This window comes from Pseudomonas sp. AAC (assembly GCF_000725445.1).
Classification (GTDB): Bacteria; Pseudomonadota; Gammaproteobacteria; order Pseudomonadales; family Pseudomonadaceae; genus Pseudomonas; species Pseudomonas citronellolis.
On record NZ_KL647099.1, the window covers coordinates 277,361 to 332,642 of the forward strand.

A 55,282-nucleotide genomic window follows, 5' to 3' on the forward strand; every position below is an offset into this window, starting at 1 on the left:
ACCGGTAAGGTGGTGGATACCACCTGCTCGGTGGACGCCGGTTCGGGCAATGTCCAGGTGACCCTGCCCAACGTCGACAAGTCGCTGCTGCAGAACCCGGGCAGCAACACCGGCATCACCCCGTTCTCGGTCAAGGTCTCCGGCTGCACCGGCAGCTCCGGCGCTGGCGCCGACGTCGTGTCCGTCGCCTTCGTCCCGGATGCCAACGTCGACATGAACGGCAACCTGGTCAACACCGGCGGCGCCAGCGCCGTGGCGGTGCAGCTGCTGGACAAGAACCAGCAGCCGATCAACATCCACAACGACAGCTACAGCGCCCAGGTGGCCCGCGGCGAGTCCACCGACGTGTCCGGCGGCGACATCAACCTGAATTACTACGCCCGCTACTTCTCCGCGGCCGGCGGGGCTGGCGCGGGTGACGTCGCGACCCAGGCGAACTTCCAGCTGATCTACCAGTGATCCACCCGTGATCGACCTGCCCGAGGCTCCGCCCCGGGCATCGAGGTACCCATGAAACAAGTCTTCCCCTCGCTGCGGCCGGCCTGGCTGCTGGCCGGCCTCCTGCTGCTCGCCTTCGGCGCGCCCCTGGCCCGCGCCGGGGTGGTCATCGACGGCACGCGGGTGATCTACCCGGCGAAGGAACGCGAGGTCACCCTGCGCCTGACCAACCAGGGCAAACAGCCGGTGCTGATGCAGGTCTGGGCCGACCGCGGCGACGAACGCTCCACGCCGCAGACTGCCAACGTGCCCTTCCTCATCACGCCGCCGATCTTCCGCCTGGACCCGCAGAAGGGCCAGAGCGTGCGCCTGATGTTCACCGGCGAGAAGCTGCCGCAGGACCGCGAGTCGCTGTTCTGGTTCAACGCCCTGGAAGTGCCGCCCATGCCCCAGGGCGCCGAGGCCAATTACATGCAGATCGCCGTGCGCTCGCGGCTGAAGCTGTTCTACCGGCCGGCCGGGCTGCCCGGCGACGTGGGCAGCGCGGTGGGCCAGGTGCGCTGGCAGCTGGTGCGCCAGGGCGCGGGCTATGCCCTGCGCGGCGACAATTCCAGCCCCTACCACCTGTCCTACAGCGGCCTGACCCTGGTCCAGGGCGGCCGCGACTACAAGGCGGCGGGCGGGATGATCGCGCCCTTCGCCAGCCAGACCTTCGCCCTCGACGGCTTCGCCGGCGGTACGGGCGCCGGGCAGGTGCGCTACCGCTGGATGAGCGACTACGGCGCCGCCCCGGAACGAACCGCCAGCCTGCATTGACCCCGGCCGCGCCTGGCGCGCGAGGGCCGATCCGACAAGGTACATCGATGTCTCGTCATTCCCGCCGTATTCCGGCCGCGCGCCGGCGCGCCTGGCCGTGCCCGGGGCCGCTGGCCCTGGCCATCGCCGCGGCCTGGGCCGCCTTCCCGGCGGACGCGCCGCGGGCCGCCGAGGACGCGCTCTATGCCGCCTTCAACCCGGCCTTCCTGCGCGGCCCCGACGGCCGCCCGCTGGACGTCACGCGCTACGAGCACGGCAATCCGGTCACCCCCGGCAGCTACCGGGTGGACGTCTACGTCAACCAGACCTGGACCGGCCGCCAGGAACTGCGGGTGCGCGGCGGCGAGGGCGACGCCCCGCCCAGCTACTGCTTCAAGCGCAGCCAGTTGCCGGCCCTGGGCCTGGACAGCGCCCGGCTGCCGGACGCCAAGGCCACCGCGCGCGCCCTTGAGGACGCCGACTGCGTGGACGTGGTGCGCCTGGTGCCCGGCGCCCGCGCGGACTTCGTCCAGGGCGACCTGCGCCTGGACCTGAGCATTCCCCAGGCCTACCTGGGCCGGGTGTCGCGCGGCTACGTCGACCCGCGCGACTGGGACCGCGGCGTCACCGCGGCCTTCGTCGACTACAACGCCAACGCCTACCGCACCGAGGCCGGCGGCACCCAGGACCAGTACTACGCCGGCCTCAACGCCGGGCTCAACCTGGGCGACTGGCGCCTGCGCCACAACGGCAGCTACAGCCAGAGCCAGGGCGACCGGCAGAAGAGCACGCGGCACTACGACGCGATCAGCAGCTACGCCCAGCGCGACGTCACCGCGCTGAAATCGCAGCTGACCCTGGGCGAATACTTCACCCCCGCCGACCTGTTCGACAGCGTGCCCTACAGCGGCGTCCAGCTGGCCTCGGACGACCGCATGCTGCCCGACTCGCAGCGCGGCTTCGCCCCGGCCATCCGCGGCACCGCCGAGACCAACGCCAAGGTCACGGTGCGCCAGGGCGGCAACGTCCTCTACGAAACCAGCGTGGCGCCCGGGCCCTTCGTCATCGACGACCTGTACAACTCCGGCTACGCCGGCGACCTGGAAGTGACGGTGACCGAGGCCGACGGCCGCGTGCGCCAGTTCACCGTGCCCTTCGCCAGCGTCGCGCAGCTGCTGCGCCCGGGCGTGTCGCGCTACAGCGTCACCGCCGGCAAGTACCGCGACGACCGCCTGGACGACACCCCGAACTTCGTCCAGGGCACCTACCAGCGCGGCATCTCCAACCTGTGGACCGGCTACACCGGCAGCATAGTCGCGGAGAACTACCTGGCGCTGCAGGGCGGCCTGGCCCTGAGCACGCCGGTGGGCGCCTTCGCCTTCGACGTCACCCAGTCCCACGCCAGCGGCCTGAAGGCCGGCGACCAGGGCGGCAGCGCCAGCGGCCAGAGCTTCCGCCTGAGCTACAGCAAGCTGCTGGAGTCCACCCGCACCAACTTCGCGGTGGCGGCCTACCGCTTCTCCAGCGACGGCTACCTGAACTTCGCCGACTTCGCCTACGCGCGCTCGCCGGAAGACGCCAACTACATCGCCTGGCGCCAGCGCAACCGCTTCCAGGTCAACCTCAGCCAGCCCCTGGGCGAACGCCTGGGCAGCCTGTACCTGAGCGGTTCGGCGCAGAACTACTGGAACACCGGCAAGGGCAGCGACATGAGCTACCAGGCCGGCTACTCCAACAGCTTCAGCTGGGGCAGCCTGAGCCTGTCGGCCAACCGCACCCGCGCGCTGTCCGGCGAGACCGACACCCAGTACATGCTCAACCTGTCGCTGCCGCTGGGGCGCTTCAGCCACGCGCCGTACCTGAACAGCACCACCACGCGCAACAGCAACGGCGATATCAACAGCCAACTGAGCGTGGCCGGCTCGCTGGGCGACTACAACCAGTTCAGCTACGGCGTGTACGGCTCGCGCAGCCGCATCGACGGGCAGAGCAGCAACACCGGCGGCGCCAACGTGCAGTACCGCGCGCCGCAGACCAACCTGTCGGCCAGCTACAGCGAAGGCGAGGGCTACCACCAGTACGGCCTGGGCCTGACCGGCAGCGTGGTGGCGCACCCGGGCGGGATCAACTTCAGCCAGGCCCAGGGCGAGACCCGCGCGGTGATCGAGGCCAGGGGCGCGGCCGGCGCGGCGCTGGTCAACAGCAGCGGCGGCGCGGTCGGCGGCAACGGCTACGGGGTGGTCTCCAGCCTGATGCCCTACCGCGAGAACCAGGTGGCGCTCGACCCCAAGGGCCTGCCCGACGACGTCGAGCTGCAGACAACCGCGCAGAACGTGGCGCCGCGCTACGGCGCGGTGGTGATGCTCAAGTACCCCACCGTCAGCGGCCAGCCGTTGCTGCTGCGCCTGCTGGACGAGCAGGGCAACAACCTGCCGGTAGGCGCCGAGGTGCTCGACGCCAAGGGCAACAGCCTGACCCTGGTGGGCCAGGGCAGCCGGGTGTTCCTGCGCCTGCGCGACACCAGCGGCGAGCTGCAGGTGCGCTGGGGCGAAGGCCCGCAGCGGCAATGCCGGGCGCGCTACCAGGTGCCGGCCGCGGCCGGCGACGGCAAACCCTTCCAGCAGGCCGAGGCGGTGTGCGTGCGCCCGTCCGCCGGCGGTGAACTGGCGGCCCGCTAGGCGGCCGCGTTCGACGAGGTATCCATGAAGAAGATTTTCCTGTTCTGCCTGTTGCTCGGCGGCCTGTCGACCACGGCCTGGGCGAGCTGCAGCTTCGACTCCGGCTACATGACCTCGCAGCTGAACATCAGCCTGCCGGCGACCATCAGCGTGCCCGTCGATGCCACGCCGAACAGCGAGCTGTGGAGCAGCGGCTGGGTCTCCGCCAGCGGCAACAACATCAGCTGCAACAGCACCGGCGTCGTCTCCGGCGTGCTGGCCGCCGGCATCGGCGCCGCCGTGCCGGGCTTCACCAACAGCAACGGCTTCCCCTCGGTGTTCAAGACCAACATCGACGGCATCGGCATCTCGGTCTACTGGTGCAACAACGCCAACTGCAACCCGAACTACAACAACGTGACGCCCATCGCCAGCCTGGCCTGGCCGGTGAGCGCCACCCAGTACCCGCTGAAGAACTCCTGGTGGGTGCGCCTGGTGAAGACCGGGCCGATTCTCAATGGCGGCCAGCTGCAGGTCAGCGGCACCTCCACGGTGTCGTACCAGAACCTGCAGGTGGCGCAGCTGACCTTCACCGGCGCCACCGCGGTCACCTCGCGGGCCTGCGAGATCAACCCCGACAGCCAGGGCATCACCGTGCCGCTGCCGACCGTGCTCAAGAGCGACTTCCCCGCCGGCCTCGGCGTGCTGGCCGACAACGGCAAGGCCCGCGCCTTCCGCATCAACCTGCGCTGCGACAGCGGGGTGCAGGTCTGGTACCGCATCGACGGCGCCAGCAGCGGCAACCAGGTCCTCGACAACGCCAGCGGCGCCGGCATGGCCGGCGGCGTCGGCGTCCAGCTGTTCTATGGCGACGTCAGCAGCACCCTGGTGCAGCCCCTGGCCACCCGCGCGCTGCAGACCACCACCACGGGCGCCGGCCAGGCGGTTAGCATCCCGCTGGCGGCCAAGTACTACAAGACCGCCAGCACGGTGACGGGCGGGCAGGTTGCGGTCACCGCGACCTTCACCATGACCTACGAATGAGCGACCGTTCGTCCGTTGGCGGGGGATAAAACCGACCTGCTGTCGATCCCCTCCGGCCCGGCGCGACTATAGGTATCTGCGTCCCACCGCCGGAGGAGCCGAGGATGAAATACCTGTGCCTGATCTACCTGGACGAGAAAGCCGCCGCGCATCTGCCCGCCCATGACTACCGCGCCGTGGTGGAAGAGTGCCTGGGCTACGAGCAGCAGCTGCGCGAGCGCGGCCAGCTGCTGGCGGTGGAGGCCCTGCAATCGGTGGACAGCGCCACCACCCTGCGCCACCGCGACGGCCAGCTGTCGGTCACCGACGGGCCCTTCGCCGAGACCCGCGAGCAGCTCGGCGGCTTCTACCTGATCGAGGCGCGCGACCTCAACGAGGCCATCCAGATCGCCGCGAAGATCCCGCCGGGGCGCCTGGGCTGCATCGAGGTGCGGCCGATCCGCGACTGGGAGCAGCACTTCGCCGCCCAGGGCTGAGCCCCGCCATCCGCCGCGGCGGCGAGCCGCTCGAAGAGGAGAGCCAAGCATGAGCATCGACAACTTCACCCTGCCGCCCGTGGTGCCCCGCGAAGACTGGCTGGCCGCGCGCAAGCGCCTGTGGCGGCTGGAGCGCGAGGCCACCCACGCCCGCGACGCCCTCAACGCCGAGCGGCGCAAGCTGCCGCTGGTGCGCATCGACAAGGACTACCGCTTCGAAGGCCCCAACGGCCCGCTGCGCCTGCTCGACCTGTTCGAGGGGCGGCCGCAGCTGATCGTCTACCACTTCATGTTCCACCGCGACCGTGGCGAGGGCTGCGAGGGCTGCTCCTTCCTGGTCGACAACCTCGGCCGCCTGGAGCACCTGCACGCCCGCGGCACCACCCTGGCCCTGGTGTCCCGCGCGCCGCTGGCGGAGATCGCGCCGTTCCGCGCGCGCATGGGCTGGCGGCTGCCCTGGTACTCGTCCTTCGGCAGCGACTTCAACTACGACTTCCACGTCACCCTCGACGAGAAGGTGGCGCCGATCGAATACAACTACCGCGACCTGGACGAACTGCGGCGCCTGGGCCAGGACTACCACATCCAGGGCGAGCAGCCGGGGATGAGCGTGTTCCTGCGCGACGGCGACAGCGTCTACCACAGCTACTCCGCCTACGGCCGCGGGCTGGAGGCGCCGCTGTTCACCTACCACCTGCTCGACCTCACGCCCCTGGGCCGTGGCGAGGGCTGGGGCGGCATGGCCGACCTCGACGGCAAGGGCATGAACTGGCTGCGCTACCATGACCGCTACGACGACGAGCGACCGCCGCACGGCTGCTGCGCATCCTGAAGAGGAGGAATCGCCATGGGAAGTCCCATCGACCCGGCCATCCAGCGCCTGCTGGACGGCTGGCTGGAAGCGGTACAGGCCGGCGACGTGGCGGCCATCGTCCGCCACTACAGCGACGACGTGCTGGCCTTCGACGCCGTGGCCCAGCTGCAGTTCGTCGGCCGCGAGGCCTACGCGCAGCACTGGCGCGCTTGCCTGCAGGCCTGCCAGCAGACGCGTTTCGAGCGCCACCACCTGGCGGTGGAGCAGGGCGGCGACGTCGCCTTCGGCCACTACCTGTCGTACTGCGGCGGCAAGGACGAGAAGGGCGAGGAGAAGGCCTCCTGGGCGCGGGCGAGCTTCGGCCTGCGGCGGGTGGATGGGGAATGGAAGATCGTCCACGAGCATTTCTCCATCCCCTTCGACATGCACACCGGGCAGCTGCTGTTCGACGCCCAGCCATGAGCCGGCCGCATGCATGACTACGCGCCGCCTTCGCTGCGGGACGTGGTGGATGAAATCTACCGCCGCGAATCGCGGCGCGTGCTGGCCACGCTGATCCGCCTGCTGGGCGACTTCGACCGCGCCGAGGAAGCGCTGCACGACGCCTTCGCCGCCGCCGTGGAGCAGTGGGGGCGCGATGGCCTGCCGCACAACCCGCGGGCCTGGCTGGTCTCCGCCGGGCGCTTCAAGGCCATCGACCACCTGCGCCGGCGGGTGCGCTTCGACGCCTCGCTGGAGCAGATCGCCCGCCAGCTGGAGATCGACGCCCAGGGCGAGGAAGAGGCCGAGCACGAAGGCCTGGAGGACGACCGCCTGCGCCTGGTGTTCACCTGCTGCCACCCGGCGCTGGCCGCCGACGCCCAGGTGGCGCTGACCCTGCGCGAAGTCTGCGACCTGCGCACCGAGGAAATCGCCCGGGCCTTTCTGGTGCAGCCCGCGACCATCGCCCAGCGCATCGTCCGCGCCAAGCAGAAGATTCGCGATGCGCGCATTCCCTACCAGGTGCCGGAGCCGGCCGAGTTGCCTCACCGCCTGGCCAGCGTGTTGCGCGTAGTGTACCTGGTGTTCAACGAGGGCTACGCGGCCTCCAGCGGCGAATCTCTGACCCGCGCCGACCTCTGCGCCGAGGCCATCCGCCTGGGCCGGCAACTGCTGGAACTGTTGCCGGAGCCGGAAGTGCTGGGCCTGCTGGCGCTGATGCTGTTGCAGGAATCGCGGCGCGCCGCGCGCAGCGACGAGCACGGCGAGCTGGTGCTGCTGGAGCATCAGGACCGCTCGCGCTGGGACGCCGGGCTGATCGCCGAGGGCCAGCGCCTGGTCGGCCTGGCCCTGGCCAGCCGCCGCTTCGGTTCCTACACCTTGCAGGCGGCCCTTGCCGCGGTGCACGCCGAGGCGGCGGACCTGGCCAGCACCGACTGGCCGCGGATGCTGGCGCTGTACGACGCGCTGCTGCAACTGCAGCCCTCGCCGGTGGTGGAACTCAACCGCGCCGTGGCCCTGGCCATGCGCGACGGCCCCCAGGCCGGGCTGGCAGCGGTGGACGCCATCCTCGCCCGCGGCGAACTGGCCGACTACCACCTGGCCCACGCCGCCCGCGCCGACTTCTGCCGACGCCTGGACCGCCCCGCCGAGGCCCGCGAGGCCTACCAGCGCGCGCTAACGCTGACGCGCCTGGAACCGGAACGACGCTTCCTCGAACAGCGCCTGCGGGAGTTGGAAACGTAACCGCACCAAGCTCGACCACGACGTAGGGCGCATAACGCCTACAGCGTTATCCGCCGTTTGACCGTGGTCCAGGCGGCTCCAAGGCTGACCTTAGCGTGGCTGTGACCTGGGCCAAACGGCGGATAACCGCGAACGGTTATACACCCTACGCCCAGCCCATCCTTTACGTTTGCGCCGCCATCTCCCGCAGCCGCTCCAGCGAGACGATGCGCAGCTGCCGGTAGCCCAGCTCCAGCGCGCCGCCGGCCACCAGTTCGCGCAGTTCCAGGGACAGCGTCTGGCGGCTGATGCCGAGCATCATCGCCAGCTCGTCCTGGCTGATGCGCACCAGCTGGCGCTGCTCGCCGTCGATGCTGCCGTCGCCGCGCGCCAGCTGTTCCAGGCGGCTGGCGATGCGGGCACGGGTGGAGCGCAGCATGGCGTCTTCCAGCAGGCGGTAGACCAGGCGCGTGTGCTGCGCCTGGAGCACGCAGACGGCGCGGGCGAAGCCGTTGTCGAGCATCAGCCGGTCGAAGGTCGCCTGGTCCACGCCCAGCACCTCGCTGTCGCGGCTGGCGATGACGTCGTGGGTGCGCGGCAGGCCGTCGAGCATCGAGGCCTCGCCGAACCAGTGGCCGGGCTCCAGCACCGCGAGGATCGCTTCCTTGCCGTCCTCGCGCAGGGTCGAGGCCTTCAGCTTGCCCTGCAGCAGGGTGAGGAAGTGCTCGCCGCGGTCGCCCTGGCGGAACACGAACTCGCCGGCGCGCAGGCGCAGGCGCCGGCCCTCGGCGGCCAGGGCATGGCGCACCGCGGGGGCGAGGCGGGCGAACCAGGGGTTGGCGTCCAGCTGTTGCAGCAGCGCTTCGGTGTCGGTCATGGGGCGGGTTCGGGCAGTGGGTCGAGGCACTTTGACCGCCTTGCCCGGCCGCTGCAAGCCAGGGCCAATTGTCGGGTTTCCGGCAGTCCTGCGCCGCGCGCTGGCCTAGCCTGCCTGGCAGCGCGGGCGGCGTGCGCCCGCAGGCCAAGGAGAACAACAAGATGAGTTTCGCAGCCAAGGTAGTGTGGATAACCGGCGCCTCTTCCGGCATCGGCGAGGCGCTGGCGCTGGCATTGCTGGAGCAGGGCGCCGAGGTGATCCTCTCCGGCCGCCGCGTCGAGGCCCTGCAGGCGCTGGCCGGACGCGCCCCGCAGCGGGCCCTGGTGCTGCCCTTCGAAAGCACCGACTACGAGCGCCTGCCGGCCCTGGTGGAGCAGGCCTGGGCCTGGCGCGGGCGCATCGACCTGCTGGTGAACAACGCCGGCGTCAGCCAGCGCAGCCTGGCCCTGGATACCGGCCTTGCGGTCTACCGCCAACTGATGGAAGTGGACTACCTGGCCCCCGTGGCCCTGACCCAGGCCCTGCTGCCGCGCCTGGTGGAACAGCGCGGCGGGCAACTGGCGGTGGTCAGCTCGGTGGCCGGCAAGGTCGGCGCGCCGCTGCGCACCGGCTACTGCGGCGCCAAGCACGCGGTGGTCGGCTACTTCGAGGCGCTGCGCGCGGAAGTGGAGGCGGCCTACGGCATCGGCGTCAGCGTGATCCTGCCGGGCTCGGTGCGCACCGCCATCGCGCTGAATTCCCTGGAAGGCAACGGCACCCAGCGCGGCCGTTCGGACACCAACATCGACAACGGCATCGACCCGGCGGTGGCGGCCCAGACCATCCTCGCCGGCCTGGCTGCGCGGCAGCACGACATCGTGGTGGCCGAGGGGATGGAGAAGCTGGCCTTGCAACTGCGGCAGGCTGATCCGGAGAAGCTTTTTGCGCTGGTTGCGCAGGAGGGCGCGCGTCTGGCGCAGCAGCGGGAGGAGTTGGGGGCTGGGGCTTCTATCGATCCGGGGGATGTGAGTCGGTTGCAGGGGTGATGTTGTCTTGCTCGCGAATGGTGCTTCCAGGGGCGTTGGGTGGCTGGGTTCTAGAGCGCCCTCTCCCCAGCCCTCTCCCTGAAGGGAGAGGGGGCTTGTCCGTGCCGGCGGAGAGAATGGCGTTCGCCGGCTGACTCAGGAGTGCCCAAGCATGCCGAACGGTCCCCTCTCCCTTCAGGGAGAGGGTTAGGGAGAGGGGCGGAGTAAAACCACCGCTCCAAAGCCACCAGCAAGAACCAACCCCCTACACTCCCAACCTCTTTGCTAAGCTGCCGGGTTTGCTAAGCTGCCGGGCGCCGCAATCCATTCGAGGTCCCGCCATGCGCCGTTCCCCCCTGTTCGCCACCCTTGGCCTGCTCGCCCTTCTCAACGCCCCCGCCGTCTTCGCCCACGCCCACCTGAAGAGCGAAACCCCCGCCGCCGACAGCACCGCCGCCGCCCCCAGGGAGCTGCGCCTGACCTTCTCCGAGGGCGTCGAGGCGAAGTTCACCAAGGTCACGGTCACCGCCGCCGACGGCAAGGCCGTGAAGGTGGCCGGCATCGCCACCACCGAGGGCGACGCCAAGGTGCTGGTGGTGACCTTCGACCAGCCGCTGCCCGCCGGCGAGTACAAGGTGGAATGGCACGCTGTTTCGGTGGACACCCACAAGAGCAACGGCAGCTACGCCTTCAAGGTCGCGCCCTGAACCATGAGCCGCATCCGCCATGGATGACGCCCTGGTTTTCTGCCGTTTCCTGCATCTCGCCCTGACCCTGACGCTGTTCGGCGTGGCGCTGTTCCGTGCGGTGCTGCGCCGCCAGGAGCCCGCCGTGCTCGCTGCGCTGGACGGCCACGTGCTCGCTGGGCAACGCATCGCCGCCGCGCTGGCGCTGCTCGGCGGCCTGGCCTGGCTCGGCCTGGTGGCGGCGAGCATGGCCGGCGACTGGTCCGCCGCGCTGGATGGGCCGACGCTGCGGCTGGTGCTGGGGCAGACCTTCTTCGGCCAGGTCTGGGCCTGGCACCTGCTGGCGAACGTCGCGCTGCTGGTTGCGCTGTGCCTGCCGCTGTCGGCGGACAACCCGCTGCGCGTGCTGCTGGCCGGCGCGGTGCTGGCCAGCCTGGCCCCGGTAGGCCATGGCGCCATGCTCGACGGCTGGGCCGGCGTCGGGCTGATGCTCAACCAGGCGCTGCACCTGCTCTGCGCCGGCGCCTGGCTCGGCGGCCTGCTGTTGCTGGCGGCGCTGCTGTACCGCGCGCCGGATTCCACCCATGGCGAGGCGCTGCGGCGCTTCAGTGGCGTCGGCTACCTGTTGGTGGCCGGGGTTGCGGCCAGCGGGTTGGTGAACGTCTGGGCGCTGGTCGGGCAATGGCCGGACCCGCGCACTTCCACCTTCGGGCTGGTGCTGACGATCAAGCTGCTGCTGGTGGCGGGGATGCTCGCCCTGGCGCTGCTCAACCGCGTGGCCCTGGCCTTCCGTGAGAAGCGCCTGCTGGCGCTGCGGCGCAGCGTGGTGCTGGAGTGGGTGTGCGGGCTCGCGGCGGTGGCCGTCGTGTCGCTGTTGGGGACGTTGTCACCGGCGGGGTAGAGGGACGCCAAGGTTGGCTCCGCGCGATGCGGGGCCAAGGTCAGGCGGCGGATAACCGCGAACGGTTATTCGCCCTACGTCAAGGTCGGGCCTGGCGTAGGGCGCATAACGCCTACGGCGTTATCCGCCGTTTGGCCTTGGTTCCCGGCGGCTCCGGGGTTGACCTGAGCGTTGGCTGAGGCCCCGGTGTATCGGTGGATAACCGCGAACAGGTGTTTCAACGCGCCGGCAGGATGACTCCGCGGCACTCGCCGAAGCCGATGCGCGGGTAGCCTTCGCGTTCGCACCAGGCGCGGAAGATCACTTCGTCGCCGTCCTGTAGGAAGGTGCGCTGCTCGCCGCCGGGCAACTGCAGCGGCTGCTTGCCGCCGAAGGTGCTCTCCAGCAGGCTGCCGAAGGCTTCCGGCGCGGGCCCGGAGAGGGTGCCGGAGCCGAACAGGTCGCCGGCCTGCAGCTTGCAGCCGCCGACGCTGTGGTGGGCGACCATCTGCGCCACCGTCCAATACATGTTCTGCGTGTTGCTCAGCGCCAGGCGCAGCGGCTCGATGCCCTGCTCGCGCATGGCGGCGGTCTGCAGCAGCACTTCCAACTGGATGTCGAACGCGCCATGGGCCTGGTCGTGCTCGTCCAGCAGGTAGGGCAGCGGCTGCGGGTCGCCTTCCGGGCGCGCCGGCTGGGCCTTGCGGAACGGCGCCAGGGCCTCGGCGGTGACCACCCAGGGCGACACGCTGGTGGCGAAGTTCTTCGCCAGGAACGGGCCCAGCGGCTGGTATTCCCAGGCCTGCACGTCGCGCGCCGACCAGTCGTTGAGCAGGCAGTAGCCGGCCACGTGCTGCTCGGCCTGGCCGATGCCGATGGCCTCGCCCATCTCGTTGCCCGGGCCGATCCAGATGCCCAGCTCCAGTTCGTAGTCCAGCCGCTTGCTCGGGCCGAAGCCCGGGGCCTCGGCGCCCGGCGCCAGGGTCTGGCCGTTGGGCCGGCGCACCGCGGCGCCGGAGGCGACCACGGTGGAGGCGCGGCCGTGGTAGCCGATGGGCACGTGCTTGTAGTTGGGCAGCAGCGGGTTGTCCGGGCGGAACAGGCGGCCGACGTTGTTGGCGTGGTGGATGCCGACGTAGAAGTCGGTGTAGTCGCCGACCTGGGCCGGCAGGTGCAGCTGGCAGTTGGCCTGGGCCGGCAGCAGGCTGGCGCCCAGCTCCTGCATCCGCGCCTGCTGCGGGCTGCCTTCGGCCAGCAACGCCTGCAACTGCTCGCGCAGCACGCGGCGCGGGCCGGCGCCGAGGGCGAAGAAGGCGTTGAGGCTGGCGCCGCTGGCAGCTTCGGCGGCGTGGCGGGCCTCGCCCTCGAACAGGTCGGCGGCCAGCGCCGCCTTCAGGTCGAGGATGTGCTCGCCGATGGCCACGCCGCCGCGCGGCTCGCGGCCGGGGCTGCTGAACACGCCCAGCGGCAGGTTCTGCAGGGGGAAGTCGGGGTGGCCGTTGGCGGAGTCGAGCCAGCTGCGGCGGGTGTCTGCCTGGTTCATGGGTTCAGTTCCTCTGGAAGGTCTTGGCCATGCCGCTCCAGCAGGCGTCGTAGTCGCGCTGCAGTTGCGGGCATTCGAGAGCGTAGCGGCTCGGGCGCAGCACGCGGCCGGTCTCGAACATGAAGGCCATGGTGTTTTCGATCTTGTGCGGTTTCAGCTCGGCGGCGATGGCCTGCACGGTGCTGGCGTTGTCCGGGCCGTGGGCGCTCATGCAGTTGTGCAGCGAGGCGCCGCCGGGGGCGAAGCCGTCGGCCTTGGCGTCGTAGGCGCCCTGGAGCAGGCCCATGAATTCGTTCATCAGGTTGCGGTGGAACCACGGCGGGCGGAAGGTGTTCTCGGCCACCATCCAGCGCGGCGGGAAGATCACGAAGTCGACGTTGGCCATGCCGTGGGTGTCGCTGGGCGAGGTGAGCACGGTGAAGATCGATGGGTCCGGGTGGTCGTAGCTGACCGTGCCGAGGGTGTTGAACAGGCGCAGGTCGTACTTGTAGGGCACGTTGTTGCCGTGCCAGGCGACCACGTCCAGCGGCGAGTGGTCCAGCTCGCAGGCCCACAGCTCGCCGAGGAATTTCTGCACCAGCTGCACCGGCGCGTCGATGTCTTCGTAGTGGGCCACCGGGGCGAGGAAGTCGCGCGGGTTGGCCAGGCCGTTGCTGCCGATCGGGCCCAGGTCGGGGATGCGCAGGGCGGCGCCGTGGTTCTCGCAGATGTAGCCGCTGGCGCTGGCGTCGAGCAGTTCGACGCGGAACTTCATGCCGCGCGGGATCACCGCGATCTCCAGCGGCTCGATGTCCAGCCGGCCCAGCTCGGTGGCCAGGCGCAGGCGGCCCTGTTGCGGGACGATCAGCAGCTCGCCGTCGGCGTCGTAGAACACCCGGTCCATGGAGCGGTTGGCGCGGTACAGGTGCACGCTGACGCCGCTGGCCTGCTCGGCGTCGGCGGTGGCGGCGAGGGTCAGCAGGCCGTCGAGGAAGTCGGTGGGCTCGCCGGGGATGTCCTGGGGGTTCCAGCGCAGGCGGTTGGGGTTCACCTGGCCCAGTTCGCGGCCGGGAATCTGCCGCGCCAGGCGCTCGAAGCGCGGGTGGCTGGCCGAGGGCTTGATGCGGTACAGCCAGGTGCGCCGGGCCTCGCTGCGCGGCACGGTGAAGGCGGTGCCGGAAAGCTGCTCGGCGTAGAGCCCGAAGGGCACCTGCTGCGGCGAGTTCTGCCCGTGGGGCAGGGCGCCGGGCAGGGCCTCGCTGCTGAACTGGTTGTTGAAACCCGACAGGTAGGTGAGCGATTCGGCGGACGACATGGCGACCTCGTTGTTTTTGTAATCGAATTACGAATAACGTAATTTGAACGCCGGAAGGGGTCAAGCTATAACAGCGCCTCCATCGACGAACGAGTCATTGCATGGCCATTCCCAGGGACACCGGCGACGCGCCGAAACGCCAGAAAGTGCAGGCCGCCGAAGTCGGCACCGACATCCTCAAGGGCCTGGCCGACCTGGCCCCGGCCACTTCGCTGTCGCGCCTGGCCGAGCACGTGGGCATGCCCGCGGCCAAGGTCCACCGCTACCTGCAGGCGCTGATCGCCAGCGGCTTCGCCGAGCAGGACGCGGCCACCAACCACTACGCCCTGGGCCCGGAGGCGCTGTTCGTCGGCCTGGCCGCCATCGGCCGGCTGGACGTGGTGCGCGCCGCCATGGCGCACCTGAGCGCGCTGCGCGACGAGCTGAACGAAACCTGCTTCCTCGCCGTGTGGGGCAACAAGGGCCCGACCGTGGTGCAGGTGGAGCAGCCGCTGCGCGCGGTGACCCTGGTCACCCGGGTGGGCTCGGTGCTGCCTCTATTGGGCTCGTCCACCGGCCTGGTGTTCAACGCCTACCTGCCCGACGGCGAGACCGCGCCGCTGCGCGAGGAGGAGAAGGGCATGCCTGGCGCGCTGGACGAGGCGGAGTTGCACAAGCAGACGGCGGAGATCCGGGCTTCCGGCTTGCACCATGTGCATGGGCTGTTGATGCCGGGGGTGAATGCCCTGTCGGCGCCGGTGTTCGCGGTGGGTGAGCAACTGGCGGGGGTGGTGACGGTGGTGGGGGCGGCGAGTGCCTTCCGCGCCGAGACCCAGGGGCGGGCGGCGGAGTTGCTCAAGGAAGCGGCGGCAGCGATTACCGCGCGGATGGCGGGGCGCAGGCCGGAGTAGGGCGGATAACCGTTCGCGGTTATCCGCCGTTGGCCGGAACACCGTTGCCGGGGACGATGGCGGATAACGCCGTAGGCGTTATGCGCCCTACGGGGCCAAACAAAGCTCCGTAGGATGGGTTGAGCGAAGCGATACCCATCACCGTGGCCCGATGGGTATCGCAAGCTCAACCCATCCTACGAGAGCGCTTCGGAGCGGTGGGTCTGGCTCACTTCGTCTCCAGCACCCCGCGGCGGATCTGATCCCGCTCTATCGATTCGAACAGCGCCTTGAAGTTGCCTTCGCCGAAGCCGTCGTCGCCCTTGCGCTGGATGAACTCGAAGAACACCGGGCCCATCAGGGTTTCCGAGAAGATCTGCAGCAGTAGCCGGCGGCTGCCGCCCTCGGAGGTGCCGTCGAGGAGGATGCCGCGGTTGCGCAGTTCTTCCACCGGCTCGCCGTGGTTGGGCAGGCGCTCTTCGAGCATCTCGTAGTAGGTCGCCGGCGGCGCGGTCATGAAGCGCATGTTCAGGCCCTTGAGGGCATCCCAGGTCTTCACCAGGTCGTCGGTGAGGAAGGCCACGTGCTGGATGCCCTCGCCGTTGAACTGCATGAGGAATTCCTCGATCTGCCCGGCGCCCTTGGAGGATTCCTCGTTGAGCGGGATGCGGATCATGCCGTCCGGCGCGGTCATGGCCTTGGAGGTCAGGCCGGTGTACTCGCCCTTGATGTCGAAGTAGCGGATCTCGCGGAAGTTGAACAGCTTCTCGTAGAAGTCCGCCCAGTAGGCCATGCGCCCGCGGTACACGTTGTGGGTGAGGTGGTCGATGATCTTCAGGCCGGCGCCTTTGGGGTGGCGGTCCACGCCCTCGATGAACTCGAAGTCGATGTCGTAGATCGACGAGCCCTCGCCGAAGCGGTCGATCAGGTACAGCGGCGCGCCGCCGATGCCCTTGATCGCCGGCAGGCGCAGTTCCATCGGCCCGGTGGGGATTTCCACCGGCTGCGCGCCCAGCTCCAGGGCGCGGGCGTAGGCCTGGTGGGCGTTCTTCACGCGGAAGGCCATGCCGCACACCGAGGGGCCGTGCTCGGCGGCGAAGTAGGCCGCCAGGCTCTTGGGTTCGTTGTTGAGGATCAGGTTGATCTCGCCCTGGCGGTACAGGTGCACGTCCTTGGAGCGGTGGCTGGCCACCTTGGTGAAGCCCAGGCTGGCGAAGATGGGTTCCATCACGCCGGGGGTGGGGGAGGCGAATTCGATGAATTCGAAGCCCATGAGGCCCATGGGGTTGTCGAAGAGGTCTGCCATGTTCGTGTTCCTCGCGGTGGACGCGCTTCTGGTATGCGTCCGGGATTCGGAAAGTCGTGGGGAGTCAGCTGCGCGGCTGGCGCGGCGGCGAGCAGGGCACGCCGCGCACGCTGCGAGCGAGGAAGTCGCCGATGGTGACTTTGAATCCGAGGCTGTGCATGACGCGCTCCTCAGGCCGGCTTGTCGGCCTGGACGTCCGGGTGGGCCTGGCGGAAGGCCGGGTGCTCCAGGGCCAGGCGCTCTACCCTGAGTATGCGCGGGAATGGGCTCAGGTCCACCTTGAAGCGGCGGGCGGCGTACAGCTGCGGCAGCAGGTAGACGTCGGCCAGGCCCGGCTGCGGGCCGCAGCAGAAGCCTTGGTCGCCGATCAGCGCTTCCACGGCCTTCAGCCCTTCGCCGATCCAGTGGGCGATCCACTGGTTCACGCCGTCTTCGTCTATGCCCAGGGCGCGCAGGCGGTTGAGCACGGCGACGTTGTGCAGCGGGTGGATGTCGCAACCGATGAGCGCCGCCACGCCGCGCTGGTGGGCGCGCTGCAGGGCGTCGGCCGGCAGCAGGGCGGGCTCGGGGTAGCGTTCTTCGAGGTATTCGATGATCGCCGGCGACTGGATCAGCAGTTCGCCTTCGTCGGTGCGCAGGGCCGGCACGCGGCCTTGCGGGTTCAGCGCCAGGTAAGCGCCTTGGCGGTGCTCGCCCTGCAGCAGGTTGACCGGCACGTGCCGGGGCTGCAGGCCCTTGAGGGCCAGGGCGATGCGCACGCGGTAGCTGGAGGTGGAGCGGTAGTAGGTGTAGAGGTCCATGGACTCTCACTCGCAGGCAGCGTGCGCGTCGTGGCGGGCACTGTTGTTTTCGTAATTGCCTTACACTCTGCGTAATTTTTCCGCCGAGGGCAAGCCCCCGCGCTCCTTCGGGGGCTCGCCGCGCTGCCTTCAGTCGATGCGTTCGAAGGGCAGGCCGACGTAGTTCTCGGCGATGCAGGTGCGCCCGGCCTGGGAGTCGAGGAAGTAGGCCAGTTCAGTATCGAGCATCTTCTGGGTGAAGGCGTCGTTGTCGGGGAATTTGTGCAGCATGCTGGTCATCCACCAGCTGAAGCGCTCGGCCTTCCAGATGCGCCGCAGGGCAACTTCCGAGTAGCGCTGCAGCAGCTCGACGCGGCCTTCGCCGTAGACCTTCACCAGGATGCGGTACAGGGCGTCGACGTCGCTGGCCGCCAGGTTCAGGCCCTTGGCGCCGGTGGGCGGGACTATGTGCCCGGCGTCGCCGACCAGGAACAGCTTGCCGTACTGCAGCGGCTCCACCACGAAGCTGCGCAGCGGGGCGATACTCTTCTCCAGCGACGGGCCGGTGACCAGGCGCGCCGCGGCGTCGGCTGGCAGGCGGCGCTTGAGTTCGTCCCAGAAGCGCTCGTCCGACCAGTCCTCCACCTTCTCCTCCAGGCCCACCTGCAGGTAGTAGCGGCTGCGGGTGGCCGAGCGCATGCTGCTGAGGCTGAAGCCGCGCTCGCTGCTGGCGTAGATGAGTTCGTGGTTGACCGGCGGGGTGTCGCTGAGCAGGCCGAGCCAGCCGAAGGGGTAGACGCGTTCGTAGATCTTCAGCTTGTCCGCCGGGATGGTCTGCCGCGATACGCCGTGGAAGCCGTCGCAGCCGGCGATGTAGTCGCAGTCCAGGCGCGCTGTCTCGCCGTCCTTGCTGAAGGTGACGTAGGGCTTCTCGCCCTGCACCTCGTGCAGCTGCACGTCGCCGGCTTCGTAGATGCTCAGGGCGCCGCTGGCCTGGCGGGCTTCCATGAGGTCGCGGGTGACTTCGGTCTGGCCATAGACCATCACGTTCTTGCCGCCGGTCAGGCCCTTGAGGTCGATGCGCTCGCGGCGGCCGTCCAGCACCAGTTCGAAGCCGTCGTGGGGCAGGCCTTCGGCGTCCATGCGGGCATTGGCGCCGGCCTCGCGCAGCAGGTCCACGGTGCCCTGTTCCAGCACCCCGGCGCGGATGCGCCCGAGCACGTAGTCCGGGCTCTGGCGTTCGAGGATGACGTTGTCGATGCCGGCGCGTTGCAGCAGTTGGCCGAGCAGCAGGCCGGAAGGGCCGGCGCCGATGATGGCAACCTGGGTTTTCATTGTTGTTTTCCTCGTCGTCGCGGGCCGGGGCCTGGTCGTAGGCACGCCCCCTGGCCGCGTAGTTGTTATTGGCACCTGCATTTTTGGTGGATGAATCGCCGCGCAGAAGGCAATATCCAACAGATAACCTGGATTTTTCGTGGATAGCCCCGGCGGCCTATAAATGCACAAGACGCCCGCTTCGAATCCGGTCCCGGTGTTCCAGCTGTACGGCGAGACCCACGCCTGGCCGACACCCGACCCCCTGCACTGCGAGACCATTCCGTCGCGCAGCAGCCTGTACGACTGGGAAATCCGCCCGCACCGCCACGCCGACCTGGTGCAGCTGCTCTACGTGCGCGCCGGCGAAGCCGAGCTGGAAGTGGAGGGCAGCGTCACCCGCGTGCGCGAGGCCACAGTGCAGGTCTCGCCGCCCCTGTGCGTGCACGGCTTCCGCTTCACCGCGCAGATCGACGGCTACGTCCTCAGCCTGGCCCAGCCCTTCGCCGAGGAACTGCTGCGCCAGTTCGACCGCGCCGTGCTGGAACAGCCGCAGTGCTACGCGGTGGGTGAGGACGAGCGCTACCTGAGCACCCTGTTCGACTCCATCGAGCGCGAATACGCGCGCCAGGAGCCGGGCCGCGAGCTGATGCTGCGCTCGCTGGTCAGCGCCCTGCTGGTGTGGCTGGGGCGCCGCCACCTGCAGGCCAGCCACGCCGCCAGCGCCGCGCCGGACCGTGGCCGCGAGCACCTGCAGGCGTTCCGCCGGCTGGTGGAGAAACACTTGCGCGAGCACCTGCCGATCGAGCGCTACGCCGAGCGCCTGGGCATCAGCGCGGCGCACCTCAACGCCCTGTGCCGGCGCCTGGCCGGCGTCTCGGCGCTGCAGCTGATCAGCCAGCGCCTGCTGCTGGAGGCCAAGCGCAACCTGGTGTACACGGACATGACCGTGCAGGAGGTCTCCGACCAGCTGGGCTTCTCGGAGCCGGCGTACTTCTCGCGATTCTTCAAGCGCGGCACCGGGCAGTCGCCCAGGGCCTTCCGGGGTAACCGATGAACATCGACTCACGCATCAAGTTCCGCCACCTGCTGTGCTTCCTCGAAGTGGCCCGCCTGGGCAGCCTGGCGCGCGCCGCCGACCGCCTGGCGGTGAGCCAGCCGGCGGTGTCGAAGACGCTCAAGGAGCTGGAGGAAGTGCTCGACGCCAGCCTGTTCGAGCGCGGCAAGGGCGGCGCCGTGCTGACCGAGGCCGGCATCGCCTTCCTGCGCTACGCCGGGCCCTGCGTGCAGGCCCTGCGCGACGGCGTGGAGAGCCTGCGCGGCGGCGAATACGCGGCCAGCAGCGCGCGCTTGGGCGTGCTTTCCACCGTGGAGGGCGCCTTCCTCCCGGAAGTGGTGCGGCGCCTGCACGCGCGCCACGGGGCGCTGGTGGTCAGCGTGGTCACCGGGCCCAGCGCGCACCTGCTCTCGCAACTGCGCGTCGGCGAACTGGACCTGGTGGTCGGGCGCATGACCGACAGCCCGCAGATCCAGGGCCTGACCTTCGAACACCTGTACAACGAGCCGCTGACCCTGGTGGTGCGCGCCGGCCACCCGTTGCTGGGCCGGCCGCTGGACGCGGCGGAGCTGGAGGAATACCCGCTGGTGCTGCCCACCGCCGGCACCACCATCCGCAAGCGCGTCGACAGCCTGTTCGTCGAGCACGGCCTGCGCCAGTCGTCGCGGCGCCTGGAAACCCTCTCGCTGAGCCTGAGCCGGCGCTACGTCGACGACAGCGACGCGGTGTGGATGGCGCCGCTGGACGCGGTGCGCGCGGCCCTGGGCAAGGGCGAGCTGGCCGAGCTGGCGCCGCAGCTGCAGGAGGCCGGTGGCTCGGTGGGCATCTGCAGCAACGCCTCGCTGCCGCTGTCCCTCGGCGCGCACTGGTGCCAGGAGGTGCTGCGCGAGGTGGGGCAGGAATACCGCGAAGGGGTTTATCCATAACCATTTGGTTATGGGTTTCGGGCAGCTTTTCAATTTCCCTGCGCGTCGAGCTGGCGGAAACTGCGGAGCACATGCCTGGTGCTCTACAGGCTCCTATAACTCCAACAACAGGAGACCGCCATGTCCGAAGTGGACAACAGCCGGTTCGTCATCCGTGACCGCAACTGGCACCCCAAAGCCCTCACCCCCGACTACAAGACCTCCGTCGCCCGCTCCCCGCGCCAGGCGCTGGTAAGCATCCCGCAGTCGATCTCCGAGACCACCGGCCCGGACTTCTCGCACCTGAAGTTCGGCGAGCACGACAACGACCTGCTGCTCAACTTCAACACCGGCGCGCTGCCCATCGGCGAGCGCATCGTCGTCCACGGCCGCGTCGTCGACCAGTACGGCAAGCCGGTGCCCAACACCCTGGTGGAAATGTGGCAGGCCAACGCCGGCGGCCGCTACCGGCACAAGAACGACCGCTACCTGGCGCCGCTGGACCCGAACTTCGGCGGCGTCGGCCGCGCCATCACCGACAGCGACGGCCGCTACATCTTCCGCACCATCAAGCCCGGCCCCTACCCGTGGCGCAACGGCCCCAACGACTGGCGCCCGGCGCACATCCACTTCTCCATCAGCGGCCCGTCCATCGCCACCCGGCTGATCACCCAGCTGTACTTCGAGGGCGACCCGCTGATCCCCATGTGCCCCATCGTCAAGTCGATCGCCAACCCCGAGGCGGTGCAGAGCCTGATCGCGCGCCTGGACATGGGCATGGCCAACCCCATGGACTGCCTGGCCTACCGCTTCGACATCGTCCTGCGCGGCCAGCGCCAGACCCACTTCGAGAATCGCTGAGGAGGTTCGCCATGCCCGTTCAACTGCTCCCCGAAACCCCCTCGCAGACCGCCGGCCCCTACGTGCACATCGGCCTGGCCCTGGAAGCGGCCGGCAACCCGACCCGCGACCTGGAAATCTGGAACCAGATGGCCAAGCCCGGCGCCGCCGGCGAGCACATCCTGCTGCTGGGCCACGTCTACGACGGCAACGGCCACCTGGTGCGCGACTCCTTCCTGGAGTTCTGGCAGGCCGACCACGAAGGCAACTACGACAGCCGCTACGACGCCGAGAAGGCGTTCAACGGCTTCGGCCGCACCGCCACCACCTTCGATGCCGGCGAGTGGACGCTCAAGACCATCAAGCCGGGCGTGACCAAGGCCGCCGACGGCCGCCCGCAGGCGCCGCACATCAACGTGTCGCTGTTCGCCCGCGGCATCAACATCCACCTGCAGACGCGCCTTTACTTCGAGGACGAGGCCGAGGCCAACGCCAAGGACCCGGTGCTCAACCTGATCGAACAGGCGCCGCGCCGCGAGACCCTGGTGGCCCGCCGCTGCGAAGTGAACGGCCAGCTGGCCTATCGTTTCGACATCCGCATCCAGGGCGAAGGCGAGACGGTGTTCTTCGATTTCTGATGCGTTCCGGCGCCTGAACGGGCGGGCCGCGCGAGCGGTCCGCCCGTCGGCGTTCACGGCATGGCGTAGGCTGTGCCTGATGACGAAGAAAACTGGAGCCCTTGCGTGAGCAACCGACTTTTCGACGCCTACTTCACCCAGCCGGCGATGCGCGAGCTGTTCTGCGACCGCGCGCGCCTGCAGGGCATGCTCGACTTCGAGGCCGCCCTGGCCCGCGCCGAGGCGCGCTGCGGGGTGATCCCGGCCGCCGCGGTGGCGCCCATCGAGGCCGCCTGCCGCGCCGAGCTGTACGACTTCGACGCCCTGGCCACGGCCATCTGCAGCGCCGGCAACTCGGCCATCCCCATGGCCAAGGCGCTGGGCCGCCAGGTCGCCGCGACGGACGCGCAGGCCGAGCGCTACGTGCATTTCGGCGCCACCAGCCAGGACGCCATGGACAGCGGCCTGGTGCTGCAACTGCGCGCCGCCGTCGGCCTGCTGGAAGACGACCTGGCGCGGCTGGGCGCGGCCCTGGCCGAACAGGCGCGCCAGCACGCCGACGTGCCCATGGCCGGGCGCACCTGGCTGCAACACGCCACGCCGGTGACCCTGGGCATGAAGATCGCCGGCTGGCTCGGCGCGGTCACCCGTCACCGCGAGCGCCTGGCCGAACTCAAGCCGCGCCTGCTCAGCCTGCAGTTCGGCGGCGCCTCCGGCAGCCTGGCGGCGCTGGGCGACGACGGCTTCGCCGTGGCCGAGGCGCTGGCCGAGGAGCTGCGCCTGCAACTGCCGGAACAGCCCTGGCACACCCAGCGCGACCGCCTCGTCGAATTCGCCGCCTGGCTCGGCCTGGTGGCCGGCAGCCTGGGCAAGCTGGGCCGCGATCTCAGCCTGCTGATGCAGACCGAGGCCGGCGAAGTCTTCGAGCCCTCCGCGCCGGGCAAGGGCGGCTCCTCGACCATGCCGCACAAGCGCAACCCGGTGGGCGCCGCCGTGCTGATCGGCGCCGCCACCCGCGCGCCGGGCCTGGTGGCGACGATGCTGAGCGCCATGCCCCAGGAGCACGAGCGCAGCCTCGGCCTGTGGCATGCCGAATGGGAAAGCCTGCCGGAGCTTTGCTGCCTGGTCTCCGGCGCACTGCAGCAGGCGCTGCTGGTGGTGCCGGGCCTGGAAGTGGACGCCCAGCGCATGGCCCGCAACCTCGACCTGACCCGCGGCCTGGTGCTGGCCGAGGCGGTGAGCATCGCCCTGGCCCGGTGCATCGGCCGCGACGCCGCGCACCACCTGGTGGAGCAGTGCTGCCGCCAGGCCGTGGCCGAAGGCGCGCACCTGCGCCAGGTGCTGGGCGGCAACGCCGAGGTCTGCGCGCAATTGAGCGAAGCCGAGCAGGACCGGCTGCTGGATCCGGCCCACTACCTGGGCCAGTGCCGCCGCTGGGTGGAACGCGCCCTGGAAGAACACGCGCGCCTCGGCTGAGGCGCGACAGACAAGCGAGAGAGAACCCGATGGACGAGAAACAACGCTACGAAGCCGGCATGCAGGTCCGCCGCGCGGTGCTGGGCGACGCCCACGTCGACCGCAGCCTGCAGAACCGCACCACCTTCAACGAAGAATTCCAGGAAATGATCACCCGCCACGCCTGGGGCGACATCTGGACCCGCCCCGGCCTGCCGCGCCACACCCGCAGCCTGGTGACCATCGCCATGCTCATCGGCATGAACCGCGAAGGCGAACTGAAACTGCACCTGCGCGCCGCCCGCAACAACGGCGTGAGCCGCGAGGAGATCAAGGAAGTGCTGCTGCAAAGCGCGATCTACTGCGGCATCCCGGCGGCCAACGCCACCTTCCACCTGGCGGAGGAAGTGTGGAACGAGCTGGGGACGGAGTCGCTGGAGGGGTGAGCCCGATCTAACGGCGTATAACCGCGAACGGCCCTACGCTATGGCGCTTTTCGTAGGAGCGAGCTTGCTCGCGAATGGTGTCTACCTTCGGCGATGGAGTATCAGAGGGATTCCGGCCCCCTCTCCCCAGCCCTCTCCCTGAAGGGAGAGGGGGCTTGTCCGTGCCGAGAGGAGGAATGGTTTCAGCCGGTAATCACTGTGCTAGCCGGCTAACGCCGAAGTATCAGTATCTGCCCAACGGTCCCCTCTCCCTTCAGGGAGAGGGTTAGGGAGAGGGCGTTCTTGAGGATGCGCTCCGGACCTCCCGGTAGAACTCCATTCGCGAGCAAGCTCGCTCCTACAACCACCAATCCCCTCACGGCATCCGATCCGCCACGAAATCCGCCTTCGAACGCACCTCCAACTCCGCAACTGCCGGCTAACTCCAGCGTTCCCGTTTCTGCCCAACGGTCCCCTCTCCCTTCAGGGAGAGGGTTAGGGAGAGGGCGCTCTTGAAAATGCACACCAAACCTGCCCGGTAGAACTCCATTCACCAGGCGTAGGGCGGATAACGTTCCACGTTATCCGCCGTTTGGCCTTGGTTCCCGGCGGCTCCGAGGCTGACCTTGGCGTTGGCTGTGGCTTCGGTGTATCGGCGTATAACCGCGAACGGTTATACGCCCTACGGCATCCGATCCGCGACGAAATCCGCCTCCGAACGCGCCTCCAGCTGCCCCTTGCGGCAAGCGCGCTGGAAGCGCTCGAAGTCCCGCTCGTTCTGCAGCGCGTAAGCCTTGGCGTAATGCACCAGCGCATCGTTCAGCGCATCGCTCTTGCCGATGTAGCCGGCGATCCGCGCCGCCTGGCCGCCGGACTTGGCGTGGGCGCAGGCCAGGGCCCGGCCGCACACGCGGGCGTAGGCGAGGAAGGCGTTTTCGTCGAAGGTCTCCAGTTCCGCCGAGACCTTCATGTCGCGCAGCTGGCGCACGTAGAAGTGGCGGCCGCCGGGGCCGGTGGTCCAGCCGAGGAAGAGGTCGCTGGCCGACTGCATCAGGCGCTGGCCGTCCACCACCCGCTGGCCCTGGTGGCGGGTGCGCAGCTTGCTGCGCACGTAGCCGGACAGCACCGAGGGGCGGGCTTCCTTGAACTGCAGGAACAGCGGCTGCTCCTGGGGATCGGTGAGCAGCGCCACCAGGCAGCGGGTGCCGACGCTGCCCACGCCCACCACCTTGAACACCAGGTCCTGCACCTCGAAGCGGTCCAGCAGGTCGCGGCGGTCGGCCTGCAGGGTGGCGCGATAGTCGCGCATGAAGGTGTCGTGCAGGTCCTGCCAGTGCTCCAGGTCCATCCAGTCGTCGTCCTTGTCCAGCAGCGAGGTCGAGGCGTGCAGGTGGAAGATTTCCGGCAGGTCGTCGCGGATCTGCAGGCGGCCCTTGGCGTCGCGCTCGGCGATCTTCGGCAGCAGCTCGGCGTGGGTGCGCCGGTTGGCCTTCTCGATGGCGCGCTGCACGTGCTCGCGCAGGTCCTTTTCCTTCTCCTGCTCCAGCGCCACCTCGTAGTCGATGCGCCCGTACCACAGCTCCAGGGCGCCCATCTCGGCGCACTCGGCCATGTTCTGCTGGTAGGAGGCGACCAGCTCGTGGCAGGCGTTCTCTTCCACGCTCTCGCCGTGGCGCAGGTCGCGGGCGGCGATGAGGAAGCTCGCCACCAGGCGCTTGAGGTCCCATTCCCAGGGGCCGGGGTGGACCTCGTCGAAGTCGTTGACGTTGAACAGCAGGTTGCGCTCGGGGGAGGCGAAGCCGCCGAAATTCATCAGGTGGCAGTCTCCGCAGATCGGCAATTCCATGCCCATGTCCGGGGTGCCCGAGAGGTCGTGGGCCTGGAGCAGGGCGCTGCCGCGGAAGAAGGTGAAGGGCGACACCAGCATGCGCCCGTAGCGCAGCGCCACCAGCGACTGCACGCGGCCGGCGCTGGAGGCCTCGATCAGCGGCAGCGGGTCGCGGTCGATTTTCCCGGGTTCGGAGTGGCTGCTGCGCGGGCACTTATCGCGGGCGTCCTTGCCCTGCTTGCGGAGTTCCTTGATGTCCATCGTTCACCTCCAATCCCGGGGCCATGAGTTCGAGCTTAGAGGCTGGCCAGGGGCCTGCAAGTCGGCGCCTTGGGCTGGCCTGGAAAGGGCATTTCTGCGATGGTCGCGGCGTCTCGTCGTCAGGAAGCGTCCATGTCCGCCATCGCCATTGTGCTCGCCCGTCCCGCCAAAATGCCCTGGCGCGCCCTGGGCATCGCCCTCGGCCTGCTGGCCCTGGCCGGCTGCAGTTCGCAGTCCGCCCGCCAGGCGCCGGAGCCGACGCCGGCGCAGGTGCGCGCCACCCTGGCGCAACTGCTGCCGGCCAAGGTGAGCGACCGCAGCGGCTGGGCCACGGACATCCAGGCGGCCTTCGCCGCCCAGCGCATCCGCCCGAGCACCGAGAACCTCTGCTCGGTGCTGGCGATCACCGAGCAGGAATCCAACTTCCAGGCCGACCCGCAGGTGCCGGGCCTGGGCCACATCGCCCGCGGCGAGATGCAGAAGCGCGCCGCGCGCCTGCACGTCCCCAACTTCCTGCTCGACGCCGCCCTGGCGTTGAAGTCGCCCACCGGCAAGAGCTACAGCCAGCGCCTGGACGCGGTGCGCAGCGAGCGCGAGCTGAGCGCCATCTTCGACGACTTCATCGGCATGGTGCCGCTCGGCCAGCAGCTGTTCGGCCGCTTCAACCCGGTGCGCACCGGCGGTCCCATGCAGGTCAGCGTGGCCTTCGCCGAGCAGCACGCCGAGGGCTACCCGTACCCGCTGAAGGGCAGCGTGCGCCAGGAAGTGTTCAGCCGCCGCGGCGGCATGTACTTCGGCATCGCCCACCTGCTGGGCTACCCGGCGGACTACCAGCGGCCGCTGTACCGCTTCGCCGACTTCAACGCCGGCTGGTACGCCAGCCGCAACGCCGCCTTCCAGCGCGCGGTGAGCCTGGCCACCGGCATCCCGCTGGCGCTGGACGGCGACCTGATCCGCTACGACTCCAGCGCCGCCGGCGCTACCGAGCTTGCGGTGCGCACCCTGGGCCCGCGCCTGGGCCTGAGCGACAGCCAGATCCGCCGCGACCTGGAGCAGGGCGAGCGCGCCGAATTCGGCGAGACGAAGCTCTACGCCAAGGTCTTCGCCCTGGCCGAGAAGAACGAAGGCAAGCCCCTGGCCCGGGCGGTGCTGCCGGGCATCACCCTGCACAGCCCGAAGATCACCCGCAACCTCACCACCGCCTGGTTCGCCCAGCGCGTGGACGAGCGCTACCAGCGCTGCCTGGCGCGCGCTGGCAAGCGCTGACCGCCGCAGGCCGCCTTGCGCTGGCCACCCGGCGCCGCGAATAATCCCGGGCCCACTCCCGACGAGGCGCCCAGTATGCCCGCATCCTTCCCTCCCGTCCTGCTCGATGCCCTGCGCCAGGCGCGGCACCTTGTGGTGTTCACCGGCGCCGGGGTTTCCGCAGAGAGCGGTATCCCCACCTTCCGCGATGCCCTGAGTGGCCTGTGGCAGCGCTTCGATCCCGCCCAGTTGGCCACCCCCGAAGCCTTCGCCGAAGACCCGGCTTTGGTCTGGGGCTGGTACGAATGGCGGCGCATGAAGGTGCTGGCCGCGCAGCCCAACCCGGCGCACCGGGCCATCGCCGAACTGGCCGCGCGGGTACCGCGCCTGAGCCTGGTGACGCAGAACGTCGACGACCTCCACGAACGCGCCGGCAGCCCGGCGGTGATCCACCTGCACGGCAGCCTGCACCAGCCGCGCTGCGTGGCCTGCGGCCGGGCCCACGACGGCCTTTCGACGAGCCTGCGGGAACCGGAAGAGGGCCGCCGTCTGGAACCACCACGCTGCGTCCATTGCGGCGAGCGGGTGCGCCCCGGCGTGGTGTGGTTCGGTGAAATGCTCCCGGAAGCCGCATTGGAGGAAGCCTTCGCCGCCGCCAGGGCTTGTGACTGCCTGCTCTCCATCGGCACCTCCGGCGTGGTCCAGCCCGCCGCGATGATTCCGCAACTGGCCGCGGAAAGCGGCGCCGTGGTCGCCCACGTCAACCCGCAGCCGGTGAGCGTGCGCGGGCCGCGGCAGTTCAGCCTGGAAGGGCCTGCCGGGGTGGTGTTGCCGGCGTTGAGCGAGGCGGCTTTCGGTTATCGGAGGCAGGTCTGAAGGAGGGGGGGCTTCGGGTAGCTACCAGGAGTCATAGGGAATGCCGTGCTGGTCGATATAGTCCTTGGTGGCTGGCTCCAGGGATGGCCATGCATACTGCCCGTTGGTCTTGCCTTGCGATGGGCCGAGTTTTTCAATCACCGCCTTGTAGCGGCCGATTTCCTTCTCTTCTAGGCAGGGGCCGCCGACCCAGGCCTTGGCGATGCCGCCAGGGGCCATGCCAATGGAGATCATCTTTCGGTAGTCGGTTTCCCAACTTTTGGTGCCCAGGCAGTAGGCCTGCTGGGGTTTGAGCATCTCATCGCGGACCCACTGCGGGATGTTGATGCGCACGTTGTAGGTCTGGGGTTCCACGAGGGACTGCCAGCGGACGAAGATGATTTCCGGCAGATCGACGCCCATAACGGGCTTCATCTTGCCGCTGCCGTTCCACCAGCCCGCGGTCTTGTTGTTGTAGGCCACGACGCCGGCATGAACGCGTTCATAGGCCAGCCCGCGCCTGTCCACCACATCGACGCTTTCGACCCAGACTTCCATGTATTTCGGCGCACCTATGCCGACGTACCAGGCGTTGTAGGGCAGCTTGGGGCGACCTTGGCTTGTGCTGCAGCCCGTAAGCGTGGCTGCTGTAATGCAGAGCAGGAGCGCGTTCGTGATGAGGGGTCTCCTTTGACGCCGATTACCAGGAGTCATAAGGAATGCCTTGTTCTCGAATATAGGCTTGGGCGGCTTCGGTCGGCGGGCGGTAATAGATCCCCTTTGAATGCCCTTCATAGGGGCCCCGCTTATCGATGACTCCCTTGAAACGCCCGATTTCCTTCTCCTCGAGGCAGGGGCCGCCGACCCAGGCCTTGGCGATGCCGCCAGGGGCCATGCCGATGGAGATCATCTTGCGGTAGTCAGTTACCCAACTCCTGTCGCCCAGGCAGTAGGCCTGCTGGGGTTTGAGCATCTCATCGCGGACCCACTGCGGGATGTTGATGCGCACGTTGTAGGTCTGGGGTTCCACGAGGGACTGCCAGCGGATGAAGATGATTTCCGGCAGATCGACGCCTGTTACCGGCTTCAATTTGCCCATGCCGTTCTTGGGCCAGCCGACAGGGCTTCCGCTGTAGCCGACGACCCCCCCATGTACGTGTTCGTAGGCCAGCCCGCGTCTGTCCACCACATCGACACTTTCGACCCAGACCTCCATGTATTTCGGCGCACCTATACCGACGGACCAGGCGTTGTAGGGCAGCTTGGGTCGACCTTGGCTTGTAGCGCAGCCAGTAAGCGAGACTGCAATTAGGACGAATAGGAGCTTTCTCATTCCGGGTAACCCTGCTGCGGTTTGTTGCTATAGGACAGCCGCCGATTCGGTGCGGGTTTGTTGACCATCACTCCGCTGCTGGGAGTCCAGTGGGCCGACAGGTGTATGTAGCGTATCCGTAGCAGGCGATTGTCTTCCTTGCTCAAGCGAAGAGGGGCGCCTTGGGCATAGGCCTGGATTTTGGTGGCGATAGAGTGAAGCTCGCCGGGTATTTCAAAGCGGCGATCTTCGGCGTTGAGAGTGTCGAAAGGTGCACCATGTTGTAAGGCCAATTCACGCATCACCCGAAGCGCCACCCGTGACAGTTCGCCTCGTACCCGACGCTGAATGGCTATGGCAACCAACGCCCTTTGCGACACGTCATGTTCATTGGCGTTGGGGAAATGCCAGCCGACCGGCTCCATCTGGCCATCGCCGGGCAGTCCGTCCAGTTCCAGCCGGGCGACTTCAAGCTGGGCCTCCCGCCATACCGAGCTGCGTTCCAGGGGCATGTTGGGGCTGACCCGGGTGGCGCGTGGCCGGCTCAGCAACAGTTTCTCCTGCATCAGGGCCGGGTAGCCGCCGCCGATGTCCGAATGTGCGCCGGGCAGGGAAATCTCCTGGTGGTGCGGGGCTACGCTTGTCAGGGGAAAGTTCCAGCGGCGTTCGTCGGCCGCGGTCAGTTGTACGACCTTGCGCGCGCAACCGGGGGGCAGGTAGAGGTTGATGCCGGGGTTGAGGTCGTTGGCTGGGCTCCAGTCGCCGCGCAGTGGGTCGACGATGGCGGCCACGGTATCGAACAGGCCGATGAAGTTGATGCGGACGTCGGTAGTCCAGTCGAAATCCGCCAGCAGGCCGAACTGCCCGGGCTTTAATACTTCGCCCAGGATGCCGCCATCGGGCTTGAGCACTTCGTTGGCGAAGTGGCGGGCTGCCGCCGCGCCGCGGCTGAAACCGAAGAGGTCGAATTCGAGACGGGCTATACGGGGGGCTGGGTTGGTTCTTATGAACAGCCGTAGTTGCTCTTTGATCGTTGCGGGGCTTTGTATTACGCGTTGCAGTACGCCGGTTTCTCCCAGCCCCGTTGCTTGGCTGACGCGTGAGTCCGGCGCGCCGCTGGTGGTGCCTATGCCTTCGATGTAGAAAGGCACGAAAGCCATGGTGGCATCGGGTTCTAGTGGGTCCCGTGCATGGTCTGGGTAGAGTTCGGATAGCAGGGCCACATTGCTCGGTGCATTCCCGTAGCTGTCATTCGGATGGCTCTGGAAGACGCCATGCTCGTCCGGGGCGCTGAAGCCGAAGCGTTCGCAGATGGCGATGGTGTCCAGCAGGGTTTCCTCGCCGAGCTGCTGACGGTCGTCTTGGCGGCAGCGCTCGGTCAGTGCCGCGTTGGCCAGGTTGTTGCCGGTGCCGTCGAAGAAGGCTGCCAGGCGCAGGGTCAGGCCTGGCGTCTCGTCCAGCTCTTCTTCTTCGTCTTCCTCTTCCGGTTCTTCCTGGTCAGTGGCTACTCGCACGGCCTGGCCGTCGAGCTCGAGTTGCTGGAATGCCTGCAAGGCCTCCAGGCTGGGGAAGCGCAGGTGTACGCCGCTGGCCATTTCGCCTGGCGGCTGCCAGTCCAGGCCGACGCTTTCCTCGGCCATCAGGGTGTGGGTCTGGCTGGCGATCAGTCGATGGCTGCCGGGCGGGCAGCCGCAGCTGACTACATGGTCATGGCCGGCCACCGGTTCACCGTTGGCCAGCCAGGTAGGGTTGCCTTCTGCGATCAGCCCGACGCTGCCACATCTCGGACAGCGCACCGGGTCGTTGCGCCGCGCAGCGAGGCGATGGCCGATGATCAGGTCAGGGGAGCCGGCGAGCACCTGGCCGCCGGTGGTAGTGCTGTCGTCCTTGCGAACGACGAAACGCTGGCCCATGTTGCAACTCCTGCAAGCATTCGGATGAGTCCGGCTGGCAGGAAATGCCTTTGTCGAGGGTTTGGCTGTCGGTGGTTTCTTGGCTGGGTGAGAGGCTTTTCCGGTTGCTTGCAGATTCGATCACAGTGCTCAGGCAATGCCGTCCGGCCGGGCGATTTCCAGCTCCGGCAGCGGTTTGCCCAGCAGCCCCGACCAGTACGGCGAACGCCAACGCGGCCACGCCGGCGACGGCCTTGCGCAGCAACCGGGCGCTGTGCGCGGCGAGCATGCCGATGGCCAGAGTCGGTGCTGCGGCGCATCAGCCAGCCACGGGAGAACTACCGGCGCTTCGAGAAGGCGCCGGCAGTGGCGCGCTACATCGAGCGGGTGCGCCTAGCCGCGGCCCAGGCGCGTCAGTAACGCGGCCTTCACCGCCGGCCACTCGTCGTCGATGATGCTGAAGCGCACCGAGTCGCGCTTGCGCCCGTCGGGCATGATCCGCTCGTGGCGGACGATGCCCTCCTGCACCGCGCCCAGGCGCAGGAGGGCGGCGCGGGACTTCTCGTTGAGCACGTCGGTGGTGAACTGCACGCGCACGCAGTGCATGACTTCGAAGGCGTATTCCAGCAGCAGGAACTTGGCCTCGGTGTTGATCGCCGTGCGCTGCGCCGAGGCGGCCAGCCAGGTGTGGCCGATCTCCAGCTTGCGGTTGGCGCGGTCGATCTTCCACAAGCGCGTGCTGCCGACGATGCGCCCGCTGCGCCGGTCGCGGATGGCGAAGGGCAGTACCGTGCCGGCGTCGCGCCCGGCCAGGGCCTTGTCCAGGTAGGCGTCGATGCCGCCCGGCCCCGGCACCACCGTGACCTTGAGCTTCCACAGCTCGCCGTCGGCCGCCGCGGCGAGGAGTTCGCCGGCCTGTTCGCGGGCCAGGGGCAGGAGTTCGGCGTGCTCGCCGGTGAGGCGTGGCTGGGGCTCGGGGGCGGTCATGGCGGTTTCCTTGGCTGGGCCCCCGAGCTTGCCGCGTCCGGGCGCGGAAGCAAAGCCGCACGCTAGACGTGGCTCAGCTGCAGGTCATGGATGATGCACACCGAACCGTCCGTGGCCAGGGTGGCGCTGGTGTAGTCGACCTGGTTGTACACCCCGCCGTGGAAGTCGAAGGCGTGGCCGGCCCAGTCCGGGTCGAGGGTCATGGGCGCGAGGTTGGAGGTGCGCCCGTCGCAGCTGGCCTGCACCGTGATCACGGCCGAGGCGGTGGCGTGGATGAGGATGCTGAAGCGCGCGCCCAGCGGCACCTTGTCCAGCACCGTGCTGTTCACCGGGTCGGGCTGGTCGAAGTGCTGACGAAAGCCCAGGGTGATCTTGCCCTTGTTCCAGAACACCTTGACCACCGGGCTGTCGTCGTTGAGCACGTGCATCTGCGAGATCACCACCTTCTGCGCCGAGTTCACCCGCGTCAGCGTCATCTCCTGGCGGTTGCTGTGCTCGCGCGCGCTTTATCCAGCAGCCAGTACTTCGCCTCCTTCCATTCGCAGCGGGTGCGCTGGGTGCTCTTGCTGGATGCGCCGAGGGTCGGCGCGGTGAACTGCACGCTGCCGTCGGGCTGGCGCGTGACCAGCTCCGGGTACTGCTGCAGCGCCTGGCTGCCGGGGATCTCCAGGGCCACCGGGTTGGTGGCCGAGCGGGGGACGGGCAGGCCGATGGTCAGGTTGTCGATGTTCACGCTCATGTCGTCAGTCCTCTGCTGTGGGAAGGGCGCAAGCGAAAAGGCAGGCGCGGGGCCTGCCTGATGGATGCGACTGACGACGGCGGCGAATGCTCAGGATTTCCGCATGAGCGGTAGGCCGGGGCAGGGCGCCGGGGTGGCCGGGGCCCTGCCCGTGTGGCGGCTCAGCGCCCGCCCAGCTGGCCGCGGCGGTACTCGCCCTGGCGCTCGAGCATCCAGCCGGGGTACTCGGCCGGCAGCGCGCTGACCTGGTCGAGGGTGGCCAGTTCTTCGGCGCTCAGCTCGACCTGGGTGGCGGCGATGTTGTCCTCCAATTGCTCCAGGCGCTTGGCGCCGATGATCACGCTGGTCACCGCCTCCTGATGCAGCAGCCAGGCCAGGGCCACCTGCGCCACCGATACGCCCTTGGCTTCGGCGATGCCGCGCATGGCGTCGATGCAGTCGTAGGCGCGTTCGCGGTTCACCGGCGGGAAGTCGAACTGGGTGCGCCGGCTGCCGGCCTCGGCCTCGCCGCCGCGGCCGTACTTGCCGCTGAGCAGGCCGCCGGCCAGGGGGCTCCAGACCATCAGGCCGACCTTCTCGCTGCGCAGCAGCGGCACCAGTTCGCGCTCCAGGTCGCGGCCGGCGATGCTGTAGTACGCCTGCAGCGACTCGAAGCGGGCCAGGCCCAGGCGCTCGGCGCTGCCCAGGGCCTTCATGATCTGCCAGGCCGCCCAGTTGGAAACGCCGACGTAGCGCACCAGGCCCTGGCGCACCAGGTCGTCGAGGGCGCGCAGGGTTTCCTCGATCGGCGTGGCCGGGTCGAAGCCGTGCACCTGGTAGAGGTCGATGTGCTCCAGCTGCAGGCGCTCCAGGCTGGCCTGCACGCCGCCGGCTATGTGGTAGCGCGACAGGCCGCGGGAGTTGGCGCCGCGGGTGCCGGTCTCGCCGAACACCTTGGTGGCGATCACCACGTCCTCGCGGGGCACGCCGAGGTTCTTCAGGGCCTGGCCGGTGATGACCTCGGAGCGGCCCTCGGAATACACGTCGGCGGTGTCGATGAAGTTGATGCCGGCCGCCAGGGCCGCGCCGACCAACTGCTCGGCCTCGGCCTGCTGCAGCTTGCCGATCTGGCTCCACAGCTGGCCTTCGCCGCCGAAGGTCATGGTGCCCAGGCAGAGTTCCGAGACGAACAGACCGGTGTTGCCGAACTTTCTGTAGCGCATGGCGAGCAATCCTCGGGAGGGGGCAGGGAAGGCGCCGCTGCCTCGCGCAGCGGCGGACGCCACCAGTATGGGCGCCGCGCCCTGGAAGGACGGCGCTCGATGCTGCCGCATTCTTGCCTATTGCTGCCGGCGCCCGCCTCAGGCCATGGGCGGCAGGCGGCGCTTGACCGGAGTCTTCTTGACGATGGCGGTGCTGGTCTCGGCGTAGGCGTTGAGGCGGTCGAGCAGGGTGTCCAGCTGCTCCATGTCGCGCACGCACAGGCGGGCGACGAAGCAGTCGTCGCCGGTGATCTTGTCGCACTCGGTGAACTCGGGGATGGCCTGGATCTGCCGTTCCACCTCGTGCAGCCGGCCGGGCAGCGGGCGCACGCGGACGATGGCCTGGAGCAGGTAGCCGAAGGCCTTCGGGTCCACCTCCAGGGTGTAGCCGCGGATCACCCCGCGGTCCTCCAGCTTGCGCAGGCGTTCGCCGACGCTGGGCGCGGAGAGGCCGCTGACCTGGGCCAGGGCCTTGAGCGACAGGCGCGAGTCTTCCATCAGGGCGGCGATCAGCAACTGGTCGATTTCGTCGGTCATCTTCGGCTCGTTAGGTGATTGTGGGCAGATGCCTTGATAGTAAAGGCAGTATTTCGAGAGTGCCTTGCGTTTGCGATGGAAGGACAGGGTTGGGCCTTGTCATGCTGTAGGCACACCTTGCAGGAGGAAGCCCCATGGACAAGTCCCTTCAACGCGGCACCCTGGAGATGACCGCGGCCATGCTGATCTGCGGCACCATCGGTTGGCTGGTGCTGGTGTCCGGCCAGCCGGTGCTGGACGTGGTGTTCTGGCGCTGCGTGTTCGGCGCCGCCACCTTGCTGGTCGCCTGCGCCCTGCTCGGGATGCTGCGCCCGGGCGTGCTGAGCCTTTCCGCCTTCGGCCTGGCGCTGCTCAGCGGGGTGGCCATCGTCGGCAACTGGGTGCTTCTGTTCGCCTCCTATTCGCGGGCGTCCATCGCCATCGGCACCGCGGTGTACAACACCCAGCCCTTCATGCTGGTGCTGCTGGCCGCGGTGTTCCTCGGCGAAAAGCTCAGCGCGCGCAAGCTCGGCTGGCTGGGGCTGTCCTTCGCCGGCATGCTGGCTATCGTCAGCGCCCATGGCAGCGGCGGGCCGGGCAGCGACTACCTGGGCGGCATCGCCCTGGCCCTGGGCGCGGCGCTGCTGTATGCCTTCGCCGCGCTGATCGTCAAGCGCCTGCAGACGGTGCCGCCGCATGTGATCGCGCTGGTGCAGGTGTGCAGCGGCGTGTTGCTGCTGGCGCCCCTGGCCAACCTCTCGGCGCTGCCGCAGCAGCCTTCGGCTTGGGCCTGCCTGGCCGCCCTCGGCATCGTCCACACCGGGCTGATGTACGTGCTGCTCTACGGCGCCATCCAGAAACTGCCGACGGCGCTGACCGGCGCGCTGTCGTTCATCTATCCGGTGGCGGCGATCCTGGTGGACTGGGTGGTGTTCGGCCACCGCCTGGGCCTGGCGCAGTGGCTGGGCGTGGCGGCCATCCTCCTGGCCGCGGCCGGCATGCAGCGCGACTGGGGGCTGCCGCGGCGGCTGGCCGCGCGCTTCGCGTTGCGCGGGACGGATTACGGAAAGCGCTGAGGCGTGGGAATTTTTCCCCGGGAGCCGACTCAAACTCCCACCAAGTCACGCCATGGGTGAATGATGAACTACAAGCTGTTGCCGATGATCGGAGTCGCCGCGCTGCTCAGTGCCTGCGGCGGCAAGGAAGCGGAAGTGTGCGCCAGCAAGGACATGCGCGACCAGTTGGTGAAGGTGTTCACCGACGGCCCGCTGTCCGGCCGCGGCGACCTGCTCAAGGACGTGGAGCTGCGCGACGCGGCCATCCTCGAGAAGGACCCGGACAGCGGCGTGCTCGAATGCGTGGCCACCTTCCGCGTGCCGGTGGGCCAGCAGGTGGTGCAGGGGCCGCTGGAGTACCGCATCGCCCCGGCGGCGAAGTCCGATCATGACTATCTGTTGCTGTTCACCAAGAGCGAGCGGGCGCTGGCGCTGGCCGATCGGATTCAGCGGGTGTTCCCGGCGGCGGGGACGTCGCAGTGATGATGGGAGTGTAGGAGCGAGCTTGCTCGCGAACCTCCTGGCGGCTGCGGTGTATTCGGTTGACTCCGTTCCCTCACCCCAGCCCTCTCCCGGAGGGAGAGGGGGCCGTTTGGCGTGAGTGGTGAATCCAGAGTCAGCCTGAAACGCCTGTCTATCCCCGCGTTCGCGGGAATGGTGAGGGTAGGAGCGAGCTTGCTCGCGAAGGGTGCTTCCTTGCGACTGCGGTGTATTCGGTTGACTCCGTTCCCTCACCCCAGCCCTCTCCCGGAGGGAGAGGGAGCCGTTCGGCGTGAGTGGTGAATCCAGAGTCAGCCTGAAATGCCTGTCTGTCCCTGCGTTCGCGAGAGTGGCGAAGGGGAAGGATGGTGCCTGACCTCCAGGCCGCTCAGGACAGCCCCCTCTCCCGCTTGCGGGAGAGGGTTGGGGTGAGGGTGCTCTTGAGTCAGGCGCCTACGCCACCGGCAAACTCCATTCGCGAGCAAGGACCAGGCGTCCCCCTCGCTCCTACGAAAAGCCGCGCTCGCCTGCAACGTAGGCGCAACTGTCTTGGCGGCTGCGCCGAAGCGCGCCTCAACGGATGGGTTGAGCCTTGGCGAAACCCATGCGGTGGTGGTGATGGGTATCGCTTCGCTCAACACCATCCTACGAAAAGCCATGCTCGCTCATCCGCGAATCACGCCGATATCACCGGCTATCGCGGACGCGTAGGCAACTGCCAGCCTCTGCAGTGGCCCGAACGCCGCACAAACGAAAAAGCCGCTCCCCCATGAGGAGGAGCGGCTTTTTCATCAGCGCCTTTCGGCGTCCGCTCAGGCAGCGTTGCCGTAGCGGGCCTGTTTCTTCTTGACCTGCTGGCGGCACGCGTCGCCGAAGGCCTGGAAGATCTTCACCGAATCGGGGTTCTTCAGCGCCTGCCATTCCGGGTGCCACTGCACCGCGAAGAGGAAGGGCGACAGGCTCGGCGCGTGGATCGCCTCGACCAGGCCGTCTTCGGCGTGGGCGATGGGCTCCAGGCCCTTGCCGAGGTTCTTCAGGCCCTGGCCGTGCAGCGAGTTGACCTGGATCGAGTCGGTCTGCAGCAGCTTGTGCAGCCAGGTGTTCTGCGCCACGCGCACGCTGTGCGCCGGGGCGTACTGCACCTCGACCGGGTCTTCGGGGTTTTCCCGGTGGTCGTTGAAGCCGGGCTCGGCGTAGACCTTCTGGTAAATGTCGCCGCCCAGCGCCACATTGATTTCCTGCATGCCGCGGCAGATGCCGAAGATCGGCAGGCCACGGGCGATGGCGGCCTTGATCAGGGGCAGGTCGAAGAGGTCGCGCTGCTTGTCCTGGGCCTTGCCGGGGGTTTCGTTTTCCTGGCCGTAGAGGGCCGGGTCGATGTTGCTGCCGGCGCCGGTGAGGTAGACGCCGTCGGCCATGTCGAGGTACTGCTCGAGATCGTCGATGCCGCAGCAGGTCGGCACCAGGACCGGCACGCAACCGGCGATGTCGCTGATCGGGGTGATGTACTTGTGGGTCATCACCTGATAGTCGTGGCCCTTGCGTTCCTGGGCGCCCATGGACATCAGGACGACGGGCTTGCGGAGTTTCTGATTGTTATTGCCAATGTTGCTGTTGGACATATGTCACCTTGGGACAGGCTCGGCCTGTCGTTTATGTGCAGGCGCGGCCGGGAGGGCGCTACCTGGGGCTCCGAGCACTGCCGTAGCGGGGCTGGAAGCGCCCGCAAACGGTCGAAGCCTGCCCACCAGCCTGCCAGAGCCGTAAAATATGTCAAACAATTTCGCTTTCGATCGTTAAAAATAATGGCCGAAATTCACGGTGATTTCGTTTTCAAGTCGCTGTATTTAAAGGGTTTTTTATTTAATTCGATAAATATCGGTCCATTATTTTTTACGGACCAGGCCTTTCGTGAAAATTATACTGAACATTTTCACGGAAGATCGCCGGGCACGCGCCGGCCGTGCCCTTGAGCGGGCGCCGCGTCTGAAGCTTTCCTGCGGGGGCGCTGGCGCCCGGCCGGTCAGCCGGGCAGTTCGACCTTGCCGGGCGGCAGCGGCGCCTTGGCCGGGTCGCCGCTGAAGGCTTCCACCCGGTTGCGCCCGCCGTGCTTGGCGGCGTACAGGGCCACGTCGGCGTTGCCCACCAGGGCTTCCTGGCTGGCCACCGGGCCCTGGGCGGTGGAGGCCACGCCGATGCTCACCGTCAGGTGGCCGCGGGCGGCCCAGGCGTGGGGCAGTTGCAGGGCCTCGACGGCGGCGCGGATGCGCTCGCCGATGGCGCAGGCGCTGGCCAGGTCGGCGCCGGGCATGACCACGGTGAACTCCTCGCCGCCGAAGCGCGCGACGAAGTCGCAGTGCTCGCGCACGTTGTCGCGGATGGCCTCGGCCACGCGGCGGATGCCGACGTCGCCGGCGAGGTGGCCGTAGCCATCGTTGTAGAGCTTGAAGTGGTCGATATCCAGCATCAGCACGCTAAGCGGCTCGGCGTGCCGCGCACAGCGGTGCCATTCGCGCTTGAGCGTCTCGTCCAGGTGGCGCTTGTTGGCGATGCGGGTGAGGTCGTCGGTGCGGCTGAGCACCGCCAGCTCCTGGTTGGCCAGCGCGTACTTGTGCGCCAGCACCTGGTGTTCCCAGGCCAGCTTGAGCGCCTCGTTGAAGCGGATCTGCAGGCGCCGGCCCATTTCCGCGATGAACGGGCAGACCACCCAGGCGGAGACCGCCAGGAAGGTCGCCTGGGGCTCGGGGTCGCGGAAATAGGCGATGCCCAGGAAGAAGAACATGGGCACGTGGAAGGCCAGGTGCGCCGGCCAGTAGGACACGTTGCTCATGGCCACCATCACCGAGGCCAGGGCGATGCAGCCGTAGATCACGTCCTCGTAGGGCGTGCCGTAGCTCATCAGCCAGATGGCGCCGATGCCCCAGGCCAGCCCCACGGCGCCGCACTGCAGCATGGTCAGGCGCGCCCAGGTCTGCGGCGCCAGGCGCTGCGGGTTGCGCCGCCAGGCGTACACCAGGCCCAGGCGCACGCTCATCAGCAGCACCAGCACGGCGAGCCACAGGCAGCGCCCGAGCAGGGGCGCGCTGGCATGGTAGACGCCGAACACCATGGTGCCGGAGAACACGTTGCCCACCGCGGTGGACGGGCTGGTGGAGAACAGCGTGGCGACGCGCTCGGCCAGGTAGTCCTCGGCGGGGCGCTCGGGCAGCGGTGGCGGGTTGGTGTCGGGGTAGGCGGTCATGCCTGGGCTCCTGGGTGCGCCCCGGGACGGTGCGGCGGGGGCGGGCGCAGGCACGCGCCGGCCCGGCGCGCTGGCGCCTCGGTCCATGGCGGTGCGCTTGCCCGGCCCGACCGATGGCTTCCGTTGCGCGGGAAAATGCAGTGATGTCTCGGCGCCATCATGCCTGGAGTGCGATGGGAATTCGAGCCCGCGGACGACGGAAGGCAGCGCCGCCGGGCGGGAAGCGGAAAGCGAGACGCCCCCTCTCGCTGGGCGAAAAGGGGGCGTTTTTCTTGCCATTGCACCATCCTGGTGCGTTATCTCCCGGTGCGGCTTACTTGCCGGTCTTGATGGTGGTCCAGCTGCGGGTCATCAGGCGCTGGGTGTTGGCCGGCAGGTCCGGGAAGGCGTACAGCTTCTTCATCACCTCTTCCTTCGGATAGATGCCCGGGTCGTTGCGGATTTCCTCGTTCACCAGCGCGGTGGCGGCAGCGTTGCCGTTGGGGAAGGAGGTGACGTTGCTGATCTCGGCGATCACCTGCGGCTCGAGCAGGAAGTTGACCCACTGCAGCGCGCCTTCGGGGTTCTCGGCGTCCTTCGGAATGGCCACGGTGTCGAAGAAGGCGCCGGCGCCTTCCTTCGGAATGTTGTAGAGCACGTGGACGTTGTTCTTCGCTTCCGCGGCGCGGGCCTTGGCCTGGTAGACGTCGCCCGAGTAGCCGACGGCGACGCAGATGTTGCCGTTGGCCAGGTCCGAGATGTACTTGGAGGAGTGGAAGTAGGTGATGTACGGGCGGATCTTCTGGTACAGCGCGGTGGCCGCCTTGATCTCCTTCGGATCATTGCTGTCGGGCTTGTAGCCCAGGTAGTGGAGGGCCGCCGGCAGCATCTCGGTGGGCGAGTCGAGGAAGCTCACGCCGCACTGCTTGAGTTTCTGGATGTTCTCGGGCTTGAACACCAGGTCCCAGGAATCCACCGGGGCGTTGTCGCCGAGCACGGCCTTGACCTTGTCCGGGTTGTAGCCCAGGCCGATGGTGCCCCACATGTAGGGGATGGCGAACTTGTTGCCCGGGTCGCTGATCTCGAGGGTCTTCATCAGGTCCGGGTTGAGGTTCTTCCAGTTCGGCAGCTTGGACCTGTCCAGCGGCATGTAGACGCCGGCCTTGATCTGCTTGGCGAGGAAGTTGTTCGACGGCACCACCACGTCGTAGCCGGACTTGCCGGCCAGCAGCTTGGCTTCCAGCACTTCGTTGCTGTCGTAGACGTCGTAGACGACCTTGATGCCGGTGGCCTTGGTGAACTTGTCGACCGTGTCAGGGGCGATGTAGTCGGACCAGTTGTAAACGTGCAGCACTTTGTTGTCCGCCTGCGCCATACCAGCCACAGCGCCCGCCAGAGTCACGGCGAGCAGGGTCTTGCCGAAGGTCTTGAACATGCAGGTTGCTCCGATTTTCTTCTATCCGTGCGTAAGTTGGGTCTTCCGCACGGATCGACAGCAAGAACCATTCCCGATAATGGCCCCCGGCCATTTACCGGCGGCCGGCCCCCGGCGGCTCTAGCCTGGCGCCAAGGGGCGGGAGAAGGGCAGGCGGGCGCGGCGACGGAATCCCGGCGCGGGCTGTTACAAGGCGTACCGTCGTGCCAGGTGGCTCAATCGAGCCGGTAACGCGCGAGGTCCTGCGCGGAAAGCACGCGCATGCGCCCCGGCTCGATGGCCGCCATGTCGTCCAGCAGGGCGACGGGCACGTCCATCTCGCGCAGGTAGGCGGCCGGGCTGTAGCGGCTGGCGCCATCGGCCAGCCAGGAATCGCCGCCGGGGAAGTAGGGACGGTGCAGGCCGACATAGCCGCGCACCCGCCGCGCATGCCCGGCGGCCAGCAGGTAGACGCAGGTGCCCTGGCACACGCTGTTGCGCGGCACCCAGGTATCGAACCCGGCCTCGCGCAGCAGCCGGCCCATCTTGATGGCCTCGCCCAGGCTGCCGCCGATGGAGTCGAGCAGGGCGATCCTGCGGGCGAACTTGCCGGGGTTGCGCTTCAGCCCCTGCAGCAGGCGCTCGTAGTCCCCCGGCGCGATGTCCTCGGTGACGCGCACCGCCAGGGTGAGCCCCAGCGACTTGTTCTGCACCGGCGCAACCTCGACCCGCGCGAACGCCGCCGTCGAACACAGCACCGAAAGACCGAGCACGGCCGCGCGCACCAGGGTATTGCCCATGAACCTGCCTCGCCTTGAACCCAGCGGGAAATCGATGGGAGCGGAAGATACCGCCGATGCTGGCATTTGGCATCCCCCGGCACAGCCGAATCGGCGAATGCCCCGAAGTGCAGCACCAAGGCTTCACTCCGCCCGCGCCTTCTGGTAAAAAGGCACCCCCAAGCGGGCGTCGTATAATGGCATTACCTGAGCTTCCCAAGCTCATGACGAGGGTTCGATTCCCTTCGCCCGCTCCAGATTCCACGGGCCTCTCAGCGGCCCAGCGAGACCTTCGCGAACAGCTGGGGGCCGTTTCGGGGGCCGTTTCTGTGAGTCTGTGCCAGCGTGCGCCGGTGTGTGTGCGGCAGAGTGGACCAGGCTTACAACCCAGCGGCCGAAGGCATGACCTTCGTTTTATGTTGACCCATCGAAATTGGGTAATTTTGGTAATTTCATTTTTGAAATGCCGTTTTTCCATTTGTTTTCAATGGGTTGAAACGATTTCTTAAAGATAATAATAGGGTAATTTTAGGGTAATCGAATTACCTTTCCCCAAGGTAAGTTTTCGGTTTTATCAAACCCTTGTAAATCAATCACTTACAGAAAAATTACCTTTCCAATTACCTCAAATTACCTTTCAAGGTAATCGTCCAAAGCCAGTAACGACGCGGCTTCCAGGGGTGTTCGAACCCCGAATTACCAAAATTACCTTTTTCCGAGGCCTCAACCGAAAACACGGCCTGGGACAGCCCTCTGCCGCGCCCAGGAAAAGGGGGCTCCGGTGCAGGGATTCGCAGGTATTTCCCACCGCCGAAACGTGCAGCCAGCGCCCAGCCTGGGCCGCCTGGAGGGCTGCGCAGGGGTGAAGAAAAAGTGCCCCCTTTAGCCCGCAGGCGTGGCGGGGGGACGACTGCGCGCGCCGGGTGCTGCCAGGCCCTGTCCGGCCGGAAATACTGGCTGTCCATACAGTGCTTTCAGCCCCCTCATGGCCCCCACCCAGCCCCCGACTGGCCCGCCGGTACCGGCTGCTCAACGATGCCGGCGAGCGCATGCGCAATCCCCCTGGCGTGACACACACCACTGGTCGCCAGCCCAGTAAAAACGGGGCTTTCAGCCCGTTTCTGCTGGCCTTGGAATGGTGGAAGTGGTATGTTTTAGTGGGGTTTTTCGTATTGCTGAACGGCGAAAATCCTCGCCTGCAGGACAGAAAAAAGCCGCCTCGAGGGCGGCTTTGTCGTTTCAGTCTGGCGCTACGCTGGCAAGGCGGACTCGCGGAACCGCATCACCTCTTCCCCCACCCAGTCATTCACCTGGCGCAGCCGCGCCTGCAGCGGCGCCAGTTCGTTCGCCTCCCACACCGCCTTCGCGTCCGTGATCGAGCCGAAGCCGCCGGCATTCTGCGGCACCACACCCAGCAGCTGCGGGTAGACGCGCAGCGCGGCGAGCTGGTCGTCGCGACTGATGTTCTTGATCGCCCCGAAGTCGTCCTTCGCCGCCACCTCGCTGACCGGGATCAGTTGGATCCCCTCCTTCTTCCCGTTGGGCGCGTAGATGAACAGGTTGCGGAAGTTGCCCGGGCCCTTTGCGTTCTTCAGTGCTGTGCGCAGGTTGTCGATGTCTGCCTGGTCCTGTGCGGCGTCGGTCATGTAGAGGATGAAGCCGGCGTGACTGCCGTTGTCAGACTTGATGAGCGAAGCGGCGCCCGCGCCGGCAGCGGTGATCAACGCCTGCGATCCCAGGTACTGCTGGGCGTTGCTGCGGCGCTCGCCCGAGACGCACGGGATGCCGTAGGGATCGCTGATCCAGCTCAGGCCGTCCAGCAGACTGGTGCTGTCCTGGCTTCGACTGCGCTTGCCGTCTTCCTCCGGCACCGTGCGGATGGTGCCGTCGCTGAACACGAAGGTGATGGAGCGGACCTGCCCACGCACGCACGAGAGCGTCCAGTCGCCCGAGGCCGTGCCGCTGACCACCGCACCGGCCACGTCGGGAATCTCGATGCCGTTGGCCGCCAGGTTGTCGGCCCCGATCAGCACCTTGAAGGGAAACGGGTCGTTGACGGTGCCGTCGATGGGAATGCGCCCGATCAGCGCGGTCATGGCGACCGAGCCCATGAGTGTGGCATTGGCGGGCACCGTATAGACCGCCCGGGTGGTGTCGGCAACGGCCTGCGCCGTCCTGTCTCAGCAGCCACTTCAACAGGGGATTACTCCTCATCGGACGTCCTCCCCGCAGCGGCGGCCGGCGGCAAGTTCGTGCCGGCATCGATGGGGCTGAGCACCGGCATCAGGGACTCGGCCAGGCCGCGGCCGCGCGTGACCAGATAGACCATCGTGGTGTCGGTCGAAGCGCCCGCTGGCCCCAGGTCGGGATGCTGGAAGGTCGCGGCCACGAAGTCGCCTTGCAGCGCCCTTGGATCGAGATCGATACGGTGAGGCGAGGTGTTGGTCAGGCGCACCGCGGTGACCCACTGGTCTTCGAGTCGCCAGGCTGCCAGCGCCCGCGCCTTGAGCGGCAGCGTTGGCAGCAGTGTGTCCAGCGCGAGCGGGCGCCGCAGCGGCACGCGCCCGATGCCGGCCACGGGCTCGACGGTGCGCAGCGGTGCGTAAAGGTTCTGCGCAGCGTAGCGCGTCAGGACAACGGCTACCGGCGTCTGCCGACGCTTGGCGGGTTGCGCTGCTTGGCTCGGACCGGCGGCGGTGTCTTTGCTGGCCTCCGCGGCGGCGTCCTGCAGGACGATGCGTACAGGCTCCAGCGGCTGCTCGCCTTCCCGGGCGTCCGTGGCGGCGATGTCGACCAGCACGATGGCACCGGATTCCACGTCCTGCAGTTGCAGCCGCGTCGGCGCGATGGTCTCGCTGGCGCGCAGGTAGATGGCTCCACCCGCGCTCTGCACGCGCAGCCGCTCGCCCAGGCTCGGGGGCAGGCCGACACGCACGTTGCGGTCGATGAAGACCACGCGCTCCTGGCCGACGACCAGCGGGACGGCCAGCGGCAGCCGCTGCCAGCGCAGGATCTCGATGGCATGGCTGTCCGGTACCAGGCCGAAGCCAAGGGCCAGGCTCGCCACGATGGTGAAGACGTGGTGTTTCAAGGGTTGCCTCCCTGCGAAAGGCCGCCGCCGGGCGTGCCGGACGGAGGCACTGCCTGCGACGGTGCCTCGATCCGCTGCGGCGCGCCGTCATAGCAGTCCAGCGCAAGGCCGAAGGGGTTGCGCGGGGGATCGACGTCCAGCTGCACTACTTTCAGTGGATAGCGCACCAGGGCCCGCTTGACCTGCTCGGCGCCGTAGTACTCGTCCGCGCTGACATCGAGCGTGACGATCCAGTCGCGACTGGAAACCGTCTTTACCCGCATCGTGGGGTTGTCGCCGAAGCCGCGCCCCGGAATCTCGTAGATGCCGCGCACCCGCTGGCGCAGTTCGCCGCTGCTGCGCCGGTGCTCGTAGTCCTGGCGCAGGAAGGCCTGGCAGGCCGGTGTGAAATAGGCCGACAGCGCGTGGAGGTTGCGCGGGTAATCCTGTTCGCCATCCGTCGGCCAGCGCTGGACCTGCTGCCAGACGTAGAAGGCGAAGGCATAGACACTCTCGGGCGGCACATCCCACCAGGCGCGGGTGCTGCCCGAGCGCAGATCGGGGGGCACATGGATCGTCAGTTGCCTCCCTGGCGCCCGAGCAGGGTGAACAGCCGGCTCAGGTTCATGCCGATCAGCCAGTCGGCGCGCGATCGGGCGAGTGCGGAGAAATACAGTGGCAGCGTCTCGGCGGACGGTTTGAGCGCGCCCAGCGCCTTGCGGATCGACGCATCGTTGAGCGCCGACAGCCACAGGCGCTGAATCGGCCCGTGGTAGCCGCACAGGTCGATGATCTCGCGGGCGATCATCTCGCCCTCGCGGTTGGCGTCAGTCGCGATCACCAGTTCGCTTGCCTTGGCGACGAGTTGCCGCACGACCTTGAATTGCGCCGCGGTCGCCGCCTTGGGCTCGACACGCCAGCGCTCGGGAAGAATGGGCAGTTGCTCGATGGCCCAGCGCTTGTATTGTTCGCCGTACCCTTCGGGCGGAACCGGCTCGACCAGATGACCGATGCACCAGGTCACGACGACCGCGGCACCGCTGTAGCAGCCGTTGCCGCGTTGGCCAGCGCCCAGCACACGGGCAATGTCCTTGCCCTGGGACGGTTTCTCGCACAGGAATACGCGCATGAAGCCTCCTCGGAAATATGCGGTTCATCGGATGGGCGTCAGCTTGGCAGGGCCAGGAGATGCCGGCAGCAAGGAAGCCGATTGAAGCAGGCGCCGCTTTGTGATCGGCAGGCAGTCCGTTGCCGCAGCGGTGCGCATAGACCGCAGGATCTGGCGCAGCAAGGACGTCGTTTCGGGAGGGGCGGCTGGAACTCCGTGGACGACCTTGGAGCCCCCCCTGGGGATGGCTCGCTGGTGCATCGCGGGCGCATGACGGTTGCTACAGCCGCCCTCGGGGGAACGGCGATGGGCGAATTACTGTCCGGCGGCGGGCCTGGCGCTGAGCGCCACCGACTCGATGCGGTACGGCAGGATGCCCACGCGCCGCGCCGCGCCGCGCCTCGACCTTGAACGTGACGCGCTCGTTCTCGTCGGCGTCCTTCCATTCGTCGCGCACGGTGCGGCCCTCGACCAGCACCCGCATGCCTTTCTGGTACAGCGTCTTCCAGTGCTCGGCGTCGCGATGCCACAGCTCGACCGGTGCCCAGTAGCCGCCGCGATCTTCGTACTCGCCGTCCTTCTTCGGGATTGGGTTGTCGAAGTAGACGTTCAGGCGAAGCAGCCGGCGCGGCTCGTCGTTGCCGTTCGGAAATTCGCGATAGTCCGGCGCAGAACCGATGTTGCCCTCGCCGACGAAGTGCGTGCTCATGGTGACTCCTTGGTGGTGGGTGGAACGGCCGCGGTATGCCCGTGGACACGCCGCAGGTAAGCCGCTTCCGCCTGGGCGGCCTTGCTGGCGCATTCCAGGGCTTGGCGAGCGATGCTGTGGGTCAGGCTGATCTGCATGTTCAGCACGATGCGCTGCAGTTCCATCGCGTACAGTTCGTCGATCAGCGACGCCGGCGTCGCGGGGTTGGCCAGCAGGGCCTCCCACAACGACACGCCCATGGAGGAACGGTCCAGATTGCGCCAGCGCAGGAAGGTCGTCCCTGCGCCAGTGGCCTGCTGGGCCAGTTGCACGTCGAGCAGGCTGAAGGGGTAGGCGCGCGCCTGGGGCAGCACGCGCCGCTGCGCCAGGCCAATCACGTCGTCGCGCAGCGCTGCGCACTGGCTGGCCCAGGTCTCCAGACTCCCCTTACCCTTAAAAGGCTGTAAAAGGCCTTTTAGGTAGCCTGCGTGTTCCAGCCGCTGGAAGTCCGCCTGTTCCAGCGCCACGAAGCGCGTGGAGTGGCTGATGGGGGGCGATGCGGTCATGCGCCAGCCCCCTTGTCGCCCGCCGCACCATCGGCTGCGCCGTCCGTGGGAACCGGCGCATCGGGCTCGATGGCAGGCGCAACAGGCGGCATTCCGGGCTTGGTTGTCCGCCGCGCGATCGGTGGCGCGAAGCGCGAGCGGCGCGTGCCTTCCAGCACGTCCTGCGGCAGTTCGCCGAACTTCTCCAATGCTGCTCTCGCCGCGGCGTTCTTCGCCGCGAAGTCGTCGCGCGTCGTGCCCGAGTAGCGGTACTGCTGGGCCAGCGAGAAAAGGCTGCGCAACGCGTGCGCGCCATCATTGAGCCAGCGCTCCAAGGTGCTGCGGTCGATCAGCGCCGTGTGGTGCGCCAGGATGAGTTTGCGTGCCAGGTCGTCGTAGTCGGCCAGCAGGTACACCGCCATGAAGCCGAGTTGGGCGTTCACGAACAGCGGCAGCTTCACTGGCTGCACGTTCATGTTCTCGCCCAGCGACAGCGCCGGGGGTACATCGGCCAGCGCCTGGTCCACCTGCTCGCGCAGCGCCTGCAGCGTGCTCTTGGTCTGCTCCAGCTTGTCTTCGATACGCAGCATCCAGAAATCGGAGTACGGATCATCCTGCTCGGAACCGCGCTTCATCTTGTTCATCGCGCTGATGAAGCCGTTGAGGCCGATGATGCCGGCGCGTCCCTCCGCCGGTGCGCGGCCGTGCCAGATGCGCGAAGCGTGATGAGTGTGCAGCGTCAGCGACATCGCGCTGCGCAGCGATCCGAGATTCAGTTGCAGGGGTTCTGTGCGTTCGTTGGCCATGGGAGCGACTCGCGGTGAAGGGGCGAGTCGCCAGCATCGGCATCGGCAGGAAGGCCGTCAGTCAACAAACCGCAGCCCATGCGCGCCCGGTTTGTTCCGCACGGAAGGCTGTGTGTGCCGGCTATCCCCTGGGGATAGGTGTGCCGCAGGAGGTGCCGGTTATTCCCAGGACGCCTCGGGGTCGAGGTGTCGTGCCAGCTCCATCGTGTCGTGAAGCACACGACCGACGACGGTCACGTCGGTCTCCGTGCGGTAGATCAGGAAATGCCGCGGCCGACGTACGATGCCGCTATCGGTGCGGCCACGCTCCCGGCTCAAGTGCAGATGCCAGGAGCGCACGCCGTCGCCAAGCTCCGGTCGTTCGATACTACCGGGCCGGTCAGGTTGGGCGGAAACATCGCGCAACGCGGCCACGATCAACGCCTCGTAGCGCTTGCGTGCTACGTCGCCGAAGTGTTCGTGCGTCCAGGCCAGGATGTCGATGAGGTCCGTCTGTGCCGCAGCGGATAGTCGATATCGCGCCATCAGCGAGCTGTCTGCACCCGACCGGCGGCTTGTTGCCCCAACTGCCCGATGAAGTCTTCGAGCTTGTCATCGTCCACATCCGTATAGCGGCCGGCGGCCACATCGGCCCAGCCCGTCTTGGCGGCTTTCTGCAGCGCCTTGAGCTTGGTTTCTTCGAGTTGCTCGCGCCGCTCGATCAGGCGCAGGCCTTCGCGCAGCACTTCGCTCGCGTTCTGGTAACGCCCGGACTGAACCAGGGCCTCGACAAAAGCGTGTTGATGCTCACTGAGCACCACATTGCGGGTGGGCATGGTCTTGGCCTCCACGATGAAACAGCGTCAGAATAGCAGTGTTGGCATTTTATGCCAATGAGCCTCCCGGAAGGCTCCCTGTCCCAGCCATCCCCTGGGGATAGCCCGCTCGGTCAGGGGTCGCGCAGCGCCGCCCGCAGCCGTGCCAGGTGGGCACGCACCACCTCGGGGGATGCCGGTGCCGGTGCCGGTGCGGATGGCGGTGGACGAACTGCTGGCGCTACTGTGGCACCGTCGCCCGCCCACGCCTTGAACTCCCCGCGGATCGCCTTCTGGATGATGCCGAAGAGATAGCCGGCCGGGTTGCGCACCGCGCCGTTTCGGCAGCGTGCCGCCCACTCGTCGAGTACGGCCTGCCGCTGGGCCTCGTCCACCTGCTGCAGTGCCACCAGCGCACCGGCCTGCTGCTCGTCCTTCAGGCGCAGGAAACGCTCGGGTAGCCGCAGGTTCTGCAAGGCCCTCGCGCGCGGTACTGTACGTACTTCATTTATACGATCACTACGTACTGTACGGTCCTCCTTCGGAATCCGAAGAGAGCCGTCCGGCGCGGGTTTCGGCCCTGCTTCGGATTCCGAAGACGGGCGCGCAGCATTCCGAAGATGGGCTTCCTGGCCTTCTTCGGATTCGTGGTCCGCACCCTCCTGTGGATAACCTGGCGTCGTCCGGCCATGCAGCGCCATGCGCTGCGCCAGCACCTGCAGGCGGGTCGGCAGCGTGCGGCCGCTGAGCAGCGGGTCTTCGGCAATCTCCTTGAGCGTGTTCATGCCCACGATCTGCACCGCCTTGGCGGCATGGGTCAGCGCCTGGCTGACCAGGCCGAGGTAGTCGGCATCGAGCTGCATCGCCTCGAAGGGCGACAGCGGTTCGTCGTGCAGCACATAGAGGTTGCCTTGGATGCGGCCGGTCTTCGGGTCGCGCCGTCGTCGCACCAGGCTCAGCCAGCGCGTCAGCCGCAGCAGCGTCAGGGCGCGCGCCACGGTCTCGTGCGATGCCTGCGCCCCGCAGGGCATCGAGGCCAGGTAGGGGCGCAATTGGTCGTAGGTGGGAAAGGCGGTCACGCCGTCGTCGTTGAGCTGCAGGCGGAACACCTGCCAGGCGTTGCGCTCCAGCGGGGTCAGGCGCCGGTCGAGGAACAGTCGGCGCGGCACGCTCTCATGGCGGTTGCCGCTGTAGAGAAACCCGTCCTGGCTTGGCGCCGTGCCCTGCGCCGGTTCCTTCGGCTCAAGGTGCCGCAGCGCCTCGTCGAACACCGCCGACAGCGCAACCGGGTCTTCGCGCCGTGGTGCGCCGGCCGTGGTCATGGCTACACCAGCCCCTGGTCGATCCAGTTCCGTATCGCCGACCAGATCACCGACATCGGCAGCCGGTTCATCCCCCTGGCGAGATCGAGGATGCGGCGCTCGAAGCGTGACAGCCCCGTCCACTGGATGGCCGCCTCGATCGGACGGTAAAAGACCTTGGCTTGGGGGCCGGATGAAGGTGGCTTTCGCATGGCTGCTCCCTGGTAACCGGATTCAGGACATCTGTTTCCCTCGTTGATTGGAATCGCTGCCGGCACGCACCTTCACGGCGCGAGACGGTGGCGGCTTGGCTTGTGGGAAAGGCCGGGATGACGGATGTTCACCAGAGCAGCCGCCTGTCGATATGGCACTTGTCCACCAGCACCGAGCCTCTGCGTGGCGGTATGCTTCAAGGGGTTGACTGCTCATGGCAGGATGGCTCGATAACGAGGTTTTGCTACAGACGCCATCAAGGCGAAAGACGGATTCGGTCTTCTCGCGTTAGAGCCTGGTCGTCACCGGCATGCAAGACAGCGACGGTCTGTCAGCAGACACGGTTCGGGCGGAATCAGGTGTAGTGATGCCGCTTAGACGGGGTGCGACGAGGTTTCGGGCAAGACTCCAGCGGTCTGCCTCCAGATCGACAAAGCATGCCCCCCGTTTCTCGCACGCGTGCGAAAGAGCCGTTTGGTGGCTCCTGCAACGCAATCGAGCGGTGAAGAGGCGAGATCACCCGTCGGATTTCAAATGGTGCTGGCAGCCCGTTGTTACCTCCCCCGAACAGGACCGCTCGCAATGGAACAGCGCGGTCACCGGAACTGCAAGGGGCAGGCATGGGCTGGATTGACCGCCCTCCATTTTTGCGTTCAAATATGAACGATTATTTGGTAAATAAGCTCATATTTGAGGCCGTAAAAGATGTCTTCTTCCGAGCAAAAGCGTTCTGGCGCGCAGGTGGCGATGCCGCAGCCTGTCGCGCGCGCATTGCGCCGCCTAGGGCAGGACATCTCGGCGGCGCGGCGCATGCGCCGCCTGAGCCAGGAAGACCTTGCTCAACGCATCGGCACGTCCCTGAGCACCGTCAGGCGCATGGAAGATGGCTATCCCGGCACCGCGCTGCACACCTTCCTGCGCGCGCTGCACGTGCTGGGCCGGCTCGATGAACTGACCCAGGCGATGACCCTGGAGAACGACGCGCTCGGCATGGAACTGGTGCGGGAGCAACTGCCGCAGCGGGTACGCACCTCTGCCGGCAGGAAGCGGCAGGCAGCCCCCGTCGTCGACAAAGGCGATGTGCCCGCGCCGGCCGATGACCTGAAGGGATTCTGATGGCAGCGCCTCGGCCCACACGACGTCCGGACCTCGAAGTCCACCTGGGGGCGAGCGGCCTGGTCGTGGGGCGCCTACATCTGGGCAGCGGCCGGCGCAGCGCGTTCAGCTACGACGAAGGCTGGCTGCGGGATGCCCGTTTCTTCACGCTGTCGCCCGATCTCCAGCCGGTGGCCGGCGTGCAGCACCCCCGGCAGGTGTTCTTCCTCGCGCTGGAGGACACCGCGCCCGACGCCTGGGGCGAGCGCGTGATCCGGCGCGCCCATGCGAAGCTGCGGCAGGAAGACCGCGACACGCCCGCCCTGGACCCGGTGGACTTCGTGATGTGGGTGGATGACGAGGCGCGCATCGGCGCGCTGCGCCTGTTCGATCCGCAATCTGGCGCCTACCTGCGCGCCGGAGGAGCGAATCGGCGTGTACCGCCCCTGGTGGAACTGGACAAGGTGCTCCACGCGGCCCGCGCCCTGGAAGACGGAACGGAAAGCGTGCAGGACCTGCGCTACCTGCTGGGGCAAGGCACCTCGCTGGGTGGTGCCAGGCCCAAGTCCACGGTGCGCGATACCGATGGACGCCTGGCGGTCGGCAAATTTCCCAGCCAGGCGGATCGGCGCGACGTGATCCGGGGCGAAGTGCTGGCCATGCAACTGGCGGACGAGGCCGGCATCCGCGTGGCGCCGGTGCGCGTGGAAGTGATCGGCGGCACGGCGGTCGCCGTCATCCGGCGTTTCGACCGCACCGACGACGGCGCTCGCATCCCCTACGTGTCGGCCGCGACGATGCTCCAGTCCGATGGCCGAGACGCGACGCATGCCTACACCGAACTGGTGGATGTGCTGCTCCAGACCGGCGCCGATCCGATTGCCGACATCCATGAGCTGTGGCGCCGGCTGGTCTTCAATTTCCTGATCTGCAACACCGACGACCACCTGCGCAACACCGGCTTCCTGTACGACGCGCGCCAGCGCGGCTGGCGCCTGTCGCCGGCCTTCGACCTGAACCCGATGCCGGGCGACCGTCGGGAGAGCAAGACCTGGCTGACCGAGGATGCGGGCGTCATCGATAGTCGGGACATGCTGATGGCCGCGGCGCCGTATTTCAGGCTGGATCCAGCGCAAGCGGGAGCGATCTGGAACGAGGTGGCCCAGGCCGTGGCGGGCTGGCGCGCGGTGGCCCGGGGCTTGGGCATGCGCGGCACCGACCTGCTGGACTTCGAGCCGGCGTTCGTCGAATCGACCACGCCCTGACAACGCCGGCAGGAAATGCCGCTACGGCCGGAAATCGTCCCGGACTGTTGCGACCAACGCCGCGCACAGCCAGCGATAGCCGATGCGTTCCTGTTCCAGCCGCAGTTGTGGCCGGATTCGATCACCGCGCAAGTCGTCGTAGAGAGCGGGTTCATCATCGACCAGTCGGGACAAGGGCAACGTATGGCGTTTGTCGAGGGGCTCCTCACCCCATTGAAGTGCGTGGGCCATCAGGGTGGAGCGGTCCATGAGAAACGAAGCGGCCAGCGGGAAATACTTGCGCAGGCTGTCCAGAATGGCAAAGCCATGGGTATCGATGTCTCCCCAATAGTGCAGAGAGGCGCGATGCAGCCAGTCGGCCCGGGCGAGCGCTCCCCAGCCATAGCCAGCACCGAACACGACGATGGCACCGGACACCGGCGGAAAGGCCAGGAAGTTCACCTCGTTTTCGGTGATGAAGACACGCTGCGCAGGCAGTGCGAGCGCGGCGAAGCTGTCCTCATCCAGGGTGATGTCGGTCAGGCCGGTGCAGCCGGGAAGTTGGGGCAGTTGCGGATCGAGCAAGCGCAGGCGGATGCGAACGGGCTTTTCCAGAAAGCCGTAGCGACGGGCAAACCCGGTCATCCCGGTTGCAGCAGGCTCAATGGCTTCAGTCGGCAAGGCCAGGTCCAGCCACTGAGCCAGCGTACCGCGATGCGCTTCAATGAACTTGCTGTCCACGCCCGGAGCATCGACCTGCCGAAGATAGACGCCGGGGCGCGGATGGGTTTGCACCCAGGCCACCACGGCCAGCAGGCGCGGCCAGTGTTCGGCCAGTGCCAAGGTCTGCAACGGTGCTCTGTGCAGCCACGGCAGCAGTGCGGGTTGCGCTTCGGCAGTTTGCTGCCAGAGCGCCTGGAATCGGTGGGTATCGCCGGTCTTACCGATCATCGCCAGCGCGTCTTCCAGTGTATCGATCCAGAGCGTATCCGGCAGGCGCTGCCGTCCCTGCACCCGGTGCGTCCACTCGCGCCATTCGATGCGCACGAGTGGCATGGCGCTGATGTCGCGCACCCAGCCGCGCACGGCATCGAAACGGTTGCTGAGATCGGCGGCGGACGGCGATTTCAGCGACAGACGCAACGGCCAGCCCAGCGTGCCGTCGCCGACCACGGCACGCAGCAACTCGCCGCGCTGCCACAGCCGTTCGATCTGCGCGCGAAGGTCGGCGGGCTGGCTCCATGTCATACAGCGCCGCCCCTGGCGGCAGCCTTCTGTGCCCGGTATTCCTCGATGCTCAGGCTGCGCAGCCGCGACTCACGGCCGCCTTCGTTGTGCACGAAGCCGACGCTGGACACGTATGGCTCGATGATGTGGATCTTCTGCAGCGGCGTGATGATCAGCAGTTGCAGGTTGAGCTGGCGGAACAGTTCCAGCCCATACTGGGCCGATTCATCCGAGCCGCGCCCGAAGGCTTCGTCGATCACGACAAAACGGAACGAGCGAGAGCGCACCGCCCCCCATTCCAGGCCGAACTGGTAGGCCAGGCTGGCGGCCAGCACGGTATAGGCCAGCTTCTCCTTCTGCCCGCCGGATTTGCCGCCGGAGTCGGAGTAGTGTTCGTGCTCGGCATCGTCCTCGCGCCAGCGCTCGCTGGCGGAAAACAGGAAGCCGTTGCGCACGTCGGTCACCTTCTGCATCCAGCGCCGGTCGATCTCGGCCAGTCCCTCACGCCCCCGGAAGCGGTCGATGATGGCTTTGACCTGCAGGAACTTGGTCTCGGAATACTGTTCGTCTTCCGAGCCGCTCAGCGCGCCTTCGGTGCAGGCACGCAGATCCTGCAGGAAGTCGCGGATCTCCGCATCGGGGCTGGGTTGCGCCAGCAGCCGGATGTAGCGTCCGGGGTTGTAGTCGATCACCTGCAAGGATTGGTTGATGACATCGACCCGCTCCTTGATCGTTTCCCGCTCGCGCGCGAGCTGGGCATTGAAGTTGGCGATCTCGTTGATGGTATTGACGTTGAGCAGTTCCTTGAAACGCGCTTCGAAGCGCGGCAGGTCGTCGTGCTGCAAATCCTTCATCAGTCGCTCGAACTCGGGCAGCGCGGCCAGGCTGATGTCGATCTCGGCGGTCTCTGCCTTGAAGGCCTCCTTGAAACCGCGCATGGCGTTGATGATGCGTTCGGTCAAGCGTGAGAGACGCTTGTCTTCGGCATCGATGCGCGCCTGCAAGCCATTGCGCACGTCCTGTTCGCGGTTGTCGCAGGATTCCACCGTGAGCTGGTGGTCGCCCAGGACTTCGGCGCGCCAGCCCTCAAGAGATTGCAGCAACATGTCGTCGAGTGCGGCTTGCGTCTGGATTTCGAGAGCCTGCGCATGCTGTGCCTGGGCAGTTTCGTGTTTGCTGCGGATTTCTCCGCGTTTGCCTTGTGCTTCGCCAAGATCGTCTTCGATCTCCTTCAGGCGCTCAACGACCTGCGCCAGTTGGCTTTCCAGTTCCCGCAGGGTATCGGAGGCCGCCTTGAGGCGGTCGCGTTCCTCGGTCAGCCGGGCAATCTCGCGTGCCGGTGCCTGCCAGTCGATTTCGCTGTAGCGGGTGAAGACTTCGAGCTTGGCCAAGGCCTCCAGTTGCGCCTGGCATTGCCCGCGCAATCGCTGTGTGTTGGCAATGCGCAGACCGATGTCGCCCAGTTGCTGTTCCAAGCCCTCGCGTTCGTCGCGCAAGATGCGCAGCTTGTCGGCGTTGCTCCAGCCCAGCACGTAGCGGCTGCGGTCGTCGATGCGGCGGCGGTCGTCCTTTTCGTGGCGTCCGCTCG

49 protein-coding genes, 1 tRNA gene and 6 pseudogenes (2 of these 56 cut by a window edge) are annotated in these 55,282 nt (G+C 67.7%); 25 read left to right on the plus strand and 31 right to left on the minus strand.

Features of this window, described 5'->3' with window-relative positions; all coding sequences use genetic code 11:
• From FG99_RS30870 to FG99_RS22570, 8 genes are all read left to right on the plus strand, one after another.
• A protein-coding gene (locus FG99_RS30870; RefSeq protein WP_051879123.1) for a fimbrial protein crosses the window boundary here: on the plus strand, positions 1-459 show its 3' portion. Its footprint begins 90 nt before the window's first position; the window shows 459 of its 549 coding nt (coding positions 91-549); its start codon lies beyond the left edge, outside the window; its stop codon occupies positions 457-459.
• A 51-nt stretch (positions 460-510) separates the two neighbouring features.
• Entirely contained in the window at positions 511-1,254 is a 744-nt protein-coding gene (locus tag FG99_RS22540) for a fimbria/pilus periplasmic chaperone (protein ID WP_043272409.1), read from the plus strand.
• A 47-nt stretch (positions 1,255-1,301) separates the two neighbouring features.
• On the plus strand, positions 1,302-3,911 hold the full coding sequence (locus FG99_RS22545) for a fimbria/pilus outer membrane usher protein (protein ID WP_081884699.1): 2,610 nt from the start codon (positions 1,302-1,304) through the stop codon (positions 3,909-3,911).
• A 24-nt stretch (positions 3,912-3,935) separates the two neighbouring features.
• On the plus strand, positions 3,936-4,934 hold the full coding sequence (locus FG99_RS22550; RefSeq protein WP_043272410.1) for a fimbrial protein: 999 nt from the start codon (positions 3,936-3,938) through the stop codon (positions 4,932-4,934).
• 104 nt (positions 4,935-5,038) lie between these two features.
• Positions 5,039-5,410 (plus strand): YciI family protein, encoded by a 372-nt coding sequence (locus tag FG99_RS22555; RefSeq protein WP_043272411.1) that lies wholly within the window; start codon positions 5,039-5,041, stop codon positions 5,408-5,410.
• A gap of 49 nt (positions 5,411-5,459) precedes the next feature.
• Positions 5,460-6,242, plus strand: a complete 783-nt coding sequence (locus FG99_RS22560) for a DUF899 domain-containing protein (RefSeq protein WP_081884700.1) — start codon at positions 5,460-5,462, stop codon at positions 6,240-6,242.
• A 15-nt stretch (positions 6,243-6,257) separates the two neighbouring features.
• Positions 6,258-6,686: a YybH family protein gene (locus FG99_RS22565; protein ID WP_043272412.1), complete on the plus strand. Its 429-nt coding sequence runs from the start codon at positions 6,258-6,260 to the stop codon at positions 6,684-6,686.
• Positions 6,687-6,695: 9 nt separating this feature from the next.
• Positions 6,696-7,949 carry an RNA polymerase sigma factor gene (locus FG99_RS22570; protein ID WP_081884701.1) on the plus strand — a complete coding sequence of 418 codons (1,254 nt, stop codon included), beginning with the start codon at positions 6,696-6,698 and terminating at the stop codon, positions 7,947-7,949.
• 163 nt (positions 7,950-8,112) lie between these two features.
• Here FG99_RS22570 and FG99_RS22575 read toward each other — a convergent pair whose 3' ends face one another.
• Entirely contained in the window at positions 8,113-8,805 is a 693-nt protein-coding gene (locus tag FG99_RS22575; protein WP_043272413.1) for a Crp/Fnr family transcriptional regulator, read from the minus strand.
• A gap of 161 nt (positions 8,806-8,966) precedes the next feature.
• Between FG99_RS22575 and FG99_RS22580 the strand changes: the two genes are divergently transcribed.
• The 3 genes from FG99_RS22580 (at position 8,967) to copD (ending at position 11,396) form a co-directional block, all read left to right on the plus strand.
• Complete coding sequence (locus tag FG99_RS22580) at positions 8,967-9,830, plus strand: SDR family NAD(P)-dependent oxidoreductase (protein ID WP_043272414.1); 864 nt, start codon at positions 8,967-8,969, stop codon at positions 9,828-9,830.
• Positions 9,831-10,150: 320 nt separating this feature from the next.
• Entirely contained in the window at positions 10,151-10,516 is a 366-nt protein-coding gene (gene copC, locus FG99_RS22585; protein WP_043272415.1) for a copper homeostasis periplasmic binding protein CopC, read from the plus strand.
• Between the two features lie 19 nt (positions 10,517-10,535).
• Entirely contained in the window at positions 10,536-11,396 is an 861-nt protein-coding gene (copD, locus tag FG99_RS22590) for a copper homeostasis membrane protein CopD (protein ID WP_043272416.1), read from the plus strand.
• 217 nt (positions 11,397-11,613) lie between these two features.
• Here copD and fahA read toward each other — a convergent pair whose 3' ends face one another.
• Both fahA and hmgA read right to left on the minus strand, forming a co-directional pair.
• A complete protein-coding gene (fahA, locus tag FG99_RS22595; protein ID WP_043272417.1) occupies positions 11,614-12,918 on the minus strand; it encodes a fumarylacetoacetase in 1,305 nt (434 codons plus the stop codon).
• Positions 12,919-12,922: 4 nt separating this feature from the next.
• On the minus strand, positions 12,923-14,212 hold the full coding sequence (gene hmgA, locus FG99_RS22600) for a homogentisate 1,2-dioxygenase (RefSeq protein ID WP_043272418.1): 1,290 nt from the start codon (positions 14,210-14,212) through the stop codon (positions 12,923-12,925).
• A 101-nt stretch (positions 14,213-14,313) separates the two neighbouring features.
• Here hmgA and FG99_RS22605 point away from each other — a divergent pair, with 101 nt between their 5' ends.
• Positions 14,314-15,102 carry an IclR family transcriptional regulator gene (locus tag FG99_RS22605; protein ID WP_043272419.1) on the plus strand — a complete coding sequence of 263 codons (789 nt, stop codon included), beginning with the start codon at positions 14,314-14,316 and terminating at the stop codon, positions 15,100-15,102.
• Positions 15,103-15,310: 208 nt separating this feature from the next.
• Here FG99_RS22605 and hppD read toward each other — a convergent pair whose 3' ends face one another.
• From hppD to pobA, 3 genes are all read right to left on the minus strand, one after another.
• Positions 15,311-16,387, minus strand: a complete 1,077-nt coding sequence (gene hppD / locus FG99_RS22610) for a 4-hydroxyphenylpyruvate dioxygenase (protein WP_043272420.1) — start codon at positions 16,385-16,387, stop codon at positions 15,311-15,313.
• Between the two features lie 170 nt (positions 16,388-16,557).
• Entirely contained in the window at positions 16,558-17,187 is a 630-nt protein-coding gene (gene maiA / locus FG99_RS22615; protein ID WP_043272421.1) for a maleylacetoacetate isomerase, read from the minus strand.
• Positions 17,188-17,316: 129 nt separating this feature from the next.
• Positions 17,317-18,501, minus strand: coding sequence for a 4-hydroxybenzoate 3-monooxygenase (gene pobA, locus FG99_RS22620; protein ID WP_043272422.1), 1,185 nt, complete (start codon positions 18,499-18,501; stop codon positions 17,317-17,319).
• A 163-nt stretch (positions 18,502-18,664) separates the two neighbouring features.
• On the opposite strand from pobA, the gene FG99_RS22625 reads away from it, so the two are divergent.
• The 6 genes from FG99_RS22625 to pcaC all read left to right on the plus strand — a co-directional run bounded on the left by FG99_RS22625 (position 18,665) and on the right by pcaC (position 23,800).
• Positions 18,665-19,537 (plus strand): helix-turn-helix domain-containing protein, encoded by an 873-nt coding sequence (locus FG99_RS22625; protein ID WP_043272423.1) that lies wholly within the window; start codon positions 18,665-18,667, stop codon positions 19,535-19,537.
• Positions 19,534-20,463 carry a pca operon transcription factor PcaQ gene (gene pcaQ / locus FG99_RS22630; protein WP_043272424.1) on the plus strand — a complete coding sequence of 310 codons (930 nt, stop codon included), beginning with the start codon at positions 19,534-19,536 and terminating at the stop codon, positions 20,461-20,463. Before FG99_RS22625 ends, pcaQ begins: the two co-directional genes overlap by 4 nt.
• A gap of 120 nt (positions 20,464-20,583) precedes the next feature.
• Complete coding sequence (pcaH, locus tag FG99_RS22635; RefSeq protein ID WP_009618056.1) at positions 20,584-21,303, plus strand: protocatechuate 3,4-dioxygenase subunit beta; 720 nt, start codon at positions 20,584-20,586, stop codon at positions 21,301-21,303.
• A gap of 11 nt (positions 21,304-21,314) precedes the next feature.
• On the plus strand, positions 21,315-21,920 hold the full coding sequence (pcaG, locus tag FG99_RS22640; protein WP_009618058.1) for a protocatechuate 3,4-dioxygenase subunit alpha: 606 nt from the start codon (positions 21,315-21,317) through the stop codon (positions 21,918-21,920).
• A gap of 105 nt (positions 21,921-22,025) precedes the next feature.
• Positions 22,026-23,375, plus strand: a complete 1,350-nt coding sequence (locus FG99_RS22645; protein ID WP_043272425.1) for a 3-carboxy-cis,cis-muconate cycloisomerase — start codon at positions 22,026-22,028, stop codon at positions 23,373-23,375.
• A gap of 29 nt (positions 23,376-23,404) precedes the next feature.
• Entirely contained in the window at positions 23,405-23,800 is a 396-nt protein-coding gene (gene pcaC / locus FG99_RS22650) for a 4-carboxymuconolactone decarboxylase (protein ID WP_043272426.1), read from the plus strand.
• A 661-nt stretch (positions 23,801-24,461) separates the two neighbouring features.
• On the opposite strand, the gene FG99_RS22655 is transcribed toward pcaC, so the two are convergent.
• Positions 24,462-25,868: a DUF2252 domain-containing protein gene (locus FG99_RS22655; protein WP_043272427.1), complete on the minus strand. Its 1,407-nt coding sequence runs from the start codon at positions 25,866-25,868 to the stop codon at positions 24,462-24,464.
• A 171-nt stretch (positions 25,869-26,039) separates the two neighbouring features.
• Here FG99_RS22655 and FG99_RS22660 point away from each other — a divergent pair, with 171 nt between their 5' ends.
• Entirely contained in the window at positions 26,040-27,134 is a 1,095-nt protein-coding gene (locus FG99_RS22660; protein WP_043272561.1) for a DUF1615 domain-containing protein, read from the plus strand.
• Positions 27,135-27,209: 75 nt separating this feature from the next.
• Complete coding sequence (locus FG99_RS22665; RefSeq protein WP_043272428.1) at positions 27,210-27,989, plus strand: SIR2 family NAD-dependent protein deacylase; 780 nt, start codon at positions 27,210-27,212, stop codon at positions 27,987-27,989.
• A gap of 21 nt (positions 27,990-28,010) precedes the next feature.
• Here the strand turns inward: FG99_RS22665 and FG99_RS22670 are convergent, their stop codons facing one another.
• The 7 genes and pseudogenes from FG99_RS22670 to FG99_RS22700 form a co-directional block, all read right to left on the minus strand.
• Complete coding sequence (locus FG99_RS22670) at positions 28,011-28,682, minus strand: DUF2931 family protein (RefSeq protein ID WP_081884702.1); 672 nt, start codon at positions 28,680-28,682, stop codon at positions 28,011-28,013.
• Positions 28,669-29,301, minus strand: coding sequence for a DUF2931 family protein (locus FG99_RS22675; protein WP_043272429.1), 633 nt, complete (start codon positions 29,299-29,301; stop codon positions 28,669-28,671). The genes FG99_RS22670 and FG99_RS22675 overlap by 14 nt, the downstream gene beginning before the upstream one ends.
• Positions 29,298-31,193: a PAAR domain-containing protein gene (locus tag FG99_RS22680; protein ID WP_043272430.1), complete on the minus strand. Its 1,896-nt coding sequence runs from the start codon at positions 31,191-31,193 to the stop codon at positions 29,298-29,300. The genes FG99_RS22675 and FG99_RS22680 overlap by 4 nt, the downstream gene beginning before the upstream one ends.
• A 372-nt stretch (positions 31,194-31,565) precedes the next feature.
• Positions 31,566-32,159 (minus strand): GNAT family N-acetyltransferase, encoded by a 594-nt coding sequence (locus tag FG99_RS22685; protein ID WP_043272431.1) that lies wholly within the window; start codon positions 32,157-32,159, stop codon positions 31,566-31,568.
• 62 nt (positions 32,160-32,221) lie between these two features.
• Positions 32,222-32,898, minus strand: a pseudogene (locus FG99_RS22690) (polysaccharide lyase family 7 protein).
• Positions 32,899-33,059: 161 nt separating this feature from the next.
• On the minus strand, positions 33,060-34,100 hold the full coding sequence (locus FG99_RS22695) for an aldo/keto reductase (RefSeq protein WP_043272432.1): 1,041 nt from the start codon (positions 34,098-34,100) through the stop codon (positions 33,060-33,062).
• A gap of 138 nt (positions 34,101-34,238) precedes the next feature.
• Positions 34,239-34,676, minus strand: coding sequence for an Lrp/AsnC family transcriptional regulator (locus FG99_RS22700; protein WP_009618069.1), 438 nt, complete (start codon positions 34,674-34,676; stop codon positions 34,239-34,241).
• Positions 34,677-34,810: 134 nt separating this feature from the next.
• Here FG99_RS22700 and FG99_RS22705 point away from each other — a divergent pair, with 134 nt between their 5' ends.
• Positions 34,811-35,731 carry a DMT family transporter gene (locus FG99_RS22705; RefSeq protein ID WP_043272433.1) on the plus strand — a complete coding sequence of 307 codons (921 nt, stop codon included), beginning with the start codon at positions 34,811-34,813 and terminating at the stop codon, positions 35,729-35,731.
• Positions 35,732-35,791: 60 nt separating this feature from the next.
• Entirely contained in the window at positions 35,792-36,193 is a 402-nt protein-coding gene (locus FG99_RS22710) for a hypothetical protein (protein WP_081884703.1), read from the plus strand.
• Positions 36,194-37,002: 809 nt separating this feature from the next.
• Here the strand turns inward: FG99_RS22710 and FG99_RS22715 are convergent.
• From FG99_RS22715 to FG99_RS22730, 4 genes are all read right to left on the minus strand, one after another.
• A complete protein-coding gene (locus FG99_RS22715) occupies positions 37,003-37,812 on the minus strand; it encodes a gamma-glutamyl-gamma-aminobutyrate hydrolase family protein (RefSeq protein WP_043272434.1) in 810 nt (269 codons plus the stop codon).
• A 401-nt stretch (positions 37,813-38,213) separates the two neighbouring features.
• Complete coding sequence (locus FG99_RS22720) at positions 38,214-39,431, minus strand: GGDEF domain-containing protein (protein ID WP_009618077.1); 1,218 nt, start codon at positions 39,429-39,431, stop codon at positions 38,214-38,216.
• Positions 39,432-39,744: 313 nt separating this feature from the next.
• Complete coding sequence (locus FG99_RS22725) at positions 39,745-40,845, minus strand: polyamine ABC transporter substrate-binding protein (protein WP_009618079.1); 1,101 nt, start codon at positions 40,843-40,845, stop codon at positions 39,745-39,747.
• Positions 40,846-41,060: 215 nt separating this feature from the next.
• Positions 41,061-41,624: a COG3904 family protein gene (locus tag FG99_RS22730; RefSeq protein ID WP_051879125.1), complete on the minus strand. Its 564-nt coding sequence runs from the start codon at positions 41,622-41,624 to the stop codon at positions 41,061-41,063.
• A gap of 162 nt (positions 41,625-41,786) precedes the next feature.
• Between FG99_RS22730 and FG99_RS22735 the strand changes: the two genes are divergently transcribed.
• Positions 41,787-41,860 (plus strand) — tRNA-Gly (locus FG99_RS22735).
• Positions 41,861-43,264: 1,404 nt separating this feature from the next.
• On the opposite strand, the pseudogene FG99_RS32205 reads toward FG99_RS22735, so the two are convergent.
• The 11 genes and pseudogenes from FG99_RS32205 to FG99_RS32530 all read right to left on the minus strand — a co-directional run.
• Positions 43,265-43,768: pseudogene (locus FG99_RS32205) on the minus strand (TIGR03752 family integrating conjugative element protein); the annotation flags it as partial.
• 38 nt (positions 43,769-43,806) lie between these two features.
• A complete protein-coding gene (locus tag FG99_RS22750; protein WP_043272435.1) occupies positions 43,807-44,694 on the minus strand; it encodes a TIGR03749 family integrating conjugative element protein in 888 nt (295 codons plus the stop codon).
• A pseudogene (locus tag FG99_RS22755) lies at positions 44,691-45,260 on the minus strand (PFL_4703 family integrating conjugative element protein); the annotation flags it as partial. The gene FG99_RS22750 and the pseudogene FG99_RS22755, both read right to left, overlap by 4 nt.
• Positions 45,257-45,802, minus strand: a pseudogene (locus tag FG99_RS22760) (toprim domain-containing protein); the annotation flags it as partial. The pseudogenes FG99_RS22755 and FG99_RS22760, both read right to left, overlap by 4 nt.
• Positions 45,803-46,096: 294 nt before the next feature.
• Positions 46,097-46,490, minus strand: a pseudogene (locus FG99_RS22765) (single-stranded DNA-binding protein).
• On the minus strand, positions 46,487-47,035 hold the full coding sequence (locus FG99_RS22770; RefSeq protein WP_009618235.1) for a DUF3158 family protein: 549 nt from the start codon (positions 47,033-47,035) through the stop codon (positions 46,487-46,489). The pseudogene FG99_RS22765 and the gene FG99_RS22770 overlap by 4 nt, the downstream one beginning before the upstream one ends.
• The gene (locus FG99_RS22775; RefSeq protein WP_043272437.1) at positions 47,032-47,820 is read right to left on the minus strand and encodes a PFL_4669 family integrating conjugative element protein; all 789 of its coding nucleotides are present in this window, start codon (positions 47,818-47,820) and stop codon (positions 47,032-47,034) included. Before FG99_RS22775 ends, FG99_RS22770 begins: the two co-directional genes overlap by 4 nt.
• 159 nt (positions 47,821-47,979) lie before the next feature.
• Positions 47,980-48,345: a type II toxin-antitoxin system RelE/ParE family toxin gene (locus FG99_RS22780; RefSeq protein ID WP_043272438.1), complete on the minus strand. Its 366-nt coding sequence runs from the start codon at positions 48,343-48,345 to the stop codon at positions 47,980-47,982.
• On the minus strand, positions 48,345-48,635 hold the full coding sequence (locus tag FG99_RS22785) for a type II toxin-antitoxin system ParD family antitoxin (RefSeq protein ID WP_009618238.1): 291 nt from the start codon (positions 48,633-48,635) through the stop codon (positions 48,345-48,347). Before FG99_RS22785 ends, FG99_RS22780 begins: the two co-directional genes overlap by 1 nt.
• Before the next feature lie 113 nt (positions 48,636-48,748).
• Positions 48,749-49,936, minus strand: a complete 1,188-nt coding sequence (locus FG99_RS22790) for an STY4528 family pathogenicity island replication protein (protein WP_043272439.1) — start codon at positions 49,934-49,936, stop codon at positions 48,749-48,751.
• A 2-nt stretch (positions 49,937-49,938) separates the two neighbouring features.
• Positions 49,939-50,025, minus strand: a pseudogene (locus tag FG99_RS32530) (coproporphyrinogen III oxidase); the annotation flags it as partial.
• A gap of 808 nt (positions 50,026-50,833) precedes the next feature.
• Between FG99_RS32530 and FG99_RS22800 the strand changes: the two are divergent.
• Both FG99_RS22800 and FG99_RS22805 read left to right on the plus strand, forming a co-directional pair.
• Positions 50,834-51,244 carry a helix-turn-helix domain-containing protein gene (locus FG99_RS22800; RefSeq protein ID WP_009618242.1) on the plus strand — a complete coding sequence of 137 codons (411 nt, stop codon included), beginning with the start codon at positions 50,834-50,836 and terminating at the stop codon, positions 51,242-51,244.
• On the plus strand, positions 51,244-52,488 hold the full coding sequence (locus FG99_RS22805) for a type II toxin-antitoxin system HipA family toxin (RefSeq protein WP_043272441.1): 1,245 nt from the start codon (positions 51,244-51,246) through the stop codon (positions 52,486-52,488). Before FG99_RS22800 ends, FG99_RS22805 begins: the two co-directional genes overlap by 1 nt.
• A 21-nt stretch (positions 52,489-52,509) precedes the next feature.
• Here FG99_RS22805 and FG99_RS22810 read toward each other — a convergent pair whose 3' ends face one another.
• Together FG99_RS22810 and FG99_RS22815 are read right to left on the minus strand one after the other, a co-directional pair.
• A complete protein-coding gene (locus tag FG99_RS22810) occupies positions 52,510-53,715 on the minus strand; it encodes a DUF3322 domain-containing protein (protein ID WP_043272442.1) in 1,206 nt (401 codons plus the stop codon).
• Positions 53,712-55,282: the 3' portion of an ATP-binding protein gene (locus tag FG99_RS22815; protein WP_043272443.1), read on the minus strand. Its footprint extends 1,807 nt past the window's final position; the window shows 1,571 of its 3,378 coding nt (coding positions 1,808-3,378); the start codon falls outside the window, past its right edge; its stop codon occupies positions 53,712-53,714. Before FG99_RS22815 ends, FG99_RS22810 begins: the two co-directional genes overlap by 4 nt.

Coding starts and splice junctions, on each gene's coding strand:
- FG99_RS22540 (WP_043272409.1), top strand. CDS start 511: ATGAAACAAGTCTTCCCCTCGCTGCGGCCGGCCTGGCTGCTGGCCGGC.
- FG99_RS22545 (WP_081884699.1), top strand. CDS start 1,302: ATGTCTCGTCATTCCCGCCGTATTCCGGCCGCGCGCCGGCGCGCCTGG.
- FG99_RS22550 (WP_043272410.1), top strand. CDS start 3,936: ATGAAGAAGATTTTCCTGTTCTGCCTGTTGCTCGGCGGCCTGTCGACC.
- FG99_RS22555 (WP_043272411.1), top strand. CDS start 5,039: ATGAAATACCTGTGCCTGATCTACCTGGACGAGAAAGCCGCCGCGCAT.
- FG99_RS22560 (WP_081884700.1), top strand. CDS start 5,460: ATGAGCATCGACAACTTCACCCTGCCGCCCGTGGTGCCCCGCGAAGAC.
- FG99_RS22565 (WP_043272412.1), top strand. CDS start 6,258: ATGGGAAGTCCCATCGACCCGGCCATCCAGCGCCTGCTGGACGGCTGG.
- FG99_RS22570 (WP_081884701.1), top strand. CDS start 6,696: ATGCATGACTACGCGCCGCCTTCGCTGCGGGACGTGGTGGATGAAATC.
- FG99_RS22575 (WP_043272413.1), bottom strand. CDS start 8,805: ATGACCGACACCGAAGCGCTGCTGCAACAGCTGGACGCCAACCCCTGG.
- FG99_RS22580 (WP_043272414.1), top strand. CDS start 8,967: ATGAGTTTCGCAGCCAAGGTAGTGTGGATAACCGGCGCCTCTTCCGGC.
- copC (WP_043272415.1), top strand. CDS start 10,151: ATGCGCCGTTCCCCCCTGTTCGCCACCCTTGGCCTGCTCGCCCTTCTC.
- copD (WP_043272416.1), top strand. CDS start 10,536: ATGGATGACGCCCTGGTTTTCTGCCGTTTCCTGCATCTCGCCCTGACC.
- fahA (WP_043272417.1), bottom strand. CDS start 12,918: ATGAACCAGGCAGACACCCGCCGCAGCTGGCTCGACTCCGCCAACGGC.
- hmgA (WP_043272418.1), bottom strand. CDS start 14,212: ATGTCGTCCGCCGAATCGCTCACCTACCTGTCGGGTTTCAACAACCAG.
- FG99_RS22605 (WP_043272419.1), top strand. CDS start 14,314: ATGGCCATTCCCAGGGACACCGGCGACGCGCCGAAACGCCAGAAAGTG.
- hppD (WP_043272420.1), bottom strand. CDS start 16,387: ATGGCAGACCTCTTCGACAACCCCATGGGCCTCATGGGCTTCGAATTC.
- maiA (WP_043272421.1), bottom strand. CDS start 17,187: ATGGACCTCTACACCTACTACCGCTCCACCTCCAGCTACCGCGTGCGC.
- pobA (WP_043272422.1), bottom strand. CDS start 18,501: ATGAAAACCCAGGTTGCCATCATCGGCGCCGGCCCTTCCGGCCTGCTG.
- FG99_RS22625 (WP_043272423.1), top strand. CDS start 18,665: ATGCACAAGACGCCCGCTTCGAATCCGGTCCCGGTGTTCCAGCTGTAC.
- pcaQ (WP_043272424.1), top strand. CDS start 19,534: ATGAACATCGACTCACGCATCAAGTTCCGCCACCTGCTGTGCTTCCTC.
- pcaH (WP_009618056.1), top strand. CDS start 20,584: ATGTCCGAAGTGGACAACAGCCGGTTCGTCATCCGTGACCGCAACTGG.
- pcaG (WP_009618058.1), top strand. CDS start 21,315: ATGCCCGTTCAACTGCTCCCCGAAACCCCCTCGCAGACCGCCGGCCCC.
- pcaC (WP_043272426.1), top strand. CDS start 23,405: ATGGACGAGAAACAACGCTACGAAGCCGGCATGCAGGTCCGCCGCGCG.
- FG99_RS22655 (WP_043272427.1), bottom strand. CDS start 25,868: ATGGACATCAAGGAACTCCGCAAGCAGGGCAAGGACGCCCGCGATAAG.
- FG99_RS22660 (WP_043272561.1), top strand. CDS start 26,040: ATGCCCTGGCGCGCCCTGGGCATCGCCCTCGGCCTGCTGGCCCTGGCC.
- FG99_RS22665 (WP_043272428.1), top strand. CDS start 27,210: ATGCCCGCATCCTTCCCTCCCGTCCTGCTCGATGCCCTGCGCCAGGCG.
- FG99_RS22670 (WP_081884702.1), bottom strand. CDS start 28,682: ATGACTCCTGGTAATCGGCGTCAAAGGAGACCCCTCATCACGAACGCG.
- FG99_RS22675 (WP_043272429.1), bottom strand. CDS start 29,301: ATGAGAAAGCTCCTATTCGTCCTAATTGCAGTCTCGCTTACTGGCTGC.
- FG99_RS22680 (WP_043272430.1), bottom strand. CDS start 31,193: ATGGGCCAGCGTTTCGTCGTTCGCAAGGACGACAGCACTACCACCGGC.
- FG99_RS22685 (WP_043272431.1), bottom strand. CDS start 32,159: ATGACCGCCCCCGAGCCCCAGCCACGCCTCACCGGCGAGCACGCCGAA.
- FG99_RS22695 (WP_043272432.1), bottom strand. CDS start 34,100: ATGCGCTACAGAAAGTTCGGCAACACCGGTCTGTTCGTCTCGGAACTC.
- FG99_RS22700 (WP_009618069.1), bottom strand. CDS start 34,676: ATGACCGACGAAATCGACCAGTTGCTGATCGCCGCCCTGATGGAAGAC.
- FG99_RS22705 (WP_043272433.1), top strand. CDS start 34,811: ATGGACAAGTCCCTTCAACGCGGCACCCTGGAGATGACCGCGGCCATG.
- FG99_RS22710 (WP_081884703.1), top strand. CDS start 35,792: ATGATGAACTACAAGCTGTTGCCGATGATCGGAGTCGCCGCGCTGCTC.
- FG99_RS22715 (WP_043272434.1), bottom strand. CDS start 37,812: ATGTCCAACAGCAACATTGGCAATAACAATCAGAAACTCCGCAAGCCC.
- FG99_RS22720 (WP_009618077.1), bottom strand. CDS start 39,431: ATGACCGCCTACCCCGACACCAACCCGCCACCGCTGCCCGAGCGCCCC.
- FG99_RS22725 (WP_009618079.1), bottom strand. CDS start 40,845: ATGTTCAAGACCTTCGGCAAGACCCTGCTCGCCGTGACTCTGGCGGGC.
- FG99_RS22730 (WP_051879125.1), bottom strand. CDS start 41,624: ATGGGCAATACCCTGGTGCGCGCGGCCGTGCTCGGTCTTTCGGTGCTG.
- FG99_RS22770 (WP_009618235.1), bottom strand. CDS start 47,035: ATGACCGCATCGCCCCCCATCAGCCACTCCACGCGCTTCGTGGCGCTG.
- FG99_RS22775 (WP_043272437.1), bottom strand. CDS start 47,820: ATGGCCAACGAACGCACAGAACCCCTGCAACTGAATCTCGGATCGCTG.
- FG99_RS22780 (WP_043272438.1), bottom strand. CDS start 48,345: ATGGCGCGATATCGACTATCCGCTGCGGCACAGACGGACCTCATCGAC.
- FG99_RS22785 (WP_009618238.1), bottom strand. CDS start 48,635: ATGCCCACCCGCAATGTGGTGCTCAGTGAGCATCAACACGCTTTTGTC.
- FG99_RS22790 (WP_043272439.1), bottom strand. CDS start 49,936: ATGACCACGGCCGGCGCACCACGGCGCGAAGACCCGGTTGCGCTGTCG.
- FG99_RS22800 (WP_009618242.1), top strand. CDS start 50,834: ATGTCTTCTTCCGAGCAAAAGCGTTCTGGCGCGCAGGTGGCGATGCCG.
- FG99_RS22805 (WP_043272441.1), top strand. CDS start 51,244: ATGGCAGCGCCTCGGCCCACACGACGTCCGGACCTCGAAGTCCACCTG.
- FG99_RS22810 (WP_043272442.1), bottom strand. CDS start 53,715: ATGACATGGAGCCAGCCCGCCGACCTTCGCGCGCAGATCGAACGGCTG.